Raw genomic sequence first — 55320 nt, 5'->3', positions numbered from 1 at the left:
TTTAACACCGGATAGGGAGCGGGCCCTTCGGAAAGCCAAAGAGACAGCTCAAAAGGCGTTCGAACAGGCGGACGCCGATCTTACGCGGACCAGAAAACGACAGGCAGCGGGAGCGGCGTCGCAGACCTGGTACGGCAAATCGGAAGAAATTCGGAAAATCGACGAGTCTCTTGCCGGTTTTCCGGAAGGTCCGAGTTTGAAGAAGGGCACAGATGGACAGGTCGCCACGCTCGTGACAACCCTGTCGGAGAAGTCAGAAAGTATCGCAAGCGCAGATGACAGAATTGCGCGCCAAGAAAGGGTCATTACAGAAAACGAGGCGGATCCGGCCGCCGATCATCTCGTTGCGGAACTCGCAGAGCTGGATCAAATCAAGATCGACGGGGCCTCCCTGACCTCGCGGGCGGATACGGCCAGATCGGATCTGGAAAAACGCACCGGTGAACGCGATGATGCGGCACTCCAGATAAAAAAGATTCTGACAGTGTTGGCGGTAGCTGACGAACCTGCAGAGGCCTTGGTCCTGACGACCGAAGAACTGGAGACACTCGCAGAGGCGGTACAGGCGTGTCAGACCACTGAGGGAGAGCTGCGAGCGGCATCAAACGTGTTGAAGACCGCACGCTACCAGTTGGGGGATACCCCAACCGAACCGAAGGATCTGTCTCACCTGCAGCTGGCGTATGACGCATGGCAGAAAGTGTCAGACGTGTCAGGCCTTGCACATAACCTCGGATCGGAACGCGCCCGGCTTGCAAAATCAGTGTCCGGACTGCCTGCCTCCTGGCAGACACTTATCGAGAACGGTCTTCCTGCCCGTGAAAGTCTCGATGAGGTCCTCAGGGAATGGAACACCCTGACTGCCAACATCGCTTCCGCCACAGAAGATCTGGAAGGACGCGAAGCGGACTACAAAGCTGCGCGCGCGAAACGCGAAGCCGACGAGAGCGCACCGGATTCGATTGACGCGGCAGCAACTGAAGAAACGCGTCGTCAGCGTGACACAGCCTGGCAATCACATCGTAACAGTCTCTCCGACGAAACCGCGGAGCGTTTTGAAGAGGCCATGTATGCTGATGATGGCGCCCGAACAAATTATCTGATGGGCACGGAGGCGCGAAAACAGCTTGCGAATTCGCGCACACAGGAAAGCGCCGCAAAAGCTGCACGAGACACAGCAAAAGACAAGTTCGAAGTACTGATCGGGAAACGCGACGCCTTGGCGAAGCGTATGGTCTCACTTGCGAGGGCTCTTGGCTTTCCCGACGATACGGAACCGGCTGCGTTTGCCGCAAGACTTACAGACCTGACGGCATCGGCTGCGATCGCAACTGAGGTCGCGATTGCGAAGAATGCCCTGGAAGACAGAACCAAGCGCCGCAAGGCAGCCTTTGACGATCTGTTCGCCGCAGCCGGCCTTGTCGACATCGATGGTGAAAAAAGTGACCTTCCTGAGCGGGTTGGCAAAGCTCTCACACTTCAGGAGAATGTCCGTCAGACATGGGACAACTGGCGTCGCGGGGAACGTAACATTGCCGACTGCGAAAAGGCCGAAACTCAAGCCGAGACCGATCATAAGGCAGCCCTGAACCGACTGGAAACGCTGACCTCGACGTTGCCTCTTCCTGATCGTTCGGCCGCCGGCGTAAAGACAGCACTGCCGCAGCTGCGCACGCTGCAACAGCTTCAAAGCAATCACAAAAGCCTGGCTGGACGTGTTGAAGCCCTCGAACGCGCCCTTTCAACCCTGGCAAAGAGCGCCGCACGATTGGCAGAGATCCTCGGGGAGCCTTTCAATCTAAAAGACGATCCCCTCCCCATCATCAATCGCGCTCGTGCGCGAATAACCAAAGCCGCTGAAGCGGATCGGGTGAGAAAACGAGAAGAGGAGCTTTTCGACGAAGAGGTCACAGGCCAAAAGCGTGCGCTAACTGCCTGCGACGAAGCGCAAACCCGGTTGGACGAGCTGTTTGAAGGACAAGGCGGTGAAAATCTTTCACCGACGGAGCGCGTGGCGCTTCTGGCCGAACGCGACGAGTTGCGCAAAGACCGGGCCGATGCGGACAACAGCCGCAATCAAGCGCGCGACGGCGTGGATCGTACGCTCTTTGATGAAGAGCTGACGCAATTACCCGATGTAACGCGAGAAACGGAACTGCAGCAAGAACTTGATGATGCGCAAATGGCACGAGATGCCGCTTTAAAGGTATATAATGAAAAAGAACGCCTCTATGAGGAAGCCTACAACGCCGCTGACAACAGCGATCTGATCACGGATCAGGCCACAATCCTCGAAGAGTTGCGAAACGGTGCACGGCAGGCGGCTGTCGCAAGGCTCGGGATCCTGGCAGCGAGGGGTGCCTTGAAGCGCCTGGCTACTGAACGAAGCAGCGCAATGCTGAAAGACGTGGAAGAAGCCTTTGTCACCATGACATCCAGGGAATGGGAAAAAGTCGTGGTATGGAGTGAGACCGAGGGCGAGAAGCTGGTCGGCATCAAACCCGGCGGCACCCCCGTGAAGGTGGAAAACATGTCCACCGGAACCATGGGCCAATTGTATTTCGCCCTGCGTCTGGCCGGTTACCGCAGCTTCGCGCGCGATCCGGGCCCCCTCCCCATGGTTCTCGACGATATTATGGAAACCTTTGACGATACCCGCGCATCTGCCGCGTTGAATCTCTGTGCCGAGATCGGACGGAGCGGTCAGGCAATAATTTTCACGCACCATGCGCACCTGGTGGAGCTTGCTCGCAAGAGCATTCCGGTTGTTTCAGTCGTGGAGATGCCGCATTAGCATTTCGCTGTTCACTCTTTAACCTGAAGTCTGATGACTAATGAAACAGCTCTTCAAAAATATGGACCGCTTTGGTGGTCGGCAAAAATCTGGACGATTGTCGGAGGCGCTGCCGTGATTTTCTCGCTGTTCCCTGGTTAGGCAAATGACCATTACCGTGGTTCATCGAAGAGGGCCCAGAAGCCGTGCTTTCGTCCGTGGACCTTTCGTAGACCTGCGATGTAGACATCGTGCGGAACATTTGTGCCGTAATCGGTTATATGGCGAGCCAATGTCCCACATTCCAGCAAATGGCGCGCCGCGTGCTTGTACCGGCTGGACCGGCCACCATCGAGCGTGAAATCGATCATCGCCCGCAGAAGAACGCTTGCCGACAAAGGGAACTTTTGCGCAAGTTTCTCTGCGGCGGCAGACAGGAGCTCATACAGGTCACCGTCCAATTCTGATGCGCGACACAGCACCAGCTTCGATGCTTCATGGAGCGATGGATATCGAACGAAGAAAGAAAGCGCTCGGTTCGCGTCAGGAACGCGCTGAACATACGCGAATGCCTTCTCTTCGGCTTCCATGTCATCAAAATCAGGAAGCCGCTGTAAATATGCGCGCAAGAGTTCAGCATTGAGCGACTGCTCAAAGCTATTCCAGCGAAACTGTTGCGCTTCTTGTGAACGACCGAGCGCTTCGAGCGTTTCCGCGCGCACTGCTTGCCATTGTGAAGAGATTTCACGCCGATTGTCGAATTCAGCTTTATCGAGCGCATAGAGCGCTTCTTCCGCCCGTCCCGCAGACAATAGTCGGTTTGCTATTTCAGTCGCAACCGTTGCGAACGCCTTCGATGCCTCCGATTGTTGTGCAATGTAAAGATCCACATCGCCAAGCGCATCCGCTATTTGCTCAAGCGCGACTTTTACCGTGATCGACTGACCTCTGGCATCATTTTTTTCGCGATTAATCGGACCATTCATACTCCAGCCGAGAAGCTGCTTGTCCTCGCTGGAAACCTTGGGCTTTGGTGCTGTTGCCCAGCTCTCAAACGCGTTTTGAAGTTTTCTGAGGCCAGCCTCCCCGAGCACGGGAGCCATTGCATCGATCAATCTGTCATATTGACCATAGCCATTGTCCTGAAGAGCAGCGACGATTTTGTCGACCACACGCTGCTTCGATACCTTTGCCAGAGCCGCGATGCGTCCGGCATCGTCACATGCTGCATGAAAACTCTCAATCAGCACACCGCTGCCATCGTTGGACCGTTCGAATATCGGGTCGGCCAGCGAAAGAAACTGCCAGATCAGCTCAGAGGCCTCGTCCGGATCAGAAAATGCGATTTTCTCGGTAATCGTTTTACGTTGCGCTTCCAGATCCGCTTTGACCGATTTTACCTTTTGCCAGTCGATCCAGCTTTTTGCGCGCGCAATACTACCCAGGCGCTTACGGACTTCTCTTGCCAGCTCCACCCCGCTCGAATTGCCAACGAGTTCCATTCGAAGGCGACGCTTGTGATTGGCGTTACCGGTGCTGATTTCGATCAACAACTCAGCCAAACGTTCCACGCCAAGCGCTTCGAGGTTTTTTGCATTCAGCGTCGTCTTCGATGCCATCGATGACCTCTTCTATAGATGGACCACATCGTGCATTCGGCACGCAGTGATTATGATTTATCTCGATACCGTTCTTTAAGCTCAAAGCACGCCCCAAGCCCGAAACCTCCCCCTGCCGGTCATTTCGCGCAGATTGAGCTCTTCGACCAGGCGAAGGGCGGCGCGGGGTGTAATGTCGAGTTCGGCGGCAATCATCCCGGCCGAGACCAGGGGCCTCGCCAACACCAGCTCGATCAATCCTGGCAGATTTGACGAAGCGCGGCGACCTGTGAGCCGTCGTTCGAACATCTGGCGTGCCAGCAGCAGCCGGTCATGCTCCCTAAACCCGAGCTCGATCCCGGCCATCAAGCCTTCGAAATGGGCCATCAGCCGGGTTTCGAAATGGCGATGCCGCCGCCGTTCGACGCGGATGGTTTTCAGGCCGACATTAAAGGCCAGTAAATGCGCCTGGCATGTCAGCCCCTCGCGCCGGAGCAAGGATGCTGCCAGTAAACGGCCCAGCCACGGCGCCCGCTGCAACACCGCGAGCTCGTTCCAGGCATCGAGCGCCAGGATGGCCTGCAGCACCGGCGGCAGATCGCTGATCGACCGCAACACCGCCCGCCATTCGTCGAGCCGTTCCTCTTCATCCCAGTCAGGGTCGCGGATCAGCGGGTCGGCCTCCGGCTTTGACAACCGCTGCGGCTGTTTCGCTTTGGCGAGAACGTCGTCGGACCGCGCCAGCACCGCGTCAATGGCGTCAAGATCGACACCGGGCAGATCGAGCCCGTCATCCAAACGATTTTTTCGCCCCTCCCCGTCCTGATCCTGCCGACCGACCGCCGCATCGTGCACCGCAGCGTTTTCGCTCGCAGCAATGATGCCGCCCTCCCCAGGAGAGGCTGCAGGCCACGCCTGCCCGCCCACCCGAAGGCTGCGCAAGCCGTTCGGGCTCAGCGCCCAGTCTGGCGCCTGCGCTGCAATGCGCCGCCTTGTCTGCAACACGTCGCGGGCAATGGTGAGTTGGTGGCTGGGTGAGCGGATATCGCGCGCCGCCTCATGCAGGACGAGGTCTTCCATTTCGACCAGCTCACCATCGAGCCACAACGAGGCGCAGGCATCGGCAAAATGCATCCGTTCGATCAGGCCCGCGCCGACCGGCGACAGAGCAAGACGCTCATCGAGACGCGCCAGCGCGGCACTGGCGCGCGCCAAGGGCGACAGCAAGGTTTTCAGAGGCAAGTGATCGAGATCGTAACGCATTGAAAACATGGTAAACAAATTCTCAAACGGACACCAGAGATATTTTATTGTCCGGCACTGGTGATGGTTTTATGGCGCCCCTATAACCATCGATAATTATACAGTATCGATGGTGATTGATTTCAGGACGCAAATCAGTAAAAGTCGGGGCACAATGGCGCGCGAAAGCAGCGCCTCTTGACCGATCAAGGAGGCTGACCTTGGCCCAATTGCCCGATCCCGCGAGTGAGCGCCGTGCGCTGCAACTCGATACAATTGCAGCCGTCCTGCCGATGAACCGGCGCGACATGCTGGCGGAGATTTTGACGGATCAGGATGTCGAGACACTCCGCCATCTGGTCAATGAAGGCATGGGCGAGAATACGCTCCGCGCGCTAACCTCGGATCTGGCCTATCTCGAAGCCTGGTCGCTGGCCGCAACCGGCAGCCCTCTCCCCTTCCCGGCACCCGAAGCCCTGCTCCTGAAATTCATCGCCCATCATCTGTGGCGACACCAGCAACGCGAGATCGATCCCGATCACGGCATGCCAGCCGGCGTGGAAGCGGAATTGCGCAGCCAAGGTTTTTTGCGCGCATCAGGACCGCATGCGCCAGCAACCGTGCGGCGGCGCCTGTCCAACTGGTCGACATTGACCCGCTGGCGAGGGCTGGAAGGACCGTTTTCGGCACCGTCGGTCAAATCCGCTCTGCGTCTTGCCGTGCGTGCCACCAATCGTCCGCGCAGCCGCAAGAGTGCGCAGGCCATTACCGGCGACATCATGACGAAACTTCTGGGAACCTGTGTTGGCGACGATTTGCGCACGCTGCGCGATCGGGCCATTCTGATGGTTGCTTTTGCCTCTGGCGGCCGCAGGCGCAGCGAGGTCGCACGACTCTCAATGGAACAGCTCACCCTGGAAGAGCCCGTAATCGACAAGGACGGCACTCCCCTCCCCTCTTTGTCGATCCGCCTCGGGCGCACCAAGACGGCCAGCGCCGAGCAAGACGAGGTCGTCTATCTGACCGGTCGCCCCGTCGACGCGCTCCATGCATGGATTGCAGCGGCGAAGATCGAAAGCGGCAGCTTGTTTCGCGCCGTCGATCGATGGAACAATCTCGGACGCCAGGCGATTGATGCCCAAACCGTCAATGCGATTGTCAAAGCACGAGCCGCGAGCGCCGGTCTCGATCCGAAGGCGTTTTCGGCGCACGGGTTGCGCTCCGGCTATCTCACCGAAGCGGCCAATCGTGGCATTCCGCTCCCGGAAGCCATGGAACAATCGCGCCATCGCTCCGTGCAGCAGGCGTCCGACTATTACAACAACGCCAAACGGCGCAGTGGGCGGGCGTCAATGCTACTTTGAGGGTCGAATCCAGTCATAAATGTCGGTAAAACTCCATGGCTGTTATTTCATGCGTGACCACGAAAATCGGACCGAAAGCTTCGCCCCCTATCGCGACATTCCTCGTTTCCGACTTGGCCTGCACCCCATCTGTCCCCGCGCTCTATGGGATGTTTTTTGTGGGTGATCGGGGTGGAGCGCGATCGTTGCGCATGGGAGCCCACAATGTGATATCGCGATCCTTCGTAAGAAGCTTCGGCAGCGCATCGTGCCATGCCTCTCGATAGGCGCGCCGTAACTGCACATTCACGACGTCGTCAAAATCCTCCCACGTCTCATACAGCATAAAGCGATACTCTGACTCCGGATCGCGGTGCAAGATTGCTTCATGGAACATGGGTTCTTCGCGCATCGCATCGAGCACGTCTTCGAGCAGGGAGAGGAAGCGTGCTCGCTGCTCCGGAATCACGTCGAATTTGATCAGGAAAGTAGTGACCATGCTTGCACCGGTCACGCTTGCGCGGACAGGGACTCGACGAACTGGTGCTCGGAAATAATGCGGTCACTTTGGTCCAGGCGCAGCACTGTCGATCCGAGCGCGATAATGGCACTTGATCCGGGATCGACCATCTCCCACAGATACTTGACGATGCCATGATGGCCAGACGGGTCACCGTGTAGGCGGAAGCCAAATCCCTTATCGCGGACAAATTCGTTGAAGGCCTCCTCGACACGCCCCTCCAGCTCATCATGACCGCTGAAAACGCGCGTCGGCGTGAAATGGCTGCCGTCAGCGGCCCAGAATGCCTCGATCCCGCTGCGACGCTTGTCCGCGTCCGCCTCGTTCCAAACAGCGATATATCGTTTCGTGAAGTCCTGCAGGTTCGTTTTCATGCTGATTTCTCCTTGGCTTGCATCGCTGCCCAAGGATGCCCCGCCCACAGTCGCAGCGTCACCTACCTGGGAGGTAGTTTTTTTTGGCGCCCTCAGATGCTATCGTGATGCGCAGTGCTGGCGGCCTTCATCGGATGTCGGCTTGCACGCGGAGCGATCGGGAGCCAGATGGATCAGAAAGTCGAAACCTTCGGGCAGCATCTGCGCAGGTGGCGGCAGCGGCGGCGATTGTCTCAACTTGATCTGGCGCTTCGCTCGGACGTGTCGGCGCGTCATCTCAGTTTTGTCGAGACAGGTCGGGCCTCGCCCAGCCGCGCGCTTGTGCTTCGCCTGGCAGACGAACTTGATGTTCCGCTGCGCGAGCGCAACGTGTGGCTAGTCGCGGCCGGTCTGGCTCCAATGTTCGGCGAGACGGCTGTTGACGACACGTTGTTCGGTAGCATCCGCACCGCCGTCGAGCTGACGCTCGAGGCGCATAAGCCATTCCCGGCGTTTGCCATCGACCGGCATTGGAACGTGGTTCTTTCGAACGGAGCCGTGCCAGAACTTTATGAAGGCGTAAGCGCCGAGCTTCTGGAAATGCCTATCAACGTCATGCGCTTGACGTTTCGCCCAGGCGGCCTTGGGTCGCGCATCCTCAATTTCGACGAATGGGCGGAACATCTTCTGCATCGGCTGCGGCGTGAGGTCGATCTGACCGGTAATCCCGGATTGCACGATCTCTTGAGAGAAGCTGAGACACTCTATAGGCCCTCGAAGCGATCACATCCCGGGCACCGTGTCGGTCACTCCCTGGCTATCCCGTTGCGTATCCAGACGAAGCTCGGTCCGCTCTCCTTCTTCAGCACGGTTACCGTGTTTGGCACGCCGGTTGACGTGACGGTATCCGAGATAGCACTAGAAATGCTCTATCCCGCCGACGAAGCAACGAGCCGCGCCATCAAAGGCACTTCATGATGATTATCTTCGGCTCCAGTTCCGCCGCCGTGCGGCAGATCTCAACGGAGGCTCGATCTGGACTTGCCCTGATTTAGCAGATAGGCGTCACGACTCGAAATTGAAAGGTTTGTCCGGAATTACCGAACGAAAAGGGAACGTACTTGAGAATTCTTGTTATTCGTTGCTGGCGAGAGCTTCTTGGTCCACCTTCAGACTTGAACGTCTTCCGAACAGCGTAATTGCAGCCCCGACTGCCACCGACGGCGGCGCTCGTGGCCCAGTATCTCCATCCGCATCGTCTACCTCAATCTCAAGATACGTCATTAACGACGTCGCTAAAGATGTGTCTTGCGTCACGAGACCTTGCTTCAACAGGCGGTAGCAATCGGGCCGTTACCTTGAAACCATCGATAAGTATAGGCTGTCGTTCTCCTGGCAGCCACCATCTGGTATCTCGCTTGCTTGACACGGTGGTCCACCAACGAAGGCGTTCGCAAGGGCACTCGGCACCCTCATCCTTGGGGCCTTGGGTTTTTGACGATTGTCGTAGTGGTCGCACTGGCGATAGTCCAACGTTGAGAACAGCGCAGATCGCCTAAAGCGCTGTTCGCTTTGGGTGACCCGCATGTGGCACAGTTACAACTTCTTCTTTGTGGAGCCTCCACGCGAAGTACCGCGGATCGAACTCCATTCGCTTCGCTGGACTGGCGACGCTGCGGTCCATATCCAATTACGCTACTGGGTCGCAAAATGTCACCAAGGTTATCATGGTCATCTCTTTGCGCTATATTCCCAATGGATCGCTATTGCGGGGATCAGGAAAAGGACGACGTTCAGAACCTTCCAGAACCCGATGATATTGGCCATGTACATGTGGGTTTGATCGACGCTGAAGCCAAAAAAGGCGGACATCATACTTGTTGTAATGCCGCTGAGCGACATCAACCACGCAAAGATGATAAACAGCAGATTGATCAGGAAAGCTTTTAGCAGAACGTTTCTAATTCTAAGCGGCGTTTCCATCGAAATGCTCCCTTCCTAGTAAGGTGCCTTGTCTACTTTACTCAGCACAAACGTTCTCATTATAACCCATCCGGAGCGCTTTTCCGCGCGGCGTCTTCCTGAATTCCCTACGCGCGACAATCACCCTTGTCAGTTATCGTGTCGATCACAATCTCAGATTATGAGGTTGAGCGCGCCGCTGAAAGCCACTTTCAGCCTGCTGTTGAGACTTGCGGATCGTCGCCATCATCATTGTCCTGCCGATGTGATCGCTTATCCTGTTCACTCCAGGAGAGCTTGCCCTTGATCTCAGGCAGAGGCATCTCCCAAGACAGTCCCGGTAAATGAGCGCGATTCACCTCGGCGAGGACTAGCAGTTCTTGACCATCCGACTGAGGAGGAACTGACAACTTCATCGAATGTTAGTTAGCGCCGATCGATCGCACTGTCTGCAGCCCTCCTGAAAAGGATTTCATAAGATAAAATTGCCGCAACTGCGCAAGGAACGTGAAATGTTCGAGTGCTTTGACCCGTTTGATGTGGCCGACATCTTGCGCCGGGCCAAAAGCGCCAGCAATCGCCAAAGCAGGGAAGAAACCATAGCACTCGCTCGCGTCATTTGCGCCATATACCCGCTGACATGCGGCAAACATGGGATTGCCGTCAACGTCGAGAAAATCCGCCTCTTCTTGATCTGGAATCATGCCCGATGCAATGTGTTCTGCGCTTGCTCGGGGCGGCCAGTTTTCGGGTGCTGTAAGAGCGCGGCAGTAAATGACATTCAGCGGTAACTCTATCCGAAAATTGTAGAGCTTGTCCGACCAACAATAGAGAACGCCGAAAGCAGTGTAGCCAAAGACGTGACAATTCCCGTGATGAAAATCGTTATCGCCACCGAATACCTGCGCAATGACGACTCGCATCTCCTCCGGATTGCACATTGTGAATAGGCCATTGTGAAAAGAGCAAAAGCCCTTCTCCTCGATAAAGTCCACGAGCGTGTGTGGCAGAACCCCACGCAATTGCGAAAGCTCCTTATTCGATGCACGCCGAATTTGTTTAACTGGGCCATATTCGTCCAGCGCATACTGAAAATTCTCATGAATTACCGGCATGATCTATTTATTTCACCTCTTCAACTCAACATGCATTTTCTCGGCGGCTTGGGCACTGCGATACGTAGGTTCCGCTTCTTCTGCTAATGAGGATGCACGGCCCTTCTGCGCCCACGCTTATCTGAGACTGATTTTTCTCTCTTTTACAGCTTTGGCTCTCAGTTTGTGGCACTGAGAGCTAGGCCGCTTCAAACCGATCACGATTTACTGTGAACCGTTCCTGGGTTTATAGATCAGTGGGCGGAAAGCTTGGCGACAGCTGCGGCGAACAGCGAGCTATATCCAGGACTGTCACTTTCCCGCTTTCTTCAGCCTGGACCACCCGCGAGGCGATCATTCCAGTATGCACGTTGGAACGAACGTCTTATTATAATCTTCGTTCATTTTACGGGCTTCTTCGGTATATTCGAGCGGCGTTCTGTTTGGCGGCGGCGGCCAGGTGAAAGCTTCGTTGGCGCATTTGCGAGCTGCTGCCCAACATGCGAGACTTCGCGGATCAGAGCCATAAGATGCGACTCCGTTGCCGATTTTCGCCCTTTGTGATGCTCGCACTCCGGCCTCGGCTCGCTGGCTTGCCGGATCATGGACATACTTGAACTGATAATAGCCATCAAGCGAAACGTGGCCGTCCGCCACGCTGAATGACAATGCTCCATCTGCCCGACAGATGATGTGATCTTTTTCCACCGCTTCAGGTCCATTAGACGCCGGCAGGTAAGGCCAGCGAATAATTACCTCTAGCGCATCTCCCATTTGACGCATGGAACCAACGTCTACCATTGCATCAACCGGTGACTTGTCCCCACTACTGGAAACCCAATGAGCCTAACCGGCGGCAATCAGCTTGTGATCGACCTCCTCTGCAACGCTAACGTTGGCAACCAATATGGCAGTCAAGGTCAGCACAACTCCGGTTACTCGCATGATTTGCCTCGTAAAACTGTCGCCCAGCAGGATTCAATTTGTCAGTATAGTGCCCAATTCCGACTCCCGTTATGCGCGAATTATAGTGAATCAACTACCTGAATCCCCCTTCACCGCAACCATTCCGGTGCATATCTAAAACCGAGTGCTCTTGACTATCCGTCAATGGATATATCTAAGGGCTCGACTCTACCGAAAAGGCTTGTCCCAAGAGCCAAATAACTGAGCCGCATGTTCTCAGCTGAGAACAGCTTTATTGTTGTTGTCAAGCCAAAGTCATCCGACCTCGTGGAAGATCGGGAGAGACAAAACCAAATAGTCCATTTAATCGTTGTATCTTGAGTTTTTGGATTCAAAGGCATTAACTTTTCATTAACCTTAAAGTTGTTGACGACTCACCCAGATACGGTCATTCTGACGCTCAATCCTGCAATTATCTTAGTTGAGCGATTTTAATGATCCAAAGCGCCAATGCCACTATTGTCAAGCAAACCGCAGAAAAGTCGTTAACTCGGCTTATTGAAGCGGATGCAGATACGCTAAGCGCCCAGCTTCAACATCTTCGCGCCCGCGCATTCCCACCGACAGCACAGAAAGAATTACGTAAATTCGCGCCGGGAGAGGCCGCAAAGCTAATTGGAATCAGCGATGTCTATCTTCGCACGCTAGTTAACGAAGGCGTTATCGGTGAGGCTGAAAAGAACGCAGCTGGTAGGCGCCTCTACTCACTAGAGCAAATCCACTCTATCCGAAACTACCTTAGCAAGAATAAAAAAAGTTATGATCAACGACGTCGAGATGATGAGCGGCTACAGGTGATCGCCGTTACGAACTTTAAAGGCGGCTCGGGCAAAACCACTACGGCGGCACATCTGGCACAATACTTTGCGCTTCGCGGTTATCGCGTCCTTGCGGCAGATCTTGATCCTCAAGCATCATTATCTGCTTTATTCGGGATACAACCGGAGTTTGACCTTGAGCCTAATGAGACCCTTTACGGTGCAATTCGATATGATGAAGCTCAACGACCACTGAAAAGCATCATCAGAACTACATACTTCAGCGGCCTCGACATCGTACCTGGTAATCTCGAATTGCAAGAATTCGAACACGAAACGCCGCGTGCTTTGACATCGTCGTCTCGATCAACAGATAAATTGTTTTTCACACGAGTAGCATCGGCGCTTAAAAGCGTAGAGGACGATTACGACATCGTGGTTCTCGATTGTCCTCCGTCCCTCGGCTACCTGACCCTGTCGGCACTCTGCGCTGCAACCTCTGTGCTCGTTACCATTCATCCTCAAATGCTTGATGTAGCATCGATGAGTCAGTTCTTACACATGACTGCGGGCCTCTTTGATGTTGTCGAGAGGGCGGGAGGCAATGCGAACTATGACTGGTTTCGGTATGTGCTGACACGCTATGAACCAAACGATGGTTCTCAGTCGCAGATCGCAGGCCTTCTTAAGGGATTGTTTGGAGATAGGGTCTTGACTAACTCCATGGTCAAATCCGCTGCGATATCAGACGCGGGAATTACGAAGCAGACTCTTTATGAAGTCGGTAGAGAAAACTTTCATCGGCAAACATATGATCGCGCGATCGAAGCGCTCGATGCCGTCAATCAAGAACTCGAAGAACTTGTCAGAGATGCATGGGGTAGAAAATGAACAAGCGCCGCGATGCTTTACGCGATTTTTTAACACCCATAACGTCTAATCAGGAGTTCTCAGCTGAGAACACGCCCAGACGGCCACAGGTGTCTTCAGGCGCATTGCAAAGCATGAATGATGCGATTACCGGCCTTTCGAATGAAGCCGACGAACTCCGCAAAGCACTAGCTGATGGGCAGTCCATAGTGGAGCTTGATGCACATCTTATAGACGCATCCTTTGTCCAGGACCGTCTAGATGACTATGCAGGCACCGATTTTGATGCTCTATTGAATAGCATCCAAGAGAATGGTCAGGCAGTTCCTGTACTCGTAAGACCGAATCCCGATCATTCCGGTCGCTATCAACTCGCCTACGGGCATAGGCGCGTCGCCGCACTCAAACAGCTTGGGCTAAAGGTCAAATCTTTTATTCGAGATTTGACCGACGACGAATTGATCATAGCGCAAGGTAACGAAAACCTTGAGCGCAAAGATCTCACCTTTATTGAGAAGGCATTATTTGCTCGACGTCTTGAAGACCGGGGAACGACAAGAGCGGTAATCATGGCAACGTTCGGCACATCATCGAGAGGCGTTTTATCCGAAATGATTGCTTTGGCACGAAAGTTACCTGAAGAACTTATACAGACTATTGGATCGGCACCTGGTATTGGGCGACCAAAATGGGATTCGTTGGCAACGCTCCTAGCCAATAAGCCTAACGCTCTCGAAACCGTTCCTGAGTATGAGGCCCTCTTGAGCCTAAATAGCACCGAACGATTTGACGCGATCTTGGCTTCGCTCAAGCAAGCGAACAAGGCTCCACTCAATTCTGTAGATCCAAGTTGGCGTTCTGATGACTCTCAGTTAAGGGCGGTCACTAAATCCAAGTCTAAAGGCTACGCCGTCGAATTCTCAGAGCCTGAAGGAAAAGCCTTCGGAGAATGGATCTCGAACAATTTGAAGCGCTTATATGAGGAATATAAGGACAGCAAACAACACAACTAGGAGAATTTCGCAAAAGAAAAAGGCCCCCAAACGTCACCGTCGTGGAAGCCTCTCTCAAAGTTCTAGCAGACTGAGAATCGCATTTCCCCGAATCAGTGTCAAGAGTCATTGGCGTCATTTTGGCGGGTGGATTTCTTTTGCCTTTTGAAAGGTGAGAGGGAATGCAAATTCTGGGAACTGTTACGTCCGCATTTTGTGGGCGAAGGACTCATTTTACCCAAAATCCTGAACTGCAGAACAAGCAGGGCAGGAGGGTAAACCGATGGGCGATTTACAAGCAGCTCTGTGTGGCCAAGTCAGCGCTCAATCTCAATGATCGCTGCCTTGCCGTGCTCAGTTCGCTTTTGTCATTTCTACCTGACGATGACATGAATGAGAAAACCGGCCTCGTCGTTTTTCCATCCAATCGTCAGCTGTCGCTGCGTGCCCATGGCATGCCTGAATCTACGCTGCGCCGTCATCTGGCTTCACTGGTTGAAGCCGGCATCATTGCGCGGAAAGATAGCCCGACCCGCAAGCGTTATGCACATAAGGACAGGGAAGGGAGCGTTGAACTTGCCTTCGGGTTTTCCTTTGCACCATTGCTTGATCGCGCGTCTGAAATTGCCGGTATCGCTGATAAAATCCTCGCTGAACAAAGAGCCCTGAAACGACTTCGCGATGAAGTGTCGGTCATGCGAAGAGAGATAGCTTTGGCTTTTTCAGAAAACGCGGATGCATCTGCTGACCCTTCTGAGGGTCTTGAAGGGCTATTTGTTCGCTTTCGTGCTGTCGTGGATGCTATTCCTCGCCGGGCATCCCTCGATCAGCTAGCGATTATCAAGGCCAATCTGGAAGTCATTGACGAAGAATTGGCTATCGCATTGAAAAAAATGGCGATTGTTCCAGAAATGAGCGGCAGCGTCGCTCAATTTGAGCGGCAGCATAATGAATCCCTGCCAGAATCCCTCTTTGAATCTAAAAATAGCCAAAAGATTGATTTGAAGGCGCCTTCTTCGGAACCTGAGGTTCCTTCGACCCTCAAAAGCAAGAGCAGCGCTCGGGTTTCACCTGCCATTTCTCTTGACCAGGTGCTGCGAACATGTCCGGATATTCGCGAATATGGCTCAAACGGCGTCAGCACATGGCGAGAGCTTCATGATGCTTCGCAGATCGTTTCCAGCTTTCTTGGAATTAGCCAGTTAGCCTATCGTGATGCTGTAAGCTTTATGGGAGCAGAAGCGGCATCGACGGCCATTGCCTGGATTCTGCAGAAACTGGCGACCATCAATTCACCTGGCGGTTATTTGCGATCCCTTACCCAAAAGGCGAGGGCAGGGGGCTTCTCGATCAGCCAGCTTCTGTTTTCAGGGATGAGAAGCAATGGAAGCTTGGCATTGGCAGGATCGCGATGAGGCTCTGACGGCCAGGAGGCGTTTATCAGTTTCGGTACCGTCGCACACAGCACTACGAACGAAAAACGCGGTGCAAGCCAACATGAGTGTCAGCTACGAGATTTCCCGAGGAGCGCAGCGCGGATCAAATCTCTCTTGCTTTGTGCCTCCGATACCGGGGAGGGGGCTATCGATGAAGTCGGAACTATATTCGTTTGTTGTCCGGATGCGGATAGTCGCTCTTCCGCATTAAGCCGGTCTGTCTCTGAAACTGGCTCGAAGGGGTTCCCGTCAAGGTCATGACGCATCGCGTCCGTCTGGCTGCAGCTGAGATAATAGCGTTTCGAATGAACATAAGCGCCAATAGCACGACGAAGGGCAGTGACGCTTGCGTCCGGCTTGAGGAGGGGAGAAACCTGCTGAAAAAAGCCGATTGTGACCGGACGGATCGGATCACCGATCTCAGTCGGTAAAACGCCCAAAGGCTGTACCAGCAAACTTTCGATCGCCTTGCACCTGCGAAGATCCTTCTCTGTGGCAACGGGCGGCTTCGAGACGATAGTCGAGTTTATGTTCATTCTTTAAATACCCTCAGCGTCAATGACCCGCTGTCGTATGGATAGAATGTGGACAGAGTTGGACACCGAAAAAATGCCTTGCCACAGTTCCGGGAACAAAAGCCTATCGAAAGAATGGTAAATGTTGTTCTTTGCTTCTATTTGTCGGATCCCGCCGATATTGCTCAAACGGGTCATTTATTTCGCCCCCCAATTGGTGGCAGTTAGCGAAGCACACGAGTTGCGCGCATCACGGAACTGGCCCCGAGAGAAAGGGAGCGCTGCAGAGCAACCAACAGCGCCCGCGGGTTGCCACGACGGGCCTCTATAGCCTTACAGTGAGCGTACGTTCTCCGCCTTTGATTTTCCAGTCTTGCGATCCTGACCGATATCGTAACTGACTTTTTGACCATCCTGGAGTGATCCGCCAGCCTGCAAAAGTGCGGATACGTGCACAAATACATCGATTCCGCCATTTTCTGGCGTGATGAAGCCAAAACCTTTATCGTGATTGAAAAATTTTACAGTGCCAGTTGCCATGCGATCCTCTTTGATGAAGCAATATAAGTATTGCAGTAGGAGATTATTAAATGCGTCTGCGCTGCGCAACTGTTCACTATTTCCATCGACCGCCCAAGCCCGACGATTGAAACATTATGAAACCGACCGTAAGAGCATGTTCGGCCACAGCGAGGAGGAACAAGCGTGAGTATCGTTCTTCTAAATGGACCAGGTAGTCTGATCTGTGATGGTATCGATGCCGGACGGATTGAGTTCAGTATTTTACAAACAACGATCTGATAGGCGAATATCGTATGACGTTGATGTGCGTTGCAAGTTGCACCGGTTCGCCCTAACGAAATTTAGCAAGAAAACAGAAGATATAGCTTCCTTAAAGTAAAATAATTCAAATATATAATTAAAATATACGCAATTATACGTCATTGACGAAAGATATCGTTTCATCTTTATTGAGAGGATTATAGCGATCCCGACAATTGTTACTATCGTTTCAGGAGGATGCGGACGTGATCGAGCTTCCAGAAGAAGAGCGCGCAGCTGCTCTGCGGTCTAGCCAGGTTGTTGATCGAATCTGGGACAGGCCCCAGGCTGAAGAGTTCAGTCAACCCGGATCGACCGACGTTCTGCAGGCTGGCTTTGGCGTACCTGTTGAAACCGCACGCATCTTTGAGACACTAGCGCCAGTGAATGTCGGCGACTACCCAAGCACGTTCGAGGATACGTCTGCTGGAAAAGTCGGCACCAGTAACCCATTTAACGCTTCCATGGTCTCGTTTGACGTAACCGCCACCGAAGGAGATGACCTGGTCCAGGGCGGACCTGGCGCGGATTGGTTAATGGGTGGCGGTGGTGATGATATGCTCGTGGGTGGCGATGGGGATGACTACCTTGAAGGTGGCACCGGCAACGACTTTCTGGATGGCGGTGCTGGCCGCGACTCGCTGAACGATGGCGCCGGGGACGATATACTCCTTGGCGGCGATGGGGCTGATGTCCTTTACAGTTATGATGGTGACGACTATCTCGATGGCGGCAACGGAAACGACCGGCTTGCCAGTTTTGGAGGTAGTGACGTCATCCGGGGCGGCGGCGGGGACGATTGGATAGACGCCTCCCGTGACTGTTTCGTCGATGGTGGCGCCGGCTACGACGTACTCGCAATCGAATTCGGCAAATCAGAGACCCCGATTGTTTTTGATGCTGCGAGCGGGACAACACCAACCGGGGTTACCTTCCTCAACATTGAAGGCATCTCCGCCCATGTGGCAGGCGATCAGGACAGCCAGCTTCTTGGTTCGGATGCGAACGAGGCGTTCTTTTCGTCATCCTCTGGCAATGACGTGCTTGTCGGTGGGAGCGGAAACGATACGCTCGTCGATGAGGGCATGTTGGCGGGCAGCGGAGACGATCGCCTTTTCGGTGGCGAAGGTAACGACAGGCTTCAGAATGATGGTGGGGGCGGTTCGGATGAGCTCACTGGCGGTCCCGGTGCTGATACCTTCTCCTGGTTCCTGATTCCACCATCTGGCGAAGGCGTCGATCGTATTCTCGACTTTGATGCTGCAAGCGGCGACAGAATCGAGTTTTCCGAAACCGCGCAAGGGGTTACAGGAATAGACGATTTTGACGCCTTCCTTGCGGCATCACGCGACGTGGAAGACGGTGTCTACATCTCCTTTAATGGTACAGACGATTTCGGAATCCTCATCGAGAATGTGTCGCTCGCGGACCTGTCGTCCAGCGACATTGTCTTTGATGTTGGCGGTGCGTAGCGAGACAAGAAGCGCTGTTTTCGACCAATCCTTCCATCAGGGCGAGCGATGGTAATCTGGCCGCTGCTTCAGCACCGCTGGGAATTAACGGTGGCACACTTCATACGATGATACGTTAAGCGAGGAGCGCTGTTTTTCAGATCAGCGTTAAACCTGCCATCTTTGCTTGGGAGTAGAGGAGGGGGAGTTCCTGGTGAAAATCAACACTCGCCGGCTTTTGTTGGATGATTGGATTCAATCAGATTGTTGGTCGACAAGCTGACCTTCGTAGTCCTGACCTCCATAGTAAATACCAAGAATGCGAACTGTCTGACTTGTGCGTTCAGCCGTGTAGGCGATCAGGACACGACGGCGGAAGCCGAGCGTGCGCAAACCTGGCAGCAGGTCGTCACGCGCTGCACCACGCTCAGGAAAACTTTCCAGAGCGTCGCAATGGGAAACGATTTCTTCAACAAAACGTTCGCCAGCTTCCGGCGAACCCGCCCCCGCGATATAGGATTCTGTGGCCGCCAATTGATCTAGCGCCTCGGGGGCATATTCGACAGCGAAGAGTTTCACGGGGTGGCGGTTTTTCTGCTGGCGCGCCTGGCAGCTAGCTGGGCACGCAGTTGCACAGAACTAAGTGCCCGGCCTGGATCGGCGTCAAGGGCGGCGGCAGCCGGAACGACTTCGTTGCGCAGCCAGGCCTCGACGGCCTTGTCGCGGGCAGCTAGTGTGCGTAACCCGTCACGGAACACTTCGCTTTCGGTGGCATACTCGCCTGCTGCAACTTTAGCCTTGACCATCTCGGCCATTTCATTGGGCAAGGTAATGCTGAATTGTTGTGTGGAGCGGCGCATGGTGCATATCTCCTTTGTAGGATTTAATCCTACAATTATCGACCTGATGAATCAAGACGAACCAACGTCAAAACTTCAGTCGCAAGCCATGAACACCTGCTTTAGCCACACAGAATGTGGAGTTGCCCACAACATTGGGCGTTTTGCTCCGGTGCCAACCGAAAAATTTTAGCTTCGACCAGATTTCTGGTTTGGTCCGCACTTGTAGGCACGATTGATTAGCAAAAAAGCGAGAACCTGCAATTACAAAGACGTGGAAATCCGTAGCGCATATCGTCGCTGGCTGGATGAGGCCGAAACTCGCCTGGTTCCCGTTTGTAAAACCGACATTCTGAAACGTCCGGAACAATTGCCACAACTTTGAACAAGAACCCGTTCATGCCCAGGATAATCTACGGTGTAGTTCTATCAACATGGTTCTGCGGAATAGCTGTCGCTGAGGATGCTCCTGGCATCGCCTTTGAAAATAAATTGGCCGCGTGCGTGACGGTCACAGGAGAGAAACCTGTCGTAAAAGCGAAAGTCCTCTCAGTGAAAGCCCATTTTCAAATGCACAAGCCTATTGGTGACTGTGGATGCTTTTCGGCCCGGGTAGCCTATTCGAGCAGCATCGATATGGAAGGTGTGCCAGAATTTCTGCAGCAAGGCATTATTCCAATCAACAAGGATGCGGTGAAGACGCTCGTTCTCGCGAGCGAGGCAAGTTTGGTTGGCGATCGAGAAATCAACGTCCAGTTGGTTTGCGCAAGACCCACATAGCCAACTTATGAGTGAGGTGATTAACCCAATATCGTTCCCCTTTGGCAGGTCCGGACGCACGACCAATGGAGGTACTGGTTCACCTTCGCTCTAATCTCCACCTCTCGTGAGTTGGCGCATTTGCGCCAAACCGAACCAGTTGAAGGCAATTTCGTTAGCGGTAGCAAACGGGGCTACGTCCGCCTGGACGACTATAGGCGCTCCGTCCCCCACACGAACGGCCATTCCGCATAACGTCATACGGACAATCACACGTGCCAATATATGGAGACCGAACAGGTTGACCTGATCGGCGCGCCGGAGCCAAGTGAGTTGCAGCAGGCGGCGCCATTATTCGAGGGACTGAAACCGGCTTTTGCCGCACAGGCGGCGGATTTTCGGCCAAGTAAAGCTCGGATATCCATCCCGTTCGATTGGCGTAAGTGACGCTGAACCATCCGGAACGATAGTTCATAACCTGCACCCTTCTACCTCTCTCGATAACCGTAATGACCCGTGCGGCTAATGACGGCTCGGATCTCATATTTACCTTGGCGGTCGAATATAGCCATTTTCCGATGAAAGGGTGCTGGTCAGCCGATGGCGGCGGCTGGTTTGTCAGTCGGTGAGTTGTTGCCTGCACGAAGCCTAAAGGCTGCGGAGCCTGCTCGGTTGCCTGGATTGTAGTCTGTGGTTGAATTGCGTCTGGTGGCGATACTGGGGCCGGCGTGTCATTCCCGAAAACCTTCGTGAGAATGAACAGGGCAACTGCCCCAAATATCCAGTTCTTTGCCTTCGACAATTTTGGATCCCCCAATCCCTCAAAAGATCAAAGCAAAATTTTCGGAGGCTGTCGAGATAAAGCCTCGCTTTCGGCACCGCGCCCCGCACTGTATCGCGGTATGATACAAAACATTGGCTCCCAGCTGTATCAGGATATGATACAAGTCACAGGAGTAACTCATGATCCGTTCCTACAAGGACGCCAGAACCAAAGCCGGTGCTGGCGCTGAACAAATCGAAATTGTTGACTATCACTGAAAGGAAGAAGCCATGACCAGTAAACTCCCCCCGGTCCATCCCGGCGAAATCCTTCGGGAAGAATATCTCATCCCGCTCGGGATGAGTGCAGGCGCGCTTGCCAGGAATCTGAATGTCCCTCGCAATCGTATTGAGCGTCTGGCGACAGAACAGACCGCCGCGGCTTTGCGCCTTGCAAAGTTCTTCCGGTCCACGCCCGAATTCTGGATGAATATGCAGTCAGGTTACGACCTCAAAACGGAGGCAGTAGCCATTCAGGATCAACTCTCAGCTATCCATGAACTGAAAGCGGCCTGATGTACCATGCATTTGATGCAGATCAGGCACTTTTTTCCAGAAGGTCCCAAAGTTTCACGCTAACGACAAAACCGCTAGGCATGAGATGTGAAAGGTTCTTTTGGTAGCCTGTGGTTTCTTCTTGTCAGGGTAAGGGCACCCATCACTCCCTGGATTGTTCGACTATATTCTGAAGGAGAGAACCAACGGCTACAGATTTCCCTTGAACTCGGTAGAGAAGCCGCAAACGTCGAAGTTAGTGTAATGGTGCCCTGAATGAAGAATAGAACGTTCATTGCGATCGTCATCGCTATTGCACTTGCCGGAATTGATGTCCCAGTACGGGCCGACGGTTTCAAAATTCACGAGCTGATGCCCATCAAGCAAGAGTTCTGGTCAATTTTCGATACCTCCGCGCATCATGCGGAAGAACCGACTAACTTTCGGATGTCCTGCTGCGGAACAAATGACGACCAGTATTTGATGATCGCGATTGATCGCCATGTCGACGAGCAGGGACAGGAAAACAGAACGAACGAGGATTATCTCACAGAGCTGGATGCCAGTTCCGAAAAGATCGGGTTCAAGATCGAGAAAATTGATGTCTCCCCTGCAATTGGACGACCTATCCGCCTTCCGAATGTAGGCGGCCTCAAGGGGGTGAATATTTTTGTCGTAGAGAGCGGAGACAGGCTCACAATCCAGTCGGCCGCACCGACCGAGGGGGCCGCTGAGAACAATGCGCGGAAGGCCTTGGAATTAGCAAAAAGTACGTCATTGGGCGATGAACCGGTCTATGGGTTAAGCGCTTCTCACCCCGGGTGAATTCGTCACAGGAAGCGTCAATTAGCTGGGCGCCACCTTCATTCAGAGCTTGTATCGCTTTGTAGATCGCCTGGGCTTGAGCGTCGTTTAAAAGCACGGGACGGCTCCGTCTGGGTATGGGCAGTTACAATATGGCCGTAGCTGAGGGGATTGATAAATTCCAGACGGCATTCAATCCAAGTCAAATGCGAATTTAATCATTGCTCACAGCCGTGTTGGATGACTTCTCAAAAGAGAAAACAACAGGTCCGGATTTCTTTCACTGAAATGCGAACAGGTGACCGGCCTGTAGGAAGTCACCTGTTCTGATGGAGCTTTCGCGGATACTACGATCGCAATTCGTCTCAAGCCTGTCCGAGACGTCTGCGCAGTTCTTCGTTTTCTGCGCGCAGTTTTGCGGCGAGTTCCTTACGCAGCTTCAGGTTTTCAGCTTCCAGTGCAATCAGGGCCTTTAGATCGTCGCTCGCCCCCGCTGTCGATTTTGCCTTTACTGCTACAGGTGCTGTTTTGCCAGCGGCATTTTTCCAGTTGTAGTAAGTCTGTTCGCTGACTTCCAACTGCTGCAGTGCGGCTTTCAGTGTGGTCTTACCGCCTTTGGTCGTCTTTTCAACGGCAGCAAGAATTGAAGCGCGTTGTTCGGGAGTATACTTCTTGATCGTGCGGGTGGCTGGTTCAGCTTCAATGGGGGCCGATTTTGCCGCGGCCCTGGTCGTTTTAGCGGCAGGTGCTGCAGCCGCCTTTACAGGCTTGGGCTCTGCTTTTTTGCGAGGCGCGCGAGTTTTCTTGGTGTTACCCACAGGCTCGGCGGTTCTCACCTCAACTGGCGTCTCGTTTACTTCTGCAATGGTTTCGTCTGCCATGGTATGCTTCTCCAGATCAATGTTCGAAAATTCATTTAGGTGTCAAAAATACAGGTCAATGGTTGATGTAACAATAAGGCCGTGTACATCATGTGTTCCAGATGAGATAGACTTCCTTTCAGGGCATATCGATCAGGTCAGACATTCTGTTGAGTGTTGAAAATCCGCCGCATAATATGTAGCTACTGCTAAAAGCCCTTTGACGCTCGTGGAGCGTACCTTAAAATTTCCCCGGGAAAGCTACTGACGGATGAAAAATCCAAACCGTAATGTTATCGTTGAATATAAGAACAAGCGTGCTCGCAAGGGCTCGGCGTCTTTGTGGGGAAATCAGGATCTGAAGTCGATTGCCCAGCAAGTGGAGGCGGAGGCGGATGAGCCGCAATCTCCCATGGATGCTCAGGTCCAGCCTGATCTATCCAAGCCGATTGAGCGCAATACTGAGATCACGCCCATAAAAGCAATATCGCAGGCCGAGCCAGTCATCGAGCAAATTGAAGAGGCTCTAAACGAGCCGAAACTTTCCAACATGGACGCCTCGATCCCGGAAGAAGCATCCCTTGCAATGGAAGAGCTGCAAACGGCAAACACGACGGGAAACGCTGCTGTCAGGGAGAAAAAGCCGTCTGTTCGACGTCCTGGGAAAAAAACAGTCCCGCAGAAGCGAGAAACGACAAACCGGCTAATTGCCGAGCCTGATATTCAAGCTGAATTGTCAGCTCTCGAAATCGAGAATGCCGATCTGAAACGCGAACTGGCCACCAGATTGGACACGGAGAACAGGCAGTTGCTCAAAATGCTCCGACGATTGGAACAGCAGTAGATAATCGGCTAAGACTGCCCTGCTGGCCTCGTAACTGATCTGTTCATGCGTTCTGGTGACTCGTGTCAGAGCTCTGGTTGCCAAAATTATTGTATCGTCAGGCTTAAGCTGACAGCATTTCTGCACACTATTGCTGCATGTATAGGGAGGTCGATCACGATGAAGTCACTGGGGGAACGTCTCGTTGCGCGGTTGAAGAGTTGGCGATCGAAGAAGTCGGCTTTGCCGGAGGAAATGCCGGATGCTGGACCTAAAGCCAGCGAAAGCCCTGAGCAACTTGATCCTATATTGCCAACGCGACTATCCATCAAAGTTACGACCAAAGATCCCGATGAAGTGAGTGACAAGGTAACCCGGCAGGCTGAACGGGTACCTCTTCAGGAGGTGTTATCGTCCACCGAAGAGCTGCAGGCGCCTGAAGAACCGCCAGTGGATGTGAAGCCTGAGAGGAAGGTGGAGCGAGCGGCGGAAGCCATTACTCTACCTCCCGTTCCCAAATCACCGCAAAAGCAACGTCGCGTGAGAAAGCCAGGCCCAAAGATTGAAGATGGGCCGGTGACAGACGAAGAACTGGAAGGGCTGGAAGCGGAAAATGCTCGGCTCAAGCTTCTGTTGAATGAGCGGTTGAAAGCGAAGCAGGGTAGTTCAGAGAATTGACAGGACGTAAAACTTCGATCGATTTAGGTGAGCTATAGGGAGTAGTGATGGCTGTTACATTGTTGCATGGAACCGGAATTCTCGTCTGCGATAGCGTTGATGTGGGCGGAGTCGAATTCAGTATCGCTAGCTCTGAAGACGGTCCGGATGTGACCAGGCGTGGTAAAGTGTGGGGAAACAAAAAGGCAGTTGCAGCAGCAATGAACGCCACAAAGACGGAGCTTGCCGTGCCCGAGTCCGATGGTTTGCTTCTCCTGGACATTCAGGACCTGGATCGCGATGGTGGGGCGCTGTTCACTGTTTTACAACCCGCTACCGCCTGACGACGGCACGGTCCATAGCGGTTCGAAACACTGCATCGCCGGTTAACCGGTTGTCGCCTTGATCAAAGTCAACCATTATAGAACCGAGCGTAGGTCTGTCTGAACGAAGTCGTCTCCTACATAGAGCAAGGGACAGTCATGCTCATGAGCAACTTCATAGGCAAAGCAGTCACCATAGTTGAGCGAAGCTGGGTGAATGCCTTTGCCCCATCTGGCGTAAGCGTTGGCGACCCGGCGTGCGGAAGCGGCTGTCACGGATACGATTTCGAAGCCGAGCCCGGATATCAATGCGTCAACCTCTTCGCCGACATTACGTCGCGCAGCAACAATGAGGGCTTCAGTAACTGTTCCGGCGGAAATCAATAGCTCATCAGCCTGTTCGATTGCCGTTATACAAGCTTCGCCTTTCGGCTCATTAAGCACGATCGCCATGAGCGCGGATGTATCGACAGCGATCATATGGGCATTCCATCGTCGTCATAAAGAAAATCCTGACTACGCGCAGCATTAGCCCCGGGTAATGCTTTAGTCGCTGCCGTTGCCCTGACCCTTTCCATCAAAGCGCGTCGGCCCTTGGGCCCGGGTGCCGCCGCAACGGCTACAAGGCGTGCGATCTCATGGCCGCGACGGGTCAAAATGACTTCATCCCCGGCTTCCGCCCGCTTTACCAGTTCGGTGAGCTGTCCTTTCGCGTCACTGACAGATACGCGCATCGTCCAAGTTCCTTTGTGTTTCGCTCATACTTAGCATAATAAATGGTCCATGTGATGGTCCATGTCAATAATTACTGGGGAGCAGAGTTTGGATCTGACGGATCGGTCAAGTCTGATCAATCCTCTTCACGGAGGACACGTGGCGGGATTGCCTTGAGGCAAATGAGTACGCGCGAAGACGGAGACGGGGTCGATATATGCGCAGCCATTTTTAACTCTTTATAGGAACGTATAATTTTGTTTGCTGCGATTGATTGATGATCATTATCACGGCTTGCGATTTTGTCTCAGTCCGTCCTCTGATCCTACCGCGCTGATTGTCGAGTTGATGGCTGCCGGATTGTCCATCCGGTCAAAGTCAAATTTTTTTGGAACAGTTGTGCACATGCATCAAGGGATACTGACCAATTGGTTCATTGCATCCTGCAAATCAACACGACGAGAGCGTAGCGAACGGAGCAGGTCGGAGACACGCGCGCCTTTAGATTGGCCCTGAATATTAAAGATGGGGTGCTTGCGGCCTCCCCTGCCGGCATCAAAACGTGCAGATTGAGTTCCGCATTGCAGAACCATCTGACGGTCTGGACATGACAAGACGTCGCAAACTCTGGGGTAAACGGGCGATTGCAGTCGCAACGAACGCACAGAAGGTTGAACTGATACCTTCTGATGGCGATGAGCGGCTACCTTGACTGTTGAGGAAGTTGATCGTCACGACGGGGTCTCGTTCAGTATCTCCTGAAAGCGTAAGATTTATGGAAGCGTTTTGACCGCTTGGGTAAAGCGGGTGTTTTCGAGGACTATTTTTCCATTTTGGCTGGGCTTGATGAAAGCGCTCGTCTGATTGCTATGTTCGACAGCACCGTCATTCGTGCCCAGTGTCTGCAGCAGGTTCTAAGGGGGGCAGGAAGGTCAAGCGCTCGGCCGTTCTCGTGGAGGGTTCGGAACTAAAATCCATCTGAAAACCGACCGAAATGGTCAGCATCTTGGATTTGAACTGACCGGAGGCGAAGCTTCCGATAGCAAACAGTTTGAAAGCCTATTGGAACCTGGCCCTCAAGTCAGGCACCGCGCTATCATTGTTTACAAAGGCTATGATAGCGACGTTAATCGAGAGATTGCGAGAAAGGCTGGGGCTATCTCTGTGATCGCTTACAGATCAAACAGGCGGAATATTCCAAAACATTTTGCCACGGCGCTTTATCGAGGTCGCGCCGGTATCGAACAAATGATGGGGAAGCTCAAACGGTCCAAACGTGTCGCATTACGTTGCGAGAAAACAGCAAGAGACTTCCAATCCATCGTCGCAATCGCAGCTGCTTTCATCTTAATCAAATCCGTCCACACGGCCTAGGCTTAGACGCTCTCACGTCTACCGATATGTTCCAGGCAGATTGCTTGCACGGCTACTTGCAACGCCTTTATTTTCTGAGTGAGCCACTCAAGCTCCTCACTGGTGATTTCATAACTTCGTGAGTAACGGGCACCTATATAGGCCCGATCAAGACGGTCAAAGCAGCGTTTTGCGAAGTGGCTATTGTCAGACCATATTTCCGTTAATGGAGGCGCAATGCGCTCCGCATGTGATCGTAGGAAGGAAAGCCGGTGGGATTTCGGATTATACAGTGTCTGGACATGCAATACGCAATGATAAAGCCTTTCTACTGACTGGTGCAGATCAAAGGCCGCTTCCCTATAAAATCCACGCTCCAACGCCTCTTCTGCCAGTTCAATGCGATGCACGGCATTTGAAAACGAGTGATCGAAATCTCGATGCATTTCGATCCTGGCGGCTTCCGAGCCGGGCGGCAAGGGGTCCACGAGAAGTGATCCGGGAGCTTCATAAAGCATGATCCCGTTCTGGACGATCTCAGCGAAGAAAGGCCGACCGTTCGCGAGCTGATCATTGATGTCCATGATGGAATGGACGATGAAATTGACGCGGGTTGACAGGTGCCCCGTGACTGTCAGTTCGCGCGAGAAACGTTCCCGGGCCGGCTTCCAGACACGCGGGCTCGTAAAAAATTGGGAGCTGACGATGACTAGCAGATTGAAATCAGTGCGCCAGTTATCTGCGGGGCAAGTGCGAGGGCTTTCCCGGCGCCCATCCCGAACGCCGTCACCGTCTGAAGGAGACCCGAACAGAACCAGTTTGAGAATACGTCCTCCTTTCTTTTTGTCCGACATTTTGCACTTTTGTGCATCCTCGAATTCATCGAACAGGATTCGTATAACCCGTTGCAGTTCGAGGCATCTGTTGCTTGTCAAATGATCAAGACGTTCAACGAGTGTCTCATTCGAAGCGGTTTCCAGCGCGAGCCTGCGGCGGACGCTTTTCATGACACTGAACCATTGGCGCAATGTTGTCTCATCCGTATAACATCATTGAGCACAGAGCGGATTTGAGGCCACGGAAATTCTGAACAATCGTCCCAGACATTGCCTTCACGCAACATGGCGTCAAGCTTGGCTTCGATGCCGACAAACGATGTCGTTGGTGTGTCAGCCATCATGTCCAGAATACTTGCGGCTCGCTCGCCGGCCGCGTGTTCGGCCTTTAACGTGGCCGAATAGCCAATTTCCCGATCGGCTTCATCCCATCGCGTCTGATGCGCCGCAAGCTCGGTTTCCGCTGTAGCGCAAGCTGCCGCTTCGTCGGGAAAACCATCGAATATGTCACGGATTGCTGTGACTGAATAAGCAGCAACACGCTCGCCATCCGGTAGCGCGATTATTGCACAGGGGTAATCAACTGTTTCAGCGAGTTGTTGCTCGAGCGATTGTAACCTGCGACCGTGGCTCTCCATCGAAAGATGAGCATCCTGCCAATCACGCCAGAGCGTTAGTACGGGGTCGAAGGATGTTTCAATTTCGGCTCTGTTCTCAGCAAAGGCATCGAAACCCAGAGTACCGACTGCGGCGGCAGTACCCGTTAATATTTTCCTGCGGGTGACGAAAGGGAAAGTCGTGCTATTGTCAGAATCAGCCATGATCTGAGCTCCATACAAGCTTGATTGTGGTCAGGTCGTGCCGGGTGGTTGCAACACTCGGTACGACCGTTCGTAACGTAAACAGCATACACATAGATCGGTTTCCGGATCAATCAAAATGAACAGGATATGGCGATTATTTTGATGAGTTCTGCGCAATGTCGGGTGGCTAGAGCAGCATTGAAGCTTGGTGTTCTGGACTTGGCCAAACTGACGAATATGTCAACAAACACAATTGTTCGCTTTGAACGCGGTGAAAAACTCAAGGACGGTACGGTCCTCCACGTTCAGGCTGTCTTGGAAGCCTCCGGTATAGAGTTCCTGCCCGCGGACGAACATGGCAGGGTGGGCATACGGTTTGACGAGCCCGTTTGAGAAAACTTCACGGCTACTAGCCGCTCTTGTTGGTTGTTCGATTGCCAGAAACGTAAGAAGGTTGCGTATCAATTGTCATGGGCACATGGAGGAATCTTAGGCGCCGTTTGACCATCGACATAACGGACCAGTAACACCAAGGCTTGAAAGCCCTAGCGGCCTTGCAAGGCAAGACTATCAAGCAATACGCTCTCGAACGTTTATTCCCCGATGTTGCAAGTGCTGATCTGGTGTGGGGAGAGCTGAAAATCTTGCTAGGAAGTCGCATCGTTGATGGACTTGCGTGCAATGTTTCCACCAAAAGTTTCGGTCAAACGCTGGATGAAGAACTAGCTGGGGATTGCACTTGGCGGTCTATATCTTTGCGACGTTTTTACGGACGGGGTTGAGCGACCTTTTGGGCGAGGCGGGAACCGTTCAGCGGGCTTCATACAGTCCTCTGAATTCTGCATCGGCATAATATGTCAGCTTGTTGGCGACGACCGGTCGTTGGCCTGAGAGGAAGAGCAATTCGAGGTGTGGCGGCAGGTTGCGGACCTCATCGGGGGTGAGCAGGGCACGCGCTGTATGGTGTTGGGCGTGAGAAATACCAGACTGTTGTGAATCGAGTGCCCGGCTCATGGTCTGGAAAACCACAGTTTCCTGTCCGAGCAGGTCGGAGACAAATTGGGAGCTGTCGTGATCGTTGACGCCGAAGACCTGGAGGACGCCAGCATTCGATAGAAAGGTGCCAGCACGCTTTCCATAGGTGGCACGAAGCTGGTGAATGTCCTGCAGGATGGGCCAGAGCTGGACGCCGTAGCCTGCCATAAGCCCCATTGCGCGTTCAACGGGCGCCAGATGGCCAAGGGCAGCGAACTCATCCAGCAGATAGAGTATCGGCGTAACCGGTTTTGTGGGATCGCGTGCCATGTCGGTCAGGCTTTGGCTGACGAGCAGGCGCAGCCAGCGGGAATAAGTGGCAAGCCGATCGGGGGAAGGACGAGAAACACCGAGATGTTGCGGCGTTTGAGGTCGGCAAAGCGAAAATCGGATCTACCGAGGACCGCAGCCATTCGTGGGCTGTCGAGGAAATGGGTGTGTCGCTGTGCGGCGGAAAGGACTCCGGCCCCCTCGCGGTCCGATTTGCCGAGGTGGCGATTTGCGGCACGGGCGATCAGGCCGGCTGACGCTGTTGAGGCCCGCATGTCTTTCAGCAGCGCTGCGAAAGCTTCAGGGGGAAGGGTGAGATAGTCTCGAAGTGTCGCAAGGTTTCGTCTGTCGCGCGGCTCATGGGCGACAATATGGAGGATCAAACCGGCAATGAGTGCTTTGGCTTCCTCATTCCAGTGCGCATCACTTCTCATGCCCGGTTCATCAAATACGAGAGCGTCTGCCAAGGAGCTTGCATCTTCCGCGACATCGAGACTCGTTGGATCGAGCTCTTCCAGCGGATTGAAGGCGGCTGATGGCTGACCGGTAACGCCGAAGGGATCAAGGACGTGAACGGGGCCGAATTGCTGTCGGGCGCGGCTGGTGACGCTGGCGTTTTCGCCCTTGGGGTCGATACAGATTACGGAACGGTCGGCGATAAGCAGGTTCGGGATAATCGTTCCCACGCCTTTACCGGTACGCGTCGGTGCCATTGTGAGCAGATGGGACGGGCCTTCATAGCGAAGCAGTTTTGCGGACTTCGGATCGCGGCCGATGAGCAGGCCAGAATCGGCGCGGGTGAGGGCAGCGGTTTCCTTATCGGTAGCGAAGCGGGCAGACCCGTGGGTTTCGCCGTCAGGGTCCCCGAAATGATTAATCAGCGGATTGGTGATGAGGCGGAACAAGAAGAGAAGTATGAATGCTGTAAAGGCGGTATTGCCCACATACCAGAGCATGTCACCGCGGGCGATATTGAGAGAACGCATCCCATATTCCAGGATGAAAGCGAAAACGAACACGACAAGGAAGTAGAAAACTCCCACCTGAAAGATCGTTCTTCCAAAACGGAATGGAGCCGAAAGTAGGGAGGCCAATGCCCACAGTGGATCTCGCGCAGCAGCACGCAGCATATTCCTGAATGCTGCCCATGCAAGCGTCGCCTGATTCATTAAATCGCTCCTTCGTTGCTTGCGCCGTTCGAGGTTTTTTCGAGCAGATCGGCAAACAGTACCCTGTCGGATTCGCGCGTGAGAAAACCGGGCAATTCACTCTTTAACCATTCTTTCAAGCGTCGGGAAAGTTCCTCATCCTTTCCACTTTCAATGCGATGCAGGACAAGCGCGCCAAGCAGTACCTTGCGGCGTGTATCGTTGGCGCGTTCCTGTTTCGATAGTCTGGCCTTCAAAGCGGAACGCTGTGCATCCAGTTGGGCCAGACGTTCCTCGATCGATTTGCGAGCCAATGTTGCGCTCCGTATGTCAGTTGTGGGAGAGAGTATCTTCGCCGGCGGCCTTCAGGAACATGCCAAGGCCGACACCGAGGGCTAGAACCGCATAGGCAACAATCCAGTTCGCGGCGTCCGGGCGTGCTATGGTTGAGGCCAAAAGCACCGTAAGAAGATTCTGGCAAAGCCGATATGGCTGTTTCCGCATTCCACCTTGAGGCGAGCTATAAGGGTTTTGTCGGTCACGATCTAATCCCTTGCGTTGAGAGCTTTAATTCTGTTGAGCGCCTCGTCGGTGCTAATTTCGTCAGCCTTGAACGCAGCATCAATGGCGGCAAGCGCTTTTCCTTGCGGCAGAAAATGCGGATCATCTGCCGTTGCAATGTGTTCTGGTCGTGTACTGGTCGCGGGAAACACGATGCCGGTTATCTCGGGATTGTTCCTGAAAACAGCCGCGATGAGGGCGTCGACCGCTTCCGTGTATCCTCTCGGGAAATCCCGGCTCACCGACAAGTCGCCGTTGGTCGTCCTGATTGTGACGCCACCGAGTGCAGGAAGCAGATCGAACATTCGTGTCAATGCGTTGTTTGTTTTAGCCGTGAAGTGCAACGGCTCTTTCGTGTTTCCGACCATCAGGAGTTGCCATGGCGGGCGACGCAGCTGCAATTCGCTGAGCCGTTCGAATACGGATTCTTTATCGGTGCCTTCAAGCATTAATTCCGCCTTTCCTGTTGCGAGGTTTAATCCCGGCGGCCAAATGCCCAATTGGCGGCGAAGCTTCATTGCCAAATCCAGAGCTTCGGTCATTGCAGCCAGGACTGGCTTCGGTTTTATAGTGTTAACACTGCTGCAGGTTAACACCGAAGATTGAGAGAGCAAAGCGAATTGCGATGTGAAGGGCGCACTTACGAGTTGCTTCGCAACTCAATGCGGTTTACGCTACATGCGCTAACAACGATCTTGATTTTTGCAGAGAATATTGGCGTGGCTATTTATCATTTAAGCATGAAGCCGATTTCCCGATCCAGGGGACGAAGTGCCGTTGCGGCCAGCGCCTATCGCTCGGCGTCAAAACTGACGAATGAGCGTGATGGCATCACCCATGATTACACCAACAAGAGCGGCGTGGAACATGCCGAGATCGTCTTACCGGAAGGTGTCCATGCGGAATGGGCGCGGGATCGTTCAGCCTTATGGAATGCAGCTGAGCTTAGTGAAAAGCGCAAGGATGCGCGTGTCGCACGCGAATTTGAAATTGCATTGCCGCATGAGTTGGCTGCGGATCAACGGCTTGAGGCAACGCGGATCTTCGCCCATGAGCTTGCCGATCGTTATGGCACAGCAATCGACTTCGCCATTCATGCGCCGCAAAATGACAGCGACATTCGAAACCACCATGCTCATATAATGATGACTACTCGGCAGGTGAGGGGGGATGGTCTCGCCGACAAGAACCTGCTTGAGCGAGAAAACAAATGGCTTTTGTCAGCGGATCTGCCAACCACGGATATGCAGCTTCGTGATCTCCGCATGCGGTGGGAGGGGATTGCGAATGAAAGCCTTGCACGGGCTGGACATGATATTCGCATTGATCACCGTTCGCATTTGGAGCGGGGTCTTGAGATTGAGCCGACGGAGCATATGGGAGTTCATGCGACGCAGATGGAGCGGCGCGGTCTCGACGTGTCGCGATCACGGCTAAATGAAGATGCGGCGCGGCGCAATGCGGAGTTGATCCGTGGGAAGCCGGAACAGGTTCTTGAGATCATCACGGGGGAGAAAAGCGTCTTTGACCGGCGTGATGTTGCGCGAGCGCTGCATCGCTACATCGACGACGACATTGGAGAGTTCCAGAGCGCCTTTGCCAAGGTGATGGCGTCACCGGCCCTTGTTGAACTACAGGCGGAAAGCCATGATCCGGTCACCGGAGAAATTGGGTTAGCGCGCTATTCTACGCGCGCAATGGTCGAGATCGAATCTGGTATGATCGAATGCGCGCAGCGGATGCACGCGTCGCACAGCCACAGACTGAGCGATCATCATCGTGTCGATCGCAGGTATGTCGAACAGGCGATTGGGCGTCAGGATGCTGCGATCCGGACAAGCGTTTCCAGCGACACCGCTGACAAGGTCGAGCGGGGTGAGTTAGATGGCGTCGCGCGCGATCGGCTTATAGACGCTGCACGTCTCTCCGATGAGCAGCGGGGGGCAATCAAGCATATTACCGGGCCGGAGCGCATTGCTGCCGTTGTCGGTTATGCCGGTGCTGGCAAGAGCACCATGCTGGCGGCGGCGCGTGAGGCATGGGAGGCAGAAGGCTACAGGGTTCACGGTGCAGCCTTGTCGGGCAAGGCAGCCGAGGGCCTGGAGGAGAGTTCTGGAATTCAGAGCCGCACCCTGGCATCGTGGGACATGAGTTGGCAGAACGACCGTCGCACGCTTAAGCGCGGCGATGTGTTTGTGATCGACGAAGCAGCCATGGTGGGAAGCCGGCAGCTCGCCCGTTTCATTGGCGAGGCCGAGGCGCGCGGTGCGAAGATCGTTCTTGTCGGCGACCATGAGCAGTTACAGGCAATCGGGGCCGGCGCTCCGTTCCGGGCGATCACCGAGGAAATCGGCCATGCCGAACTTTCTGAGATACGCCGGCAGCGTATTGACTGGCAGCGGGACGCGTCGGTTGCCTTCGCCACGCACCGAACGGCTGAGGGCCTGAGCGCCTATCGGGATCGCGGCAATATCAGCTTTGCCGAGACTGGCGAGGATGCGCGCGGTCAGATCGTGCGTGATTACCTTGCCGACGCGCAAGAGCGTCCGGATGGCACCCGGATTGCGATGGCGCATCGCCGGGCCGATGTTCGCGCTATCAATGACGCGATCAGGGCTGAGCTACGGGCCCGGGCCAACGTGCCCGGCGACAGCCGGGGGTTGTTAAAGAGCGAGCTGGCACCTGGTGCTCTTGGTGAAGGTTTTTTCTTCCAGACCAATGACGGAAAGCGCGAGTTCGCACCGGGTGATCGCATTGTGTTTCTCGAGAACAATCGCGACCTGGGCGTAAAAAACGGGATGCTTGGCACCGTCGAGCATGTCGAGGTCGGCCGGTTGGGTGCCGGCCCCAGGATCGTTGCGCGGCTTGACGCGCCGAGCGGTGCGGAAGGGCGCAGCGTCAGCGTGCCGATGGACGACTATCAGGCGGTCGACCATGGTTATGCGACGACAATTCACAAAAATCAGGGCGCAACTGTCGATCGCGCCTATGTGCTGGCCTCGGGAACGATGGACCGGCATCTGACCTATGTCGCTATGACCCGGCATCGTGACGGGGTACAGCTCTATGTGAGCCAGGACGAGTTCAGCAAATTGGATCCTGGCCAGCAGGCAGGCCGAATGTTGGTTGCGGGTCGCCTGGTTGAGCATGGGGTCGCACCGTTTGAGCACAAGGAAGGCAATAGTCAGAGCTATTTCGTGACGCTTGAAAACGATAGAGGTGAGCAGTGCACGCTATGGGGCGTTGATCTTGAGCGGGCCATGAAGGCTGCGAAGCAGGCGCCGCAGATTGGGGACAGGATCGGCCTGCAACATGTCGGTTCGGAGCCGGTTCGCCTTCCAGACGGAACGGAGACGCACCGGAACGCCTGGAAGGTTCAAGAAGCGGGCGAGCTTGCTTATGAGCATCTTGAAAGCCGGCTGTCGCGGTCGGGCGTGAAGGAAACGACACTCGACTATACCCGCGACTTTGCCGCGCGCCAATTTGCCGAGCGGCGGGGGATCGCAGAGCAAATGGGAATCGTAAGCGAGATCGAGATCCCGGCGGAGCGCGCCGGGCTACGTGCGGAGCGGGAATCGATGGCCGCGGATCACGCCGGTGATCGACAACAGCGCCGCAATTCGTTCGAGGGCCTGAAACTCGGGCGCGGCGCAGCGGCCGGGCGGGTGCAGCAGGACGGCACGGGTGAGAGTGGCCCGCCGGTCGAGCAGAAACGGCCGCAGCAAGCCGAGAAACGGCGGCGTGGCATGTTCTCTGACCTCAGGCTCAATGCACGTTCCGGGCCGTCCAGGCAGCAAGAAGAACAGCCGGAAAGGGAGCAGAGCTTGCAGTCGGTGCCTGTACAGGACCGCCCCGATACTGACAGATTGGCCGAGCGGTCGCGGCGTCAGTCGCCCCTGGAGACAGCCGTTGACCGCTATGCGCGGGTCTATCAGTCGATCGATCAGCACCAACGTGATGGCTTGCCGGTTCTTGATATGCAGTGGCGGGAGATGCACGCGGCCGGGCAGCAGCTCGACCAGGTGCGCGCGGGGACAGAAGAATTGTTGGTTTCGACATTGCGGCATGATCCGCAGACGGCGCGCGCCATGACCGAGCTTTCCGGCCGGGAGCGGGTCGCCCATGTCATTGACGGGATAAAGCGCGAAAACGCAGCGCTGCAAGATCCCAATGTCAGGGCCGAGCGCTTCGTGAATAGCTGGCGGAAGCTGGACGGTGAGCGTCAGAAGCTTCGAGGCTGGCAGCACGACGAGGCGCGGGGCAAGGTCGAAAGCCAGATGAGCAGCCTCGCCAAGAACCTTGAACGCGATCCTCAGGCAGAATCTATCGTACGCGGTCGCTGCAGGGAGCTTGGAATCGGGCAGGAGGCCGGTCTCGATCAGAGTTTCGCCCGTGCGTTGCAGGAGCAGATAACACGCGGCCAGCGGATTGATGGGGGCTTTGGCATAGAAATGTAAGGCAGGGAGAACATGACGGAACTCGACGACAACAGAGACGGCGTTGGGCTCGCAACGCGTGAAGAAGATTCAGGCGATCCGGCGGCAGCCTTCGATGCGCTTCGGCGCACGGTCGAGACGCACGGTGCACAGATCGGTGCGGAAATGACCGTGATGCGTCGCGGCATCGAAGCTGCTTTCGACCAGCTCGAAAGAATCGAGCCTCAAGCCGATTACAAGCCCCAGCTCGCACAACTTGTACAGGCGCTCGACAATGTTGCGGAGCGGCTGAACGGCATCGAACAATCACCCATTCTTCGGCAGGGCGCGCAACACTATGCAGGGATTCTCGAGCGCAGCGGCGAGGCTTTGGTGAGAACCGCCGCGCAACAGCTCGAACGACAGGCCTCCGACCTTGAACGCGCCAGTCGTAATCTTTCAGCGCGTGTCTCGGGAGCGCGCGAGCGCGGTAAACAAAACAAGTTGGTCTTTAGCGCGGTGGGGTTCGGTATCATCATCGGTGTCCTGGCAACGTTGTTTATGCCACGTATCCTGCCTGGAAGGGTTGATATGGCTGTTGCCTCCATGGTCATGAACGATGACCGTTGGAAAGCCGGGATAGCCCTCATGGAATCGGGAAGTCCCGAAGGTTGGCGTAGCCTCGTCGAAGCAAGTGAACTTGTACGAGCCAACCGGCAGTCGCTTGGTGCATGTGCCGAGGCTGCCGCTAAGGCAAAGAAAGATCAAAAATGTACGATTACCGTGACAACGCCTGCACAGTGAATAACAGCTCGCCTCCGACCGTCCCTCTCTTATCACAGGCGTGCCAAAAGGACGGCCCGGGGGCAGGCTTGAGGCAATGAGGCGTTGAGTGATAGAGGAAGTACTTAATCACTCAAACAGTTCGGCGTGGGTGCCAGCGCGCACGAAAATCACGCTGTTGCCCTCGACCTGATACACCAAGAGGAAATCGCCGCCGATATGGCATTCCCGATGGTCGGCCCAATCCCCTTTCAGGGCGTGGTCAAGCCATTCCGGGCCTAGCGGCTCGTCGTTCGCTATCAGGAGCAACATGGCCTCCTTGAGCTGGTGCATGTTGTAGCGGCCAGAACGGGAAAGCCGCTCCCAATCCTTCACGAAGCTCTTGGCAAAGTCCGTCGATCTCGGCAGAGAAGCCCGCTTGCTACTGGCGGGTTTCTTTGTCGAGGGCATCAATCAATTCCTGTCCGTCATTGAACCGCGCACGCCGGGCTTTCATCATCGCGCGGGATTCCTCGATCGCGGCGCGCGTCTCGGCGTTTGGCACCTTCAATTCAAAGGGCAAAGCCTTGTCCTTGGCCACGCGGGTCAAGGTCATCCGCACCAAATCGGACACGGTAAGCCCCATTTCGGCCAGCACGGCGGCCGCCTCGTCTTTCAGGCGCTCGTCAATGCGAGCGCGGACAAATGCACTAGAAGCCATGACCGGGCCTCCTTTCTCTGCCCTGAATGTAGCTCATCTGAGCTACAGTTTCAAGGAAGCTCGTTCACTCGATTTATCTTCGCTGCGGCGGATTTACCCGTATGCGTTGATGACGGCCAGAAAGGCCGGGCCATAGCGTTCGAGCTTTGTATCGCCGACACCGGGCAGGTCGGCCATTTGGGCGCGTGAAACTGGTCTGGCTGTGGCCAGTTCGATCAGTGTCCGATCGTGAAAAATGACGTAAGGCGGGACATTTTGCGTGCGCGCGATCTCTAACCGCTTCTCGCGCAGCGCCTGAAACAGCGCCTCATCACGCTCCGAAAGGGCGGATGTTACCGATTTTCCACGCGTAACAGCACCACGTGATGGCTTCGATTTCGGCGTGACACGCAACATGAGCGCCTGCTTTGCGCGCAAAAACTTCCTGCCTGCCTCCGATATCGACAGACCGCCATGTCCGGCAAAGTCGACATCGATCAGCCGCTGCGCGACCAACTGCCGTACGATCGCGCGCCATGTGTGATTGTCATGCTCGCGGCCGATTCCGAAAGTCGAAATCTGGTCGTGGCCGAAGCGGCTGATGCGCTCATCCTCGACGCCAAGAAGGACATCGACAATATAGGCTTGCCCGAACCGCTCCCCGGTTCTGTGAATGCAGGACAATATTTTCTGCGCAGCTATTGTTCCATCGAAGAGAGTTGGTGGTTCGGCGCAGGTATCGCAATTGTCGCATGGTTCGCATCGATCACCGAAATAAGACAGCAGCACCTGTCTGCGACAGCTCGCGGTTTCGGCGAGCCCAAGAAGTGTATCGAGTTTCTGCCGCTCCATCCGCTTGCGCTGATCGGGCGCGTCGGATTCTTCGATGAAGCGGCTGCGCAGGACGATATCGTCATAACCGTAGAGCATCATCGCCTCGGCTGGAAGTCCATCGCGCCCCGCACGCCCTGTCTCCTGATAATAGGCTTCGATGCTTCCTGGCAGATCGATATGGGCGACGAAGCGAACATCCGGCTTGTCAATGCCCATCCCAAAGGCAATCGTCGCCACCATGATGACCGCCTCGTCATGCTGGAATCGTGCCTGGTTCGCCTCGCGCGCATGCTTCTCCATGCCGCCATGATAGGAGAGGGCGTCGTAGCCCAGGCTGCGCAACCATTCGGCTGATTCTTCCGTCTTCCGTTTCGAAAGACAATAAACGATGCCGCTTTCGTTCTGGTGATCCTGAAGAAAGCGTTTCAACTGCGCACGGGGATTGTCCTTCTCCATGATCGCGTAGCGAATATTGGGACGGTCGAAACCGGCGATAAAGGCATCGCGCTTGTCAATCTGCAGATGCGAGAGGATTTCCGCACGGGTCGGCTCGTCGGCGGTTGCTGTCAACGCCATGCGTGGCGTATCGGGAAACTGCGTCATCAACACATCGAGCTGCCGATAGGATGGCCTGAAATCATGCCCCCATTGCGACAGACAATGTGCTTCGTCGATAGCGATCAGCGAGAGAGGCACATCGCTCAGGCGTTGCAACGTATCCGGTCTGAGCAGTGTTTCAGGCGCGACATAGAGCAGATCAAGCGCCCCGGCATGGATATCACGCCACAAGGCCAGCCTGTCATCGCCAGCAAGGTCGGAATTGAGCGCCGCTGCCTTTACCCCCGCCTGTCGGAGCGCGGAGACCTGATCAGCCATCAGCGCCAGTAGCGGTGAAACCACGATCCCCATGCCCGGCCGCGCAAGGGCGGGAATCTGATAGCATAGCGATTTGCCGCCGCCCGTCGGCATCAGAACGAATGCATTATTGCCTGCTATCGCATGCGACACGATCTCCGCTTGCCGCCCACGGAAGGAATCGTATCCATAAATGGTTTTGAGAATGTGGATCGGGTCGGTCATCATCAGCGGTCAACGCATCATTTGTTGTTCAGATTCGGCGCCTACATACATAACAGACATCAGCGGGAAACCAGTCCTGCAATGCAAGAAATGATGCCAGCGATTATTCCGCACGGACGCATCACGGATTTCAACTCAGCAAGTGGGAATGGGCTTTGAATGTCTGGGTAGCTCAGTTCGATAACGAATGGATCGGCGAGTTGTTCATAAGGGATGTTTATAAAAACATATATAAATCAAATAGTTATCAAAAATCAGATAAGATACATTATGGAACAGACATAATGCATGTTATATGCTTTCATATCGAACCACATTGTCCTGCATTCCCAGTCTCGTTCCACCCAATCGGACGTATTCACCTGCTTTTATATAGGGCCCATCTTTCTATGTTGCTGAAGTGAATAAGTTTTCCTGATCGGTATACGATCCTGTGGGGTGTCGAAGGTTCAGCCGGACGCGATCGAGGATCTGACGTGCTTGTGAAGTTGCGAGCTTTGAACGGCTGAATATTATCCATGGTGGTCTGGCCAACAAATTGCAGCTACCCGGCAAACTAGGTTCTGATCTGATCGATATCAGCAATAATCTGCGCCGGCTCTTTGTCGAGCGGCATGTTTGCGGGATCGCGTGCACCATCAAGACCGCCTATTGGGTCTGCTTCCAATGCGGCGAAAACGGGATCGAAGTCTTCCTGCTCAGATCCAGTTTCACTGTGCAGCTCGAAGGTCTTGCGCAATGCTGCGTCCGAACTCAGGCTGCGAACCAGCACCTCGGCGATCTGGCGCCGCGCGATCGCACCATCGCTTGGATTTCCGGCCAGAGGCTTGTCGCCCTGCAGCATGACGATCCGATTCTGATCGGACTCGTTATAGTCGAACCAGGCCGGGCGAACGATCGTGTAGGGTAGACCACTTGCGCGAACGAGACGTTCGGCTCTCCGCTTCCAGTCATGCGAGCCCTTCCGGTCGGTCGCCCCGATCGCCGTCATGAGCGCAATGCGTACCTTGCGGCCTTTCAACGCTGCAAGGACATTGCGCACACCTCCATAGTCGACCGCCTCCGCTCCTGCCGGATTGCCATAGGTCCCCTGGGTAAAGACGATCGCATCAATGCCGTCGACGGCCTTGGAAAGCGTATCCTTGCGCGTCAAATCTCCAACGACGATTTCCGCTTCCGCAGGCAATCCGCTCGCCTTTTTGCTATCGCGAATTAAAGCCCGCACGGCGTATCCATGTTCGAGGGCAGAGGCGACCACATGCCGACCAATGCTGCCGGTTGCTCCTACGACCAGGATGGTGGATGGGGGCTGGCTCATGACTATTCCTCTCTATTGCACGCTGCCGGGCTTGATGAATTTTTCCCAGAATCGGACGGCGTCGGCGATCCATCCTTCTGCGCTGGTGCCGGTTCCCGGTCCAAAACCATGTCCAAGGTTCTGGTATTTCCGGTACGCCACCTCGGTGCCTGTCTTTCGAAGGGCCGCCACGCGCCTCTCCATCGCCGATGGCGGAGCTATGCCGTCCCGCTCGCCGACGACGACGAAAGTGGGAGGCTCATTGGCGGACATGTCGGAATGCCCGGTATAGGCCATGACGACGGCTGAGGGCTTCGGAAGGTCGCCGCCTCCGAAAGCCGCCGCCCCGTGCGAGCCGATCGCCGCGGCCATCCGTGCACCGGCGGAACTGCCCCACAGAGAATAGTCCGCAGTGCTCACGTCGAGCGCATCCGCGTTACGGAAGACGTACGCAAGAGCAGCGGCCAGGTCTTCCGTGGCGACGCCACCACCGGAACCGACGCGGTACTTCAGCACGAAGGCATTATAGCCCGCCTTGCTGATCTCGGCGGCGTAGGGAAAGCCCTCGTGGACGGAGCCGACATAGGCAAACCCGCCACCCGGCGCGACGATCGCGAATGGCGCACCCGGCCTGCCGCGGAAAAAGAATAGGCCCGTGTTGGCCCGGCCCGGTTCGGCCCGTTTTTCCTCGGGCGTGTAGATATCGTAGAAGATGGTGTTGCCGTCATCCGCATCATTGATCATACGATTGAGGGCCGAGACCACGACATCGGGATCGACATTGCTGTGATAGGGCAGCAGCGAGCCTATCTCGCTGATCGGCATGGTCTCATCGTAGGCGCGATCGTCCCAGGGCAGGAGCAATCGTGCGTGTCCTGCAAAGGCGGGGTGGTTCAAAAGGTTGGCGAGGGTGCTTTCCGGGGTCATACGATCTCGAGGACCATCTTCTTCGACTGCCGCTACCGTACGCTCTGCGAGGACGCCCGAGGGAGCAGTCCCGTTTTCATCCGCGTTGACGCTGGAAGCGCCGAGGAAAACGGAGGCCACCAGGCAAGTCTGTCGCATTGCGGCCAGGATCGAAGATGTTTGCGTCCATTCTCTCCTCGTTTGCTTCAGTTCCGATTCAGGTGTGGCCGCTTTCATTTCCTGGTGTCCAACGCGTTGAGCCACTCCGTGACTTGTTCGATCGTCTGCCGCTCCTGCGGAGCTTCCATGGAAAAGCCCTCGACCAGGTGGGCACCCTTCGCGCGATCGGCCACGACACTGAGGCTGTTTCCCAGCCCATAGCCTCCGTGCGTGACGAGTGGGATGAGGGTTTTGCCCGAGAGGTCGTGCGCAGAAAGGAACGAACGGAGTAACGGCGGCGCGGTCGTTCCCCAGATCGGAAAGCCGAGAAATACGGTTGCATAGGCGCCGATATCAGCGACGCTTTCTTTCAGGGGCGGCTCAAAGCCTCGTTCGGTCTCCTGCTGGGCCTGCTCGACCGTCTCAAAATAGTCGTCGGGATAAGGGTCTCTCGGCATGATCTCGAACAGGTCGGCTCCAATTGCCCGTCTGACCTGCCCCGCGACCACACGCGTGTTCCCGCTGCGCGAAAAATACGCGACGAGAATTTTTCCCTGCGGCAGTTGCGCGGCCGCGGCCGAAGAAACCGCCGCGGCTCCGCCTGCCATGAGCAGCGAGGTCATCAGGATCTCCCTTCGCGTGAGGTTGTTCAAAACCATCTTATTTCACCTGGATGCTGGTCAGGTTCCCTTCGCTTATGAGCCTGACAGCACGTCTTTCCTTCTCAATTTCATAGCTGTCACCATTCAATTTAACGCCTGCTATGGCCCCCGATAAGATGCTATAATCTGCATGAGCCTTTTAGATGAACTAACAAATCTTTATGGAAAACTTCAACGACCTTGCCGCCTTCGCGGCTGTTGCCAGGGAGCGAAGCTTCACACGCGCCGCCGCAAAACTGCGCGTCTCCCCGTCCGCGTTGAGCCAGACGCTTCGCAACCTCGAAGAACGATTGGGCCTGCGGCTTCTGACCCGAACGACGCGCAGCGTCGCACCAACCGAAGCGGGCGAGCGTCTTCTGCGCAGTATCGCTTCACGTTTCGACGAGATCGAGGAAGAGCTGGCCGCTTTGAGCGAACTCCGCGACAAACCTGCGGGAACTGTCCGGATTACCGCCGGTGAACATCCTGCCATCTCCGTCCTGCAACCCGCGCTGAAGCGATTTCTGCCGGACCATCCCGATATCAACGTTGAAATCATCATCGACTCCGGCCTGACCGACATCGTGACGGAGGGCTACGACGCGGGCGTGCGCATGGGCGAGCAGGTGGCGAAGGACATGATCGCCGTGCCCATAGGGCCGGAAATGCGCATGGCGGTCGTCGGATCGCCCGCCTATTTCGAGCAGCGTCCGGTTCCCCAGACGCCGCACGACATGACCGCGCACAACTGCATCACCATCCGGTTGCCGACCTATGGCGGGCTGTTTCCCTGGCGGTTTGTGAAGGATGGGCATGATCTGAAGGTACGGGGAGAAGGACAGCTGGTCTTCAACAGCATGGGCATGAGGCTGCCTTCGGCCCTGGACGGACTGGGACTGGCTTACATGCCGGAGGATCAGGCGCTTCCCTATATTGCTGACGGCAGACTGGTCCGGGTTCTGGAAGACTGGTGCCCGCCGTTCCCCGGCTACCACCTTTACTACCCAAGCCGACGACAACAATCGCCGGCCCTGGCCCTGCTGATAGACGTTCTTCGCTATCGCGGAAGCTGACGGCCATCCCTCTGCCATCAGGATGCGTTGTTCGCGCTGTCGCCCCCTGTCACATCATAGGTCGCGCCCGAAATCATGTAGGCGTCGTCGCTCGCCAGAAAGACGACGGCCGGAGCAATTGCCTCCGGAGGAAGCCAGGGCACGCCCAATGGCGATTTGGCGGCGAGCTTGTGCTTCGCTTCGGCTTCGAGCTTCTCGATCGGTTCGTCGTTATCCAGATCGTTGATCGCTTGCGCATAGCGCTGCCTGTGGCGGGTGAGCGGCGTATCGATCAATCCGGGGATGACGGCGTTGACCGTGATCCCATATTGCCCGAGTTCGAGCGCTGCGGATTTCATCAGGCCGATGATGCCCCACTTCGACGCGGAGTAAGCCGCCCCATCCTTCGTGCCATGCCGCCCTTGCGTCGACGAGGTGACGATGATGCGTCCGCCGCCGTTCTTGACGAGATACGGCGCCACCGCCCGAATGGCGTTGCACGTGCCGTTCAGATTGACGTCGATCTGGTCGTGCCAGTCCGCATCCTCCATGTCGAGGATCGGCTTGAACGCCTGGATGCCGGCATTGGCGAAGAGGATGTCGATCTTGCCGAAGGTTTCGGCCGTCCATGCAGCCGCTTCTCGCAAGGCCGTCAGGTTGCGCTGATCAAGCTGGCGGGCGGCCCAGGCTCCGCCTGCCGCCTCGACGAGCCGACCCGTTTCATCGAGATCGTCGCTCGTGGCAGGCTCGACCTCCAGCGTCTTGCTGACCGGTCCGGCGATGTCGATCCCGACCACGGTCGCGCCCTCGCCCGCAAATGCTACGGCGGTCGCCCGGCCGATGCCGCGAGCGGCCCCGGTGATGATGGCAACCTTGTTCGTCAGTCGCTTCGACGACATTTGTCTATTCCTCCTCACATCGTTGGGCTTTTCTCAATATTGACGCGACAGTCTGATTATCCAAGTAGCGCGACGGTCTAAGCGATCACTCCGCCGGTTCGGGGAAGGTGACAGGATCCGTCGGATCTGCATTCTTCCGGTTGGCGGGCAGAATGAAGATCGCCGTCAGGATAAGCGCGATCAGGTTCATGATGGCAGCTCCGATGAAGACCGCGCTCACCTGATGGCTCATTTCAGCTGCACTGGCCAACTGCGGATTGGCGTTGGCGGCGAAGATCACGATCAGCACGCTGAGGCCGATGGAGCCGCCAAGCTGATGCGCGACGTTGACAAGGCCCGAGGCCGCGCCCTGATCGCGGCCTTCCACGCCGCGCACGCCGGACGTGGTCAGCGGCGCCATCGCGGCGCCGTTGCCGATGCCGATCACCACCATCGGCAGGGCGAGCTGCCAGAACGATGCGTCGGCGCCCGCAAATGCCAGCCAGAACAGCCCGACGCTGATGAGCAGGAGCGCGCCCATGAGCATTGGGACGCCGCCCACCATGCGGGTGACACGGGGAATCGCCATCGCGGCGGCAAATTGCACGAGCGTCATGGGCAGAAAGCCCAATCCGGCTTGAAGCGCCGAATAGCCCAATCCCCGCTGCATGAGCTGCGTGCCGAAGAAGAAGAAGGAAACGATCGAGCCGACGTAAAGCATGCGGGCAAGATAGGCGGCGGAACGTTCGCGGCTGCGCAGGAGACGCAGCGGAAGCACCGGGACGTCAACACGGCCTTCATGCCACACGAAAAACCCGAGAACTGCGATCGACAGCGCCATCGTCACGAGGGTTGCCGGGGCAAGCCAGCCGGCATCGGCGGCGCTGACCAGACCATAGACCAGAAGTCCCACGCCCACGGTCGATGCGATGGCGCCGATCACGTCGAACCTGCCCTTCGTGGGCGCATTGTCCGGGATGTAGCGCGCGACGGCAAACATCAGGCCGATGCCGATCGGAATGTTCACCAGAAAGCCGATCCGCCAGGACAACAGGCCCGCGAAAATGCCGCCCAGCACCAGGCCGAGGCTTGCGCCCGCGCCGGCGACGACCGAATACCACGCCAGAGCCCGCGTGCGCTCGCTGCCTTCGGGAAAGGTGGTCGAGATGATGGCCAGCACGCTCGGCGCGAGGATCGACGCGCCAAACCCCTGTACGGCCCGCGCCGCGATCAACTCGTACTGGGTTTGGGCGATACCGATCACCAGCGACGCGAGCGTGAACAGGACGACGCCGACCTGTAGGATCCGTCGCCGCCCGAACGTGTCTCCCAGCCGGGCGGACAGGAGGAGGAAGCCGCCGAAGCAGAGCAGGTAGGCGTTCTGCACCCACGTCTGCATCACCGGGCTCATGCCCATCGTCCGCCCTATTTCCGGCATGCCGGTATAAACGATGGAGAGATCGAGCAGGATCATCAGATAGGCGGTCAGCACGACACCGAGAATGGTGTTCGGGCCGGCTGACCGTGCAACTCGTGGGGACGTCATCAGTATGGCTTTCATTGGTTGGTCTGTCCGGCTTTGGCCGGCTTGCATGACCACCATATAGGCTAAATCAACTATGCTGATTAGGCGGTATTATCCGTATGCGCCATTTAGCGCAGCTAAAAAATCCAAACCTAGCGTGCGATCTTACGCCGGCAGGGCAGGCTCGCCCGACATTGAGCAAAACAGAGCCGTCGGTAACGCCGATGGCGTTTCACACTTCGTTCCGAGCGATCGTAGCCAGTTATTATCGCGCGCTCCGTATCATGCGCCGCAGCACATCATCGCGCCGCCAGAAGTGATGCCAGAGAGCGGCCATGGCATGCACGATCGCGACGACAAGAAGGGTCCAGCTCAGCAGGCTGTGCAATGCGGCGATGCGGAAGGTCAGATACATGGCAACGGTGCCGGTCACCGGCAGCGCCAGCAGGAGACCGTAGAGGGCTGCATGGGTGACGCCGGCGATCATGCGCTCGAGCGTCGACATGTCCTCGGCCGGGGGCGGCCTGCCATAGGTGAAGCGGAGGACGAGCTGGCTCAGCGCCAACGTCATGATCAGCCAACCGCTCCAGGCATGAACCTGATGCAGAAAGAGATCGAAAGGGCGCGGCTTGAAGAAAAGGTGGGCCATGTGGGTGCGCTGGATCGCCCAGGCTGTCGGAACCTGGACGATGCACAGAACGAGCACCATCCAGTGCATTGCGCGCTGGTAGATGGAGAATGCTCTCGCAGAACGCACTCCCCGACCGAAGACGGACGGCGAAGACCTCAACGTTCGATCTCAAACAGGCCACCCGCACGCCAGCCGTCCTCCCCCGCAAGCTGCCGGGCAAAGGCGTCGTTTCCCGGAAGGGGAAGGATCACATGGCTCGAAGCGTGGTTCGTCGCGTCCATCGGGGTCATCCATTCCTGCGGTAGCGGCGCAGGAACTGCGCATTGATGGCGACGATGATAGTGCTGGCCGACATGAAAACCGCGGCCACGGCCGGCGTCATCAGAAAGCCGGTCCCGAAGGTGATGCCGGCCGCCATGGGGATCGCCACGGCGTTGTAGGCGGTCGCCCAGATCAGATTCTGGACCATCTTTCGGTAGGTGGCGCGCGAGAGGCCGAGAATGGCAGCGACATCACGCGGATCGCTCTTGACGAGGACCACATCGGCCGATTCCACCGCCACGTCCGTTCCCGCCCCGATCGCAACGCCGAGATCGGCCTGGACAAGGGCTGGCGCGTCGTTGACGCCATCGCCAACCATTGCCACGGAAAGGCCGCGCGCCTGCAATTCCTTGATCTTGTCGGACTTCTGGTCGGGCAGCACCTCCGCGAAATATTCAGAGATGCCGAGTTCCCTGGATACGGCTTCAGCGACACCCTTCGCATCGCCCGTCAGCATTATGGACTTTATCCCGAGGCGGTTCAGTTCCGCGATCGCTTCTTTCGATTCATTGCGCACGATGTCGGCAAGGGCGAACAGCGCGCGGGGCGCGCCATTGCGAACGAGCACGACGACGGTCTTGCCGTCCGCTTCCAGCGCGTTGAGCTTCGGATGATCGATCGCGCTGCCTTGGCGAGCCAGATGGCCGGGGCTGACGATCCGAATCTTCTGGCCATCAACCTTGGCCGTGATGCCCTCGCCGGTGATGTTGCTGACCTCGGTGGCCTTGGGAATGGTGATGCCGCGCTTTTTGGCCTCGGCCACGATCCCGTGCGCAATTGGGTGTTCCGACTGGCTCTCCGCAGCGGCGGCGAATGCCAGTTCCTCACCGTCGTCGCCACCGGACAGGAGAACGACGTCGCTGACGCCGAACCTGCCCTCGGTGAGCGTGCCGGTCTTGTCGAACACGGTGGCATCGAGATTGCGAGCGCGCTCGAATGCGGCACGGTCGCGGATCAAGAGGCCGTTGCTGGCGCTCAGAGACGTGCTGACGGCAACCACCAGCGGCACGGCGAGGCCGAGTGCATGGGGGCACGCCACAACCATCACCGTCACCATGCGCTCTATGGCGAACTCCAGAGGCGAACCGAGGATGATCCACCAGACGAAAAGCGTTCCGAACCCGACGACGAGGGCGACGTAGGTAAGCCAGGCGGCCGCCCGGTTGGCGAGGTCCTGCGTCCTGGAGCGGGTTGCCTGCGCCTTCTTCACGAGGTCAATGACCTGCGAGAGATAGGTCGAAGCCCCCGTCGCGATCACTTTGACCGTCACGGCATTGGCGCCATTGATCGCTCCGCCGATGGCGGAAGCACCCACAGTTTTGGAAACGGGCCGCGATTCGCCTGTCAGCATGGCTTCGTTGAAGGCCGACGATCCCTCGATGATCTCGCCGTCGACCGGTACCTTCGCGCCCGGACGGATAATGACGCGATCGCCGGGCTGAAGTGCGGAGATGGGCACCTCCTGCGTCGAGCCGTCGGCCTCGATCCGCGTTGCGGTGTCGGGAAGCAGGCGGACCAGCTCCTCCAGCGCGCGGGACGCGCCCATGACGGAACGCATCTCGACCCAGTGGCCGAGCAGCATGATGGCGATAAGGGTGACTAGCTCCCAATAAAAGGCTTCGCCCGGGAACCCGAACGTCACCGCGGCCGAGAAGAAATAGGCCGCCGAGATCGCCAGCGCGATCAGCGTCATCATGCCGGGCTGGCTCTTGCGCAGTTCGGAGGTAAAGCCAGTCAGGAACGGCCAGCCCCCATAGACATAGGCGATGGTGGAGAGCGCAAAGAGCACAAGACCGTCGCCGGGAAACGACAATATGTCGGTGAGGCCGAGCCAGTGGCGGATCATCGGCGACAGAAGCAGGACTGGCGGCGTGAGTATCAGCGACACCCAGAAGCGGCGGCGAAAGTCGGCGACCATCGCCGCGTGGTCGTGTCCGCCATGCCCGGCATGTTCCGCATGGGTCGAGCCGGCTGCCGCGACAACCTTGGTGACGTCGTGGGCAGCATGCTGATGATGCTTGGGATGGGCGGCCTCTTGGGTGTGTGGCGAGCTCATTCGATCTGGTCCTTCGCTGGCCTCTGCGGCAGCTTTGTCGCGCTGTCCTTGGAATCAATCCGAGGGGTGACTCACGAAAGCCGCCTCTTCGGCGGTTACTTGCCGTGATCGGCGAGCCACTTCTGCATCATGGCGATTTCGCCTTCCTGGGCTTTGATCACCTCTTCGGCGAGTTTGCGGACCTCGGGGTCCTTGCCGTACTCGAGCACGACTTTCGCCATGTCTATCGCCCCTTGATGATGGGGAATCATGCCGCGCATGAAATCGGCATCGGCGTCGCCTGAATATTCCATCTGCATGCCGCTGTGCATGCGATCCATGGCGTCCATGTACGCCTTGGTCGAGGGACGGTCCGAAGCAGACAAATTCATGCCGGACATGTCATGACCCATGGAATGGTCCGGATCCATCTGGCTCTGGGCAAATGCCAGACCCGCGCTGATGGCGAGCGCACCGGCTATAAAGATCGGAGTAAGCCTGTTCATCGTTTTCTCCTGGTCAGGATGTGGTTGCGGGGTAACCGGCGTCTGCGAGAACGCGTTGAAGCGCCGCCTCGGTGGCCGTGGTTTCGACCTTGACCGTGCCTGCGCCAAGATCTGTTTCGATCCTGGCGTTCGGGTCGATCGACTGGATCGCTTTGGTGACGGACCGCGCGCAGCCGCCGCAGGTCATATTCGCGATTTTGAGTTGCATGAGAAATCTCCCTAGTTTGGATCTCATGCTGCTCAAGATGGGGCTTCCAACGATGGTAAGGTCAATGGGACCGAAAAGAAAAAGCGTCTATTGACCTTACCATCGTTGGAAGTCTGATTGTCCCTTTTGATTTGTTATACCGAACGAGAAGGAGGTGGTGATGAATGCCCCGTTCGAACAAGTGGCGTGTTTGAAGCGTCATCGCTGCCAATAGTGGGCAGACCTGTGCCTCCTGTGTCGATAACATCCCGCCGGGGCACCAGTTTCCGGGCCGCGACAACAACGTTTGCTTCGGTTCCGCATTCCCACTCGAAAGCCGTGATCGTTGCCGCGGCGACCCGGTGATCTTCAAGCCAGTGACCAGCCTGCTGAAACAACGACAGCGAAAGGAAAGCCAGATGCCACAAAATCACGAAGCGCATGGCAGCGCGTCGCAGGGCACGCATAGCTCTCACGGCAAACCCTATCTCATGTTCTGGATCAACATGATCCTCGGCCTCATCGTCATGTACATCGTGATGTTCTCGATGATCGACGGCTGGGGCGATTTTCACAACAACTTGAATATGTTCTACATGGCCATCACCATGTGGGCGCCGATGGGCATCTTCATGCTGGCGACCATGCCTGGCATGTTTCCCAAGCGCAGCGCCAACATCGCACTTTATCTGGCATTCGCCCTCGTTACGGTCGGTTCCTTTTGGGCAACCCGCAGCCAGGCGCTGATCGACGATCGGCAATTCATCGACTCGATGATTCCGCATCATTCAGGAGCAATTCTGATGTGCCGGGAAGCTGACCTTGCCGACGCCGAACTGAAGACCCTGTGCGAGGCGATCACCAGGGCGCAGCGTGAAGAGATCGAGCAGATGGAACGCATCAGGCAGCGCCTGTAGCTCGCGCCAGGGATTTTGATACGAGCGATCTGCTGTTGTTCGTTTGGACGATGGTCAGCGCCGGTACTGTTCCTCGGAAACCTGCTCGAGCCAGTCCACGGTCTTGCCGTCGAGGGCTTCGGAAAAGGCGATATGGCTCATGCCGACCGTCGGGCTCGCGCCGTGCCAGTGCTTTACGCCCGCCGGAATCCAGACGATGTCGCCGGGCCGGATTTCCTGGGCAGGACCATCCCATATCTGCACGCGGCCGACGCCCGTCTTTACGATCAGCGTCTGGCCGAGCGGATGGGCGTGCCAGGCCGTGCGCGCGCCCGGCTCGAAGGTGACGGTCGCGCCGCTGATCCGGGCCTCGCCGCTGCCCTTGAACGGATCGTCGACGCGGACAGAGCCGGTGAAATTATCCGGTGAGCCCGCCCGTGAAGGCTGGGCGCCTGTTCGAAGGACGGTGATTTCAGAATTTGCATCATTGGCCATCGCAGGCACTCCTATGATTGCACTTGAGAGAGCGAGCGCGGAGACTCCAAGGAACTCGCGCCGATTTTGATTGACGCCGGGTGGCATGGAGATACTGGCCTCACGTTCAGAATTGAAATCAGCGGACGACGCATCGAGCGACGTCCTTACTTCTTCTGAAAGACCTCTTTCGCGATCGCCAGAGACGAAACCGCGCTTGGCCATCCCGAGTAGAACGCCATATGCGTGATGGTCTCGACGATCTCATCCTGGGTCAGGCCGTTCTGCAGGCCGATGTTGATGTGCGAGCGAAGCTGATCGGGCCGATTGAGGGCGATCAGGGCGGTGATGGTGACAAGGCTGCGGTCGCGCTTCGAGAGGCCAGGACGCTCCCAGATATCGCCATAGAGTACGTTGTCGGTCAGTTCGACCATCTTCGGCGCGATGTCGCCATAGAGCTGCTGCGCACGCGAAGGCTGCTTGGCCGCCGTATCGGACGCGGCGGGAGTCTGGCTTTGAGCGTTAGCCATGGTGGAAATTCCTCCGGTAAGGATGAGGCTCGCGACGACGAGCAGAGTTCGGGCGGTCTTCTTCAATGTGGCGATTCCTCTTGGTAGGTGACATGGCGCCCAGGCGATGGCCCGAGCGCCACATCGCTATCGGCGGCTACGTGGTCAGGAAACGAGCGTCCGGTTGAAGAACGGCGTCATCTTGCCCAACGCTGCTTCGACATATTTCGGAACCCAATAGGTTTCGATGTGCTGTGCGCCCTCGATCTTGAACAGTTCCTTGTCCTTCGTGCCGGTCGCCTTGGGGAAAGCGTCCTCGGACATGTAGAGCGTGTCGGCGACACTGCCGGCGATCATCAACAGCGGAACATCGATGAGATCGATCTGATCCGTCGCGTCCCAACGCATCAGTTCCATCAGGCTGCTCGTGGTATACTTGAAGGTCGAGCCGGGGTGTGCGTTGGTCTTCCAGTAGTAGACATAGCCCTGCCGATACAGGGCGAACGGCAGCGCTGCGATCTGCTCATCCGTCAGTCCGGCATCACCGGAATAGAGAATTTCTCCACCGGATTTTTCCTTGGCGCGAGCATCGGACGCCTGCTTCAGGCGCTGCTCGATCGAATCGAGCTGCGAGTCCTGGAAGCCGTTGCGGCGAACGCGCCCCGAGTTGAACATGCTCAATGTTGCGACCGACTTGAAACGCTTGTCGGCTTTGGCGGCCGCCAGGGCGTAACCGCCGCCGCCGCAAATGCCGAGCAGGCCGAGGCGGTCGGCATCGACGCCAGGATACTGCGTGATGAAGTCGGCAGCGCCGTGAATGTCCTCGGTGCGGTATTGGGGTTTGTCGGTGCTGCGCGGTTCACCGCCGCTGCCGCCCTGATAGGCGGCGTCCATCGCGATCGTGATGAACCCGCGTTCCGCAAGGCTCTGCGCATAGAGGCCGGCGGTCTGCTCCTTCACGCCGCCATTCGGATGCGCAACGACGATCGTCGGATATTTCTTGTTCGGATCGTAGTTGGCCGGGGTATAGACATTGGCGACGATATCGAGGCCGTTGAGCTTGTACTTTTGCGGATGGATATTGACCTTGCCCGGCTCGTTCTTGGTAATCGCGCCGTCATAAACCAGCGTAAACGGGTTCTTCTTGTAGTCGAGCGGCGTGGCCTTCGGTTCGTCAGATGGATTAGCCATTGCAGGTACTCCTATGATTGCGATTGAGAGGGCGAGCGCGGACGTTCCAAGGAACGCACGTCGCCTTTGGTCGATGATTTCTTCGCTCATTTCGGACTCCTTTCCTGTCGCTGCGTGGGTTGGCGCGCGCACGACTTCGCGAGAGGCCGCGCGGGGTGTGTCAGTCCAGTTTCTTCTCCGCGAGGAACTTCGATATCTGGTCCGCGATTTCGACGTTGTTCAGATCCCACATCAGGAAATGCGTGTTGCCGCGAATGCCGATGTCGGGCAGATGCACGAGCTTGGCGTCGCCGCCGTGTTTGTTGAGGGCTTCGACCCACAGCTTGGCCATGGCGAGCCGCACGCGCCAGTTATCCTGTCCGCGCTCTTTCGTGGGCTCGGTCGGGAAGTTGTCGCCGTAATAGATGATGATCGGGATACGGGTCAGCTTCTCGAAGTCCGCGAGCGGGACGGCCACGGGCTTCAGCGTGCCAGCCGCGCTCGGCATCTCGGGAGGCAACTCACCTTCCGGAAAGATAAACCCGCTGCCGGGTTCGAGGGCGACGACGCCCTTGACGTTTTTACTCTTGATCGCCGTCAGCCAGCCCGGCTCGCCGCCCTGCGAATGGCTGAAGAGAACGGCAGGACCGATCTTGTCGAACAACGCCGCCATCGCATCCGAGATCACGCCGGCGTCATATGGTCCGGTGTTGGGCGTGACAGCCCGGAAGAACTGATCCAGAGCCGCCGGGTCGCGACTGAACTGGACGTTGTCGAAGAAGTTCGGCCACTTCCCCATCCGGAACTGGTCGAAGAAAAGCTGGTCGTAAGGCGTCGGTTCGACCGTTGTGGCGACGGTGCTGTTGCCGGCGCGGCCGCGACGCGGCTGATCGACGATGTAGACCGGGAAGCCGCGGCGCAGGAAGATGGTCTGAAATCCCTCGCGCCCGTCCGGGGTGGTCTCCCAACTGCGGCCGGATTCGTAGGCGCCGTGCAGCATGACGACCGGCAGCGGTTTCGGGTTCTCCGGTATCTGATAGAAGGCGTAGAGGTGATCGCCGTGGAAAGTCTGCCCCTCGGAGGTCGGGTTGTTGTTGTCATAGGTGCCTGGCGTCGTGACCACCTTGCCGCCGACAGCGAAGCTTCCCTGATCCTGAATGGTCAGAGGCTCGAACTTTCCTGCCTGGTCAGCCATGGCGGCCACCGGGGAAAGCATTGCCACCGCAGCGACTATCGATGCTGCGAACCGGTCGCGTGAACACAAAATACCCTCCTTTTCGGGATTTCACTCCGATCAACAAGATAGAGCGAAACCCATTCCGCGATTAGATGCTCGTATCTGGATGCGTCTTTAAGGCTGGCTTAACAATCGCAACTGACGCGGTTGGTGACGGCACCCGGACAGGACCGGAGATAGAACACCTGAGTCAGCGTGATTACTTTGCCGCCTGCTCTCGAATCTGGCGCAGGGCGTCGTTGAAGCCTTGCGGCGTACCGCTCGACCCTGCGAGCTTGCCGACTTGCAATCGATCGATTGGCCTGCCCACGACGACCTTCGGCACGGCGGCGGCAAAGGCGCGTTGAAACTCAAGCGACCGGGGAACCGTGGCCTGCGGTTCGACCTTGACGGCTGCGATCACCCCACCCTTGAGCGTGACAGTGACGACGAGGAAGGAAGGCCCGCCGCCATATGTTCCCCTGGCGGTATAGACGCCATCGGCATAGCTGGCGGATTGGCGGCCCTGCTGCTGTGTGGCGGGCGCCTGTGCCGCGGCGATCTCCCAATGCAAAGCCAGCATCAAGGCGGCTGGAATGACGGTGAGCAGTTTCCGGGTCTTGTATCTTCCCATGACGATCGATCCTTTCTCAGGTGAACAGCTCGCCATCGAAGTCAGGCGAGATTTCCGCGCGGCCGTTGGCGAACATGCGGACGAATGAGAAATGAAACGATCCGGCCAGGCGTTCCGCAGGTACGAAAAACAACGCCGTCGCGAGTCCGTCGGCGGTCAATGCGTCGTCCGCCACGACCCAGGTCGCGATCACGTCGCGGACGGGAACGCCGGTCCGGCCGTCGACGACATGGTGAAACGGACCCCAGGCTCTCCTGTTGACCGCCGAGGCGCAAAGCGCCCCGCCGTCGAGGCGCGCGATGCCGATGGCGAGCGCGGGATCGACCGGGTGTTCCAGCCCGACCGCGAGCGGCTCCGGTCCCCTGTGAACGAGGTCGCCGCCGGCATCGACGACGAAGGCATCAATGCCGTCCGCGCGCAGGATCTCCGCGACGATATCGACCAGATAACCCTTGCCCGCCGCGCCGACGTCTATGAGCGCCCGGCGCCTTGTGGTGATCCGAGAGCCGTCGCGCGTCACATCGTCGGGCCAGTTCCGGCGCTCATGAGAGTATCTGGCGATAGCCAGTGGATCGTGCTGGAACGAGTAGCGCGCGTCATAGCCGAGCAGTTCCAGATCGTGGCCCGCCAGCGGATCGACGGCGCCGCCGGTCACGGCATGAAGGCGGTCATAGAGGTCGAACAGCCCGCATGCG

Annotated in this window: 60 protein-coding genes and 3 pseudogenes (2 of these 63 running past the window's edge); 23 read left to right on the top strand and 40 right to left on the bottom strand. The window is 56.4% G+C overall.

Annotated elements, in window-relative coordinates; genetic code table 11:
* Positions 1-2794, top strand: partial view of an AAA family ATPase gene (locus CES86_RS02860; protein ID WP_094513608.1) — the 3' portion only. 611 nt of this gene lie to the left of the window's left edge; 2794 of the gene's 3405 nt are visible here — the last part of the coding sequence; its start codon lies off the left edge, out of view; the stop codon is at positions 2792-2794.
* Positions 2795-2946: 152 nt separating this feature from the next.
* Here CES86_RS02860 and CES86_RS02855 read toward each other — a convergent pair whose 3' ends face one another.
* Entirely contained in the window at positions 2947-4392 is a 1446-nt protein-coding gene (locus CES86_RS02855) for a DUF6880 family protein (RefSeq protein ID WP_094513606.1), read from the bottom strand.
* Positions 4393-4473: 81 nt separating this feature from the next.
* Entirely contained in the window at positions 4474-5643 is a 1170-nt protein-coding gene (locus tag CES86_RS02850; protein ID WP_094513605.1) for an RHE_PE00001 family protein, read from the bottom strand.
* A 263-nt stretch (positions 5644-5906) separates the two neighbouring features.
* Between CES86_RS02850 and CES86_RS02845 the strand changes: the two genes are divergently transcribed.
* Positions 5907-6977 (top strand): site-specific integrase, encoded by a 1071-nt coding sequence (locus tag CES86_RS02845; RefSeq protein ID WP_235813573.1) that lies wholly within the window; start codon positions 5907-5909, stop codon positions 6975-6977.
* 142 nt (positions 6978-7119) lie between these two features.
* On the opposite strand, the gene CES86_RS02840 is transcribed toward CES86_RS02845, so the two are convergent.
* Entirely contained in the window at positions 7120-7455 is a 336-nt protein-coding gene (locus tag CES86_RS02840) for a putative quinol monooxygenase (RefSeq protein ID WP_061348116.1), read from the bottom strand.
* Positions 7456-7466: 11 nt separating this feature from the next.
* Positions 7467-7850 carry a hypothetical protein gene (locus tag CES86_RS02835; protein WP_094513602.1) on the bottom strand — a complete coding sequence of 128 codons (384 nt, stop codon included), beginning with the start codon at positions 7848-7850 and terminating at the stop codon, positions 7467-7469.
* Between the two features lie 168 nt (positions 7851-8018).
* On the opposite strand from CES86_RS02835, the gene CES86_RS02830 reads away from it, so the two are divergent.
* Entirely contained in the window at positions 8019-8807 is a 789-nt protein-coding gene (locus CES86_RS02830; protein WP_094513600.1) for a helix-turn-helix domain-containing protein, read from the top strand.
* A gap of 753 nt (positions 8808-9560) precedes the next feature.
* Here the strand turns inward: CES86_RS02830 and CES86_RS02825 are convergent.
* The 3 genes from CES86_RS02825 to CES86_RS02815 all read right to left on the bottom strand — a co-directional run bounded on the left by CES86_RS02825 (position 9561) and on the right by CES86_RS02815 (position 11686).
* Positions 9561-9812: a hypothetical protein gene (locus CES86_RS02825; protein ID WP_061348119.1), complete on the bottom strand. Its 252-nt coding sequence runs from the start codon at positions 9810-9812 to the stop codon at positions 9561-9563.
* 401 nt (positions 9813-10213) lie between these two features.
* On the bottom strand, positions 10214-10906 hold the full coding sequence (locus tag CES86_RS02820) for a GAD-like domain-containing protein (protein ID WP_094513599.1): 693 nt from the start codon (positions 10904-10906) through the stop codon (positions 10214-10216).
* 333 nt (positions 10907-11239) lie between these two features.
* Positions 11240-11686: a hypothetical protein gene (locus CES86_RS02815; protein WP_143851063.1), complete on the bottom strand. Its 447-nt coding sequence runs from the start codon at positions 11684-11686 to the stop codon at positions 11240-11242.
* A 599-nt stretch (positions 11687-12285) separates the two neighbouring features.
* On the opposite strand from CES86_RS02815, the gene repA reads away from it, so the two are divergent.
* The 3 genes from repA (at position 12286) to repC (ending at position 15886) form a co-directional block, all read left to right on the top strand.
* Entirely contained in the window at positions 12286-13500 is a 1215-nt protein-coding gene (repA, locus tag CES86_RS02810) for a plasmid partitioning protein RepA (protein WP_094513596.1), read from the top strand.
* Positions 13497-14492: a plasmid partitioning protein RepB gene (repB, locus tag CES86_RS02805; RefSeq protein ID WP_094513594.1), complete on the top strand. Its 996-nt coding sequence runs from the start codon at positions 13497-13499 to the stop codon at positions 14490-14492. Before repA ends, repB begins: the two co-directional genes overlap by 4 nt.
* A 161-nt stretch (positions 14493-14653) precedes the next feature.
* A complete protein-coding gene (repC, locus tag CES86_RS02800; protein ID WP_094513592.1) occupies positions 14654-15886 on the top strand; it encodes a plasmid replication protein RepC in 1233 nt (410 codons plus the stop codon).
* 89 nt (positions 15887-15975) lie between these two features.
* Here the strand turns inward: repC and CES86_RS02795 are convergent, their stop codons facing one another.
* Complete coding sequence (locus tag CES86_RS02795) at positions 15976-16443, bottom strand: ProQ/FinO family protein (protein WP_094513591.1); 468 nt, start codon at positions 16441-16443, stop codon at positions 15976-15978.
* 312 nt (positions 16444-16755) lie between these two features.
* A complete protein-coding gene (locus CES86_RS02790) occupies positions 16756-16962 on the bottom strand; it encodes a cold-shock protein (RefSeq protein ID WP_094513589.1) in 207 nt (68 codons plus the stop codon).
* A 488-nt stretch (positions 16963-17450) separates the two neighbouring features.
* On the opposite strand from CES86_RS02790, the gene CES86_RS02785 reads away from it, so the two are divergent.
* Positions 17451-18716, top strand: coding sequence for a calcium-binding protein (locus CES86_RS02785; RefSeq protein ID WP_094513588.1), 1266 nt, complete (start codon positions 17451-17453; stop codon positions 18714-18716).
* 234 nt (positions 18717-18950) lie between these two features.
* On the opposite strand, the gene CES86_RS02780 is transcribed toward CES86_RS02785, so the two are convergent.
* Together CES86_RS02780 and CES86_RS02775 are read right to left on the bottom strand one after the other, a co-directional pair.
* Positions 18951-19274, bottom strand: coding sequence for a type II toxin-antitoxin system RelE/ParE family toxin (locus CES86_RS02780; protein ID WP_094513587.1), 324 nt, complete (start codon positions 19272-19274; stop codon positions 18951-18953).
* Positions 19271-19555: a ribbon-helix-helix domain-containing protein gene (locus tag CES86_RS02775; RefSeq protein WP_094513585.1), complete on the bottom strand. Its 285-nt coding sequence runs from the start codon at positions 19553-19555 to the stop codon at positions 19271-19273. Before CES86_RS02775 ends, CES86_RS02780 begins: the two co-directional genes overlap by 4 nt.
* On the opposite strand from CES86_RS02775, the gene CES86_RS27425 reads away from it, so the two are divergent.
* From CES86_RS27425 to CES86_RS27830, 4 genes are all read left to right on the top strand, one after another.
* Entirely contained in the window at positions 19554-19727 is a 174-nt protein-coding gene (locus tag CES86_RS27425) for a hypothetical protein (protein ID WP_167387085.1), read from the top strand. The two genes, CES86_RS02775 and CES86_RS27425, sit on opposite strands and share 2 nt — an antisense overlap.
* Positions 19728-19769: 42 nt before the next feature.
* The gene (locus CES86_RS27065; protein WP_143851062.1) at positions 19770-19919 is read left to right on the top strand and encodes a DUF5086 family protein; all 150 of its coding nucleotides are present in this window, start codon (positions 19770-19772) and stop codon (positions 19917-19919) included.
* Positions 19920-19933: 14 nt separating this feature from the next.
* Entirely contained in the window at positions 19934-20314 is a 381-nt protein-coding gene (locus tag CES86_RS02770) for a DUF2195 family protein (RefSeq protein ID WP_094513584.1), read from the top strand.
* Positions 20315-20578: 264 nt separating this feature from the next.
* Positions 20579-20740, top strand: a complete 162-nt coding sequence (locus tag CES86_RS27830; protein ID WP_235819883.1) for a hypothetical protein — start codon at positions 20579-20581, stop codon at positions 20738-20740.
* 16 nt (positions 20741-20756) lie between these two features.
* Here the strand turns inward: CES86_RS27830 and CES86_RS27825 are convergent.
* Positions 20757-20837 (bottom strand): annotated as a pseudogene (locus CES86_RS27825) (SH3 domain-containing protein); the annotation flags it as partial.
* Between the two features lie 509 nt (positions 20838-21346).
* On the opposite strand from CES86_RS27825, the gene CES86_RS02760 reads away from it, so the two are divergent.
* Both CES86_RS02760 and CES86_RS02755 read left to right on the top strand, forming a co-directional pair.
* A complete protein-coding gene (locus CES86_RS02760) occupies positions 21347-21631 on the top strand; it encodes a HigA family addiction module antitoxin (protein ID WP_094513582.1) in 285 nt (94 codons plus the stop codon).
* Positions 21632-21886: 255 nt separating this feature from the next.
* Positions 21887-22435, top strand: coding sequence for a hypothetical protein (locus CES86_RS02755; protein WP_094513581.1), 549 nt, complete (start codon positions 21887-21889; stop codon positions 22433-22435).
* 344 nt (positions 22436-22779) lie between these two features.
* Here the strand turns inward: CES86_RS02755 and CES86_RS02750 are convergent, their stop codons facing one another.
* On the bottom strand, positions 22780-23295 hold the full coding sequence (locus CES86_RS02750; protein ID WP_094513580.1) for a transposase: 516 nt from the start codon (positions 23293-23295) through the stop codon (positions 22780-22782).
* Between the two features lie 250 nt (positions 23296-23545).
* On the opposite strand from CES86_RS02750, the gene CES86_RS02745 reads away from it, so the two are divergent.
* From CES86_RS02745 to CES86_RS02735, 3 genes are all read left to right on the top strand, one after another.
* On the top strand, positions 23546-24118 hold the full coding sequence (locus CES86_RS02745; protein ID WP_094513578.1) for a hypothetical protein: 573 nt from the start codon (positions 23546-23548) through the stop codon (positions 24116-24118).
* Between the two features lie 159 nt (positions 24119-24277).
* Positions 24278-24775 carry a hypothetical protein gene (locus tag CES86_RS02740; RefSeq protein ID WP_235819874.1) on the top strand — a complete coding sequence of 166 codons (498 nt, stop codon included), beginning with the start codon at positions 24278-24280 and terminating at the stop codon, positions 24773-24775.
* A gap of 47 nt (positions 24776-24822) precedes the next feature.
* Complete coding sequence (locus CES86_RS02735; RefSeq protein ID WP_094513576.1) at positions 24823-25098, top strand: hypothetical protein; 276 nt, start codon at positions 24823-24825, stop codon at positions 25096-25098.
* A 75-nt stretch (positions 25099-25173) separates the two neighbouring features.
* Here CES86_RS02735 and CES86_RS02730 read toward each other — a convergent pair whose 3' ends face one another.
* Complete coding sequence (locus CES86_RS02730; RefSeq protein ID WP_094513574.1) at positions 25174-25557, bottom strand: type II toxin-antitoxin system VapC family toxin; 384 nt, start codon at positions 25555-25557, stop codon at positions 25174-25176.
* The gene (locus tag CES86_RS02725) at positions 25554-25811 is read right to left on the bottom strand and encodes a type II toxin-antitoxin system Phd/YefM family antitoxin (protein WP_094513573.1); all 258 of its coding nucleotides are present in this window, start codon (positions 25809-25811) and stop codon (positions 25554-25556) included. Before CES86_RS02725 ends, CES86_RS02730 begins: the two co-directional genes overlap by 4 nt.
* A gap of 916 nt (positions 25812-26727) precedes the next feature.
* Between CES86_RS02725 and CES86_RS28265 the strand changes: the two are divergent.
* A pseudogene (locus tag CES86_RS28265) lies at positions 26728-27165 on the top strand (IS5 family transposase); the annotation flags it as partial.
* 2 nt (positions 27166-27167) lie between these two features.
* On the opposite strand, the gene CES86_RS02715 reads toward CES86_RS28265, so the two are convergent.
* Together CES86_RS02715 and CES86_RS02710 are read right to left on the bottom strand one after the other, a co-directional pair.
* A complete protein-coding gene (locus tag CES86_RS02715; protein WP_094513569.1) occupies positions 27168-28151 on the bottom strand; it encodes a HEPN domain-containing protein in 984 nt (327 codons plus the stop codon).
* Positions 28148-28801, bottom strand: coding sequence for a hypothetical protein (locus CES86_RS02710; protein WP_094513568.1), 654 nt, complete (start codon positions 28799-28801; stop codon positions 28148-28150). Before CES86_RS02710 ends, CES86_RS02715 begins: the two co-directional genes overlap by 4 nt.
* Positions 28802-28930: 129 nt before the next feature.
* On the opposite strand from CES86_RS02710, the gene CES86_RS02705 reads away from it, so the two are divergent.
* Positions 28931-29176 carry a helix-turn-helix domain-containing protein gene (locus CES86_RS02705; RefSeq protein ID WP_328589776.1) on the top strand — a complete coding sequence of 82 codons (246 nt, stop codon included), beginning with the start codon at positions 28931-28933 and terminating at the stop codon, positions 29174-29176.
* Positions 29177-29319: 143 nt separating this feature from the next.
* Positions 29320-29565, top strand: coding sequence for an antitoxin (locus CES86_RS02700; protein WP_268876084.1), 246 nt, complete (start codon positions 29320-29322; stop codon positions 29563-29565).
* Positions 29566-29593: 28 nt separating this feature from the next.
* Here CES86_RS02700 and CES86_RS02695 read toward each other — a convergent pair.
* The 4 genes and pseudogenes from CES86_RS02695 to CES86_RS02685 form a co-directional block, all read right to left on the bottom strand.
* Positions 29594-31257, bottom strand: a pseudogene (locus tag CES86_RS02695) (type IV secretory system conjugative DNA transfer family protein).
* On the bottom strand, positions 31257-31550 hold the full coding sequence (locus tag CES86_RS02690) for a mobilization protein (RefSeq protein ID WP_094513566.1): 294 nt from the start codon (positions 31548-31550) through the stop codon (positions 31257-31259). The pseudogene CES86_RS02695 and the gene CES86_RS02690 overlap by 1 nt, the downstream one beginning before the upstream one ends.
* Before the next feature lie 16 nt (positions 31551-31566).
* Positions 31567-31740 carry a hypothetical protein gene (locus tag CES86_RS27420; protein ID WP_167387084.1) on the bottom strand — a complete coding sequence of 58 codons (174 nt, stop codon included), beginning with the start codon at positions 31738-31740 and terminating at the stop codon, positions 31567-31569.
* A gap of 41 nt (positions 31741-31781) precedes the next feature.
* On the bottom strand, positions 31782-32339 hold the full coding sequence (locus CES86_RS02685; RefSeq protein WP_208617816.1) for a hypothetical protein: 558 nt from the start codon (positions 32337-32339) through the stop codon (positions 31782-31784).
* A gap of 177 nt (positions 32340-32516) precedes the next feature.
* On the opposite strand from CES86_RS02685, the gene traA reads away from it, so the two are divergent.
* Positions 32517-36254, top strand: a complete 3738-nt coding sequence (gene traA, locus CES86_RS02680) for a Ti-type conjugative transfer relaxase TraA (RefSeq protein ID WP_094513689.1) — start codon at positions 32517-32519, stop codon at positions 36252-36254.
* A gap of 12 nt (positions 36255-36266) precedes the next feature.
* Positions 36267-37016 carry a DUF6118 family protein gene (locus CES86_RS02675; RefSeq protein WP_094513561.1) on the top strand — a complete coding sequence of 250 codons (750 nt, stop codon included), beginning with the start codon at positions 36267-36269 and terminating at the stop codon, positions 37014-37016.
* Between the two features lie 108 nt (positions 37017-37124).
* Here CES86_RS02675 and CES86_RS02670 read toward each other — a convergent pair whose 3' ends face one another.
* The 6 genes from CES86_RS02670 to CES86_RS02645 form a co-directional block, all read right to left on the bottom strand.
* Complete coding sequence (locus tag CES86_RS02670; protein WP_094513560.1) at positions 37125-37445, bottom strand: type II toxin-antitoxin system YafQ family toxin; 321 nt, start codon at positions 37443-37445, stop codon at positions 37125-37127.
* Positions 37417-37695 carry a type II toxin-antitoxin system RelB/DinJ family antitoxin gene (locus tag CES86_RS02665; RefSeq protein WP_094513559.1) on the bottom strand — a complete coding sequence of 93 codons (279 nt, stop codon included), beginning with the start codon at positions 37693-37695 and terminating at the stop codon, positions 37417-37419. The genes CES86_RS02670 and CES86_RS02665 overlap by 29 nt, the downstream gene beginning before the upstream one ends.
* Positions 37696-37788: 93 nt before the next feature.
* Positions 37789-39591: a DNA helicase RecQ gene (gene recQ / locus CES86_RS02660; RefSeq protein WP_094513557.1), complete on the bottom strand. Its 1803-nt coding sequence runs from the start codon at positions 39589-39591 to the stop codon at positions 37789-37791.
* 553 nt (positions 39592-40144) lie between these two features.
* Complete coding sequence (locus tag CES86_RS02655; RefSeq protein ID WP_094513556.1) at positions 40145-40906, bottom strand: SDR family oxidoreductase; 762 nt, start codon at positions 40904-40906, stop codon at positions 40145-40147.
* A gap of 12 nt (positions 40907-40918) precedes the next feature.
* Positions 40919-42028, bottom strand: a complete 1110-nt coding sequence (locus CES86_RS02650; RefSeq protein WP_235819872.1) for an alpha/beta hydrolase — start codon at positions 42026-42028, stop codon at positions 40919-40921.
* Entirely contained in the window at positions 42025-42573 is a 549-nt protein-coding gene (locus CES86_RS02645) for a flavodoxin (protein WP_235819871.1), read from the bottom strand. The genes CES86_RS02650 and CES86_RS02645 overlap by 4 nt, the downstream gene beginning before the upstream one ends.
* Before the next feature lie 200 nt (positions 42574-42773).
* On the opposite strand from CES86_RS02645, the gene CES86_RS02640 reads away from it, so the two are divergent.
* Positions 42774-43664, top strand: a complete 891-nt coding sequence (locus CES86_RS02640; protein ID WP_192802333.1) for a LysR family transcriptional regulator — start codon at positions 42774-42776, stop codon at positions 43662-43664.
* A 17-nt stretch (positions 43665-43681) separates the two neighbouring features.
* Here CES86_RS02640 and CES86_RS02635 read toward each other — a convergent pair whose 3' ends face one another.
* From CES86_RS02635 to CES86_RS02610, 7 genes are all read right to left on the bottom strand, one after another.
* Complete coding sequence (locus CES86_RS02635) at positions 43682-44542, bottom strand: SDR family NAD(P)-dependent oxidoreductase (RefSeq protein WP_094513551.1); 861 nt, start codon at positions 44540-44542, stop codon at positions 43682-43684.
* Between the two features lie 85 nt (positions 44543-44627).
* Positions 44628-46082: an MFS transporter gene (locus CES86_RS02630; protein ID WP_208617815.1), complete on the bottom strand. Its 1455-nt coding sequence runs from the start codon at positions 46080-46082 to the stop codon at positions 44628-44630.
* 229 nt (positions 46083-46311) lie between these two features.
* Positions 46312-46803: a cytochrome b gene (locus CES86_RS02625; RefSeq protein ID WP_143851061.1), complete on the bottom strand. Its 492-nt coding sequence runs from the start codon at positions 46801-46803 to the stop codon at positions 46312-46314.
* Between the two features lie 29 nt (positions 46804-46832).
* The gene (locus CES86_RS28095; RefSeq protein WP_268876083.1) at positions 46833-46958 is read right to left on the bottom strand and encodes a hypothetical protein; all 126 of its coding nucleotides are present in this window, start codon (positions 46956-46958) and stop codon (positions 46833-46835) included.
* 5 nt (positions 46959-46963) lie between these two features.
* Positions 46964-49054: a heavy metal translocating P-type ATPase gene (locus CES86_RS02620; protein ID WP_094513548.1), complete on the bottom strand. Its 2091-nt coding sequence runs from the start codon at positions 49052-49054 to the stop codon at positions 46964-46966.
* 95 nt (positions 49055-49149) lie between these two features.
* The gene (gene copM / locus CES86_RS02615; RefSeq protein ID WP_094513546.1) at positions 49150-49539 is read right to left on the bottom strand and encodes a CopM family metallochaperone; all 390 of its coding nucleotides are present in this window, start codon (positions 49537-49539) and stop codon (positions 49150-49152) included.
* Positions 49540-49552: 13 nt separating this feature from the next.
* Positions 49553-49747, bottom strand: a complete 195-nt coding sequence (locus CES86_RS02610; RefSeq protein ID WP_094513545.1) for a heavy-metal-associated domain-containing protein — start codon at positions 49745-49747, stop codon at positions 49553-49555.
* 470 nt (positions 49748-50217) lie between these two features.
* On the opposite strand from CES86_RS02610, the gene CES86_RS02600 reads away from it, so the two are divergent.
* The gene (locus CES86_RS02600) at positions 50218-50643 is read left to right on the top strand and encodes a DUF305 domain-containing protein (RefSeq protein WP_445433064.1); all 426 of its coding nucleotides are present in this window, start codon (positions 50218-50220) and stop codon (positions 50641-50643) included.
* A 54-nt stretch (positions 50644-50697) separates the two neighbouring features.
* Here the strand turns inward: CES86_RS02600 and CES86_RS02595 are convergent, their stop codons facing one another.
* From CES86_RS02595 to CES86_RS02570, 6 genes are all read right to left on the bottom strand, one after another.
* Positions 50698-51117, bottom strand: coding sequence for a (R)-mandelonitrile lyase (locus tag CES86_RS02595; RefSeq protein WP_208617814.1), 420 nt, complete (start codon positions 51115-51117; stop codon positions 50698-50700).
* Positions 51118-51263: 146 nt separating this feature from the next.
* Entirely contained in the window at positions 51264-51692 is a 429-nt protein-coding gene (locus CES86_RS02590; RefSeq protein WP_094513540.1) for a carboxymuconolactone decarboxylase family protein, read from the bottom strand.
* 78 nt (positions 51693-51770) lie between these two features.
* The gene (locus CES86_RS02585) at positions 51771-52886 is read right to left on the bottom strand and encodes an alpha/beta hydrolase (RefSeq protein WP_094513538.1); all 1116 of its coding nucleotides are present in this window, start codon (positions 52884-52886) and stop codon (positions 51771-51773) included.
* Between the two features lie 70 nt (positions 52887-52956).
* On the bottom strand, positions 52957-53991 hold the full coding sequence (locus CES86_RS02580) for an alpha/beta hydrolase (protein ID WP_094513686.1): 1035 nt from the start codon (positions 53989-53991) through the stop codon (positions 52957-52959).
* A gap of 220 nt (positions 53992-54211) precedes the next feature.
* Complete coding sequence (locus tag CES86_RS02575) at positions 54212-54625, bottom strand: hypothetical protein (protein WP_235819870.1); 414 nt, start codon at positions 54623-54625, stop codon at positions 54212-54214.
* Between the two features lie 16 nt (positions 54626-54641).
* Positions 54642-55320 carry the 3' portion of an FAD:protein FMN transferase gene (locus CES86_RS02570; RefSeq protein ID WP_094513537.1) on the bottom strand. 233 nt of this gene lie beyond the right edge of the window, so the window shows 679 of its 912 coding nt (coding positions 234-912); its start codon lies beyond the right edge, outside the window — the gene reads right to left on this strand; its stop codon occupies positions 54642-54644.

Origin of the sequence: Brucella lupini (assembly GCF_002252535.1) — a bacterium.
Lineage (GTDB): Bacteria > Pseudomonadota > Alphaproteobacteria > Rhizobiales > Rhizobiaceae > Brucella > Brucella anthropi.
The sequence above is the reverse complement of the archived record's forward strand: the minus strand, read 5'-3'. Positions and strand labels throughout refer to the sequence as shown.

Coding starts and splice junctions, on each gene's coding strand:
- CES86_RS02855 (WP_094513606.1), bottom strand. CDS start 4,392: ATGGCATCGAAGACGACGCTGAATGCAAAAAACCTCGAAGCGCTTGGC.
- CES86_RS02850 (WP_094513605.1), bottom strand. CDS start 5,643: ATGTTTTCAATGCGTTACGATCTCGATCACTTGCCTCTGAAAACCTTG.
- CES86_RS02845 (WP_235813573.1), top strand. CDS start 5,907: ATGAACCGGCGCGACATGCTGGCGGAGATTTTGACGGATCAGGATGTC.
- CES86_RS02840 (WP_061348116.1), bottom strand. CDS start 7,455: ATGGTCACTACTTTCCTGATCAAATTCGACGTGATTCCGGAGCAGCGA.
- CES86_RS02835 (WP_094513602.1), bottom strand. CDS start 7,850: ATGAAAACGAACCTGCAGGACTTCACGAAACGATATATCGCTGTTTGG.
- CES86_RS02830 (WP_094513600.1), top strand. CDS start 8,019: ATGGATCAGAAAGTCGAAACCTTCGGGCAGCATCTGCGCAGGTGGCGG.
- CES86_RS02825 (WP_061348119.1), bottom strand. CDS start 9,812: ATGGAAACGCCGCTTAGAATTAGAAACGTTCTGCTAAAAGCTTTCCTG.
- CES86_RS02820 (WP_094513599.1), bottom strand. CDS start 10,906: ATGCCGGTAATTCATGAGAATTTTCAGTATGCGCTGGACGAATATGGC.
- CES86_RS02815 (WP_143851063.1), bottom strand. CDS start 11,686: ATGGTAGACGTTGGTTCCATGCGTCAAATGGGAGATGCGCTAGAGGTA.
- repA (WP_094513596.1), top strand. CDS start 12,286: ATGATCCAAAGCGCCAATGCCACTATTGTCAAGCAAACCGCAGAAAAG.
- repB (WP_094513594.1), top strand. CDS start 13,497: ATGAACAAGCGCCGCGATGCTTTACGCGATTTTTTAACACCCATAACG.
- repC (WP_094513592.1), top strand. CDS start 14,654: ATGCAAATTCTGGGAACTGTTACGTCCGCATTTTGTGGGCGAAGGACT.
- CES86_RS02795 (WP_094513591.1), bottom strand. CDS start 16,443: ATGAACATAAACTCGACTATCGTCTCGAAGCCGCCCGTTGCCACAGAG.
- CES86_RS02790 (WP_094513589.1), bottom strand. CDS start 16,962: ATGGCAACTGGCACTGTAAAATTTTTCAATCACGATAAAGGTTTTGGC.
- CES86_RS27425 (WP_167387085.1), top strand. CDS start 19,554: ATGGTGCATATCTCCTTTGTAGGATTTAATCCTACAATTATCGACCTG.
- CES86_RS02775 (WP_094513585.1), bottom strand. CDS start 19,555: ATGCGCCGCTCCACACAACAATTCAGCATTACCTTGCCCAATGAAATG.
- CES86_RS02770 (WP_094513584.1), top strand. CDS start 19,934: ATGCCCAGGATAATCTACGGTGTAGTTCTATCAACATGGTTCTGCGGA.
- CES86_RS27830 (WP_235819883.1), top strand. CDS start 20,579: ATGGAGACCGAACAGGTTGACCTGATCGGCGCGCCGGAGCCAAGTGAG.
- CES86_RS02760 (WP_094513582.1), top strand. CDS start 21,347: ATGACCAGTAAACTCCCCCCGGTCCATCCCGGCGAAATCCTTCGGGAA.
- CES86_RS02755 (WP_094513581.1), top strand. CDS start 21,887: ATGAAGAATAGAACGTTCATTGCGATCGTCATCGCTATTGCACTTGCC.
- CES86_RS02750 (WP_094513580.1), bottom strand. CDS start 23,295: ATGGCAGACGAAACCATTGCAGAAGTAAACGAGACGCCAGTTGAGGTG.
- CES86_RS02745 (WP_094513578.1), top strand. CDS start 23,546: ATGAAAAATCCAAACCGTAATGTTATCGTTGAATATAAGAACAAGCGT.
- CES86_RS02740 (WP_235819874.1), top strand. CDS start 24,278: ATGAAGTCACTGGGGGAACGTCTCGTTGCGCGGTTGAAGAGTTGGCGA.
- CES86_RS02735 (WP_094513576.1), top strand. CDS start 24,823: ATGGCTGTTACATTGTTGCATGGAACCGGAATTCTCGTCTGCGATAGC.
- CES86_RS02730 (WP_094513574.1), bottom strand. CDS start 25,557: ATGATCGCTGTCGATACATCCGCGCTCATGGCGATCGTGCTTAATGAG.
- CES86_RS02725 (WP_094513573.1), bottom strand. CDS start 25,811: ATGCGCGTATCTGTCAGTGACGCGAAAGGACAGCTCACCGAACTGGTA.
- CES86_RS02715 (WP_094513569.1), bottom strand. CDS start 28,151: ATGAAAAGCGTCCGCCGCAGGCTCGCGCTGGAAACCGCTTCGAATGAG.
- CES86_RS02710 (WP_094513568.1), bottom strand. CDS start 28,801: ATGGCTGATTCTGACAATAGCACGACTTTCCCTTTCGTCACCCGCAGG.
- CES86_RS02705 (WP_328589776.1), top strand. CDS start 28,931: ATGGCGATTATTTTGATGAGTTCTGCGCAATGTCGGGTGGCTAGAGCA.
- CES86_RS27420 (WP_167387084.1), bottom strand. CDS start 31,740: ATGCGGAAACAGCCATATCGGCTTTGCCAGAATCTTCTTACGGTGCTT.
- CES86_RS02685 (WP_208617816.1), bottom strand. CDS start 32,339: ATGACCGAAGCTCTGGATTTGGCAATGAAGCTTCGCCGCCAATTGGGC.
- CES86_RS02675 (WP_094513561.1), top strand. CDS start 36,267: ATGACGGAACTCGACGACAACAGAGACGGCGTTGGGCTCGCAACGCGT.
- CES86_RS02670 (WP_094513560.1), bottom strand. CDS start 37,445: ATGCCCTCGACAAAGAAACCCGCCAGTAGCAAGCGGGCTTCTCTGCCG.
- CES86_RS02665 (WP_094513559.1), bottom strand. CDS start 37,695: ATGGCTTCTAGTGCATTTGTCCGCGCTCGCATTGACGAGCGCCTGAAA.
- recQ (WP_094513557.1), bottom strand. CDS start 39,591: ATGATGACCGACCCGATCCACATTCTCAAAACCATTTATGGATACGAT.
- CES86_RS02655 (WP_094513556.1), bottom strand. CDS start 40,906: ATGAGCCAGCCCCCATCCACCATCCTGGTCGTAGGAGCAACCGGCAGC.
- CES86_RS02650 (WP_235819872.1), bottom strand. CDS start 42,028: ATGAAAGCGGCCACACCTGAATCGGAACTGAAGCAAACGAGGAGAGAA.
- CES86_RS02645 (WP_235819871.1), bottom strand. CDS start 42,573: ATGACCTCGCTGCTCATGGCAGGCGGAGCCGCGGCGGTTTCTTCGGCC.
- CES86_RS02640 (WP_192802333.1), top strand. CDS start 42,774: ATGGAAAACTTCAACGACCTTGCCGCCTTCGCGGCTGTTGCCAGGGAG.
- CES86_RS02635 (WP_094513551.1), bottom strand. CDS start 44,542: ATGTCGTCGAAGCGACTGACGAACAAGGTTGCCATCATCACCGGGGCC.
- CES86_RS02630 (WP_208617815.1), bottom strand. CDS start 46,082: ATGAAAGCCATACTGATGACGTCCCCACGAGTTGCACGGTCAGCCGGC.
- CES86_RS28095 (WP_268876083.1), bottom strand. CDS start 46,958: ATGGACGCGACGAACCACGCTTCGAGCCATGTGATCCTTCCCCTTCCG.
- CES86_RS02620 (WP_094513548.1), bottom strand. CDS start 49,054: ATGAGCTCGCCACACACCCAAGAGGCCGCCCATCCCAAGCATCATCAG.
- copM (WP_094513546.1), bottom strand. CDS start 49,539: ATGAACAGGCTTACTCCGATCTTTATAGCCGGTGCGCTCGCCATCAGC.
- CES86_RS02610 (WP_094513545.1), bottom strand. CDS start 49,747: ATGCAACTCAAAATCGCGAATATGACCTGCGGCGGCTGCGCGCGGTCC.
- CES86_RS02600 (WP_445433064.1), top strand. CDS start 50,218: ATGTTCTGGATCAACATGATCCTCGGCCTCATCGTCATGTACATCGTG.
- CES86_RS02595 (WP_208617814.1), bottom strand. CDS start 51,117: ATGGCCAATGATGCAAATTCTGAAATCACCGTCCTTCGAACAGGCGCC.
- CES86_RS02585 (WP_094513538.1), bottom strand. CDS start 52,886: ATGAGCGAAGAAATCATCGACCAAAGGCGACGTGCGTTCCTTGGAACG.
- CES86_RS02580 (WP_094513686.1), bottom strand. CDS start 53,991: ATGCTTTCCCCGGTGGCCGCCATGGCTGACCAGGCAGGAAAGTTCGAG.
- CES86_RS02575 (WP_235819870.1), bottom strand. CDS start 54,625: ATGGGAAGATACAAGACCCGGAAACTGCTCACCGTCATTCCAGCCGCC.